The sequence below is a fragment of the Streptomyces sp. NPDC048270 genome (genome assembly GCF_040652335.1).
Classification (GTDB): domain Bacteria; phylum Actinomycetota; class Actinomycetes; order Streptomycetales; family Streptomycetaceae; genus Streptomyces.
In genome coordinates, this window is sequence record NZ_JBEZLV010000001.1 from 1 (window position 1) to 57,331 (window position 57,331).

Here is a 57,331-nt window from a genome sequence, read left to right on the forward strand (position 1 = left end):
GGCGCCCGCCACATCGTCATGCCCGCCGCCCTCCCCGGCTACCTCGCCGGACTCAAGCAGGGCTGGGCCTTCTCCTGGCGCTCCCTGATGGCCGCAGAAATCATCGCCAGCTCCCCCGATCTCGGCCTGGGCCTGGGCCAACTCCTGGAGAACGGCCGCAACAACATCGACCTGCCCGGCGTCTTCCTCGCGATCATCCTGATCCTCGTCGTCGGCATCGCCATCGACCTGCTCATCTTCAGCCCCATCGAGCGGTGGGTCCTGCGCAGCCGCGGCCTCCTGGTCAAGTGAGTCCCATGGCCCCCGCACCCGCCCTCCTCGTCATCGCCCACGGCAGCCGCGACCCGCGGCACGCGGCGACCGTGCACGCCCTGACCGGGCGCGTGCGGGCCCTGCGGCCCGGGCTGCGGGTGGAGACGGCCTTCCTGGACTTCAACACCCCGACGGTCGGCCAGGCGCTGTCGTCGCTCTACCTGTCGGGTGTCCGCGAGGTCGTCGCGCTCCCCCTGCTCCTCACCCGGGCCTTCCACGCGAAGTCCGACATCCCGGCGGCGCTGGCCGAGTCGACGGCCCGGCTGCCGGGGCTGTCGGTGCGGGTTGCCGATGTCCTGGGACCCTCGGCGCTCCTGCACTCGGCCCTCGACCGCCGGCTGGCCGAGGCCGGACTCACCCCGGCGGACCGCGCCACCACCGCGGTGGTGCTCGCGTCCGCCGGATCCACAGACCCGGAGGCGATCGCAGCGATCGCTGAAACCGCGCGGGAGTGGCGGCGCACCGGTTGGTGTGCCGTGCGGCCTGCGTTCGCCTCCGCTGCCCTTCCCCGTACGGAGGACGCCGTACGGGCGCTGCGTGCGGAGGGCTTCGCACGGGTGGCGGTGGCGCCGTACGTCATCGCCCCCGGGCGGCTGCCGGACCGGATCGCGGCGGGGGCCGAAGCCGCCGGTGCGGACGTCCTGGCCGATGTCCTGGGCCCTGCCCCGGAACTGGCCCGCCTCCTGCTGCGCCGCTTCGACGCCGCCGCGTGCGCGCCCGCGCGGCGCCCGTCCCTGACGGCCTGACCCCCGTCTCCTGGGGCTCCGCCCCAGACCCCGCGCCTCAAACGCCGGCGGGGCTGGATTTTGGCTGATGCCGCCTTCCGAGCGCGGCCGGAATCCCGGAGGGCAATCTCCGGCCGGGCTGGATCTTGGCTGGTGCCGCCTTCCGGGCGCGGCCGGAATCCCGGAGGACCATCGCCGGCGGACTGGATCTAGGCTGGTGCCGCCTTCCGGACACGGCCGGATGGCCGCTGGGGCGGCTCAGCTGGAGCCGGGTCGCAGCCGGAGCTAGGAGCGGGCGGCGGCCTCGTCGGCCAGGGCGGTGAGGTCCTCGATGGACATCGCGCCCGGCGGGAGCCCCTCGCGGGCGAAGATGTTGGCCGCGTGCCGCAGCACGTCGTTGACCGGCGTCGCGACACCGTGCAGGCGGCCCAGCAGCGAGATCTCCCCGTTGAGGTAGTCCGCCTCCACCGAGCCCGTGCCCCGCGCCAGGCTCTGCCACGAGGACCCGCCCCGGACCCCCGGCGGCTGGTCAACCTTGCCGTCGCGCGCGGCGGCCTGCTCGGCGTCCGAGGCGTACGCGATGCCGGCCGCCCCGAAGACCGCCTTCGCCTCGCGGACCGCCCGCAGCAGCAGCGCGCCCTTCGCCGGCCCGGGCTCCGGACCGGTGGTCGCCTGGACCGCGTTGCCCAGGTTCCCCAGCAGCTTCGCGTACTTCCACCGCATCACGTCCTCGGTCAGCGGCGCCTCGAAGCCGGCCTTCCCGAGGTCCGCGGCCACCGCCCGCGCCAGCGCGTCCGTACCGCCCGCCGCCCGGCCCAGGTGCAGGATCCCGGTCAGCGGCGCGCACAGCGCGGAGACCACGCCCGGCTCCAGGAAGGTCGCGGGCAGCCATACGCACACCCCGTACACCCGCGCGAAGCGCCGCAGGGCCAGCCGTTCGCTCTCCACGCCGTTCTGCGCACACAGCACCGGCAGCCGCTGCGCCGCCGTTCCGCCGCCCGCGACCTCCGCGTCGCCCCACTCGTCGAGCGCGGCGATCGCGTCCTGCGTCTTGACGGCCAGCAGCAGGACGTCGTCCGGGCGCAGCTCGCCCAGTTCGGCCGGCCCGGTGACCACGGGCAGCCGGTGCACGCGGGTGCCTGCCGCCGTGGTCAGCCGCAGGCCGTCCGCCCGCAGGGCCTGGGCGTGGGCTCCGCGCGCGACGAGGACGGCCTCGCCGCCCGCCTCCGCGAGCCGTCCGCCGATGGTGGCGCCGACCGCGCCCGCGCCGATGATGATGTACCGCATGCCCACGAGCCTGGCACATCCCGGCTCCCGCGTTGCCGTCGGGGCATGGCGCAGGAGATATGCGAGCTCGGCGGGGACCTGCCCGTACGGCGGCTCGGTTTCGGTACGGGCGGCCTGGTCTGGCCCGAGTACTGGGGCCCGCGCGGCCGCGCCGAGGCCCGGGACCTGCTGCGGACGGCGGTGGAGCGCGGAGTCACCCTCATCGACACCGCCGACGACTACGGCCCCGGCCTTTGGCGGAGGAGCTGATCGCCTGCGACGGCTGCGCGTGGAGCGGATCGGCCTCTACCAGCTGCACCGCTTCGACGCATCGGTCCCGATGGCCGAACAGCTGGGAGCGTTGGCGGAGTTGCGGGCGAAGGGCAAGATCCGGCACATCGGCCTGGACGCGGTCACCGCGGAGCGGTGTCGCGTCCCGGTGGACCCCTCCGGTCACAGCACCAGACGTCAGGGGAGGTTCACCGCCACGTGGTCGACGACTGCCTGGAACTCCTTCGTGGGTGAGAAGTCCAGGTACTCGCAGTCCTCGAGGGCCTCTGGGGCGTGGCCGGGTTCCCAGTAGAAGGCCTCACCCTCCTCGTAGACCCGGTCCCCGTCCTTGAAGTGCAGCTTGACCTTGCCCTTGAACACGTATCCCCAGTGGGGGCAGGTGCACAGGTCGTCCGGCAGGCCCTTGAACGCCGGCGTCATGTCCACGCCCTTGGCGAATTTCACGAAACCGACGGTGAAATCCCCGCCGAGCTCCTTCATGCGCAGTTCCACACCGTCGCCTTCGAAGGCCACGGGCGTCTGCTCGCGCTTCATTGCCGTCATGGCTCACTCCACGCTGATCCGCTCCGGCAGTCCGGAGCTTCCCTCCTGCCCCCGGTATCTTCACTGTCCCACCGGCCCGCGCCCCCCGCGAGCGCTCGCGAGACGGCACGCGGCCGGCTCAGCTACCGGTCAGCTCCACCAGTTTGGCGACGGTGTTCCAGTTGCGGGTGGTGGCGTCGATGCCCTTGGCCCGGGCCGGCCTGGCGAGGGCTTCGGCCAGCTTGGAGCGGCCCAGCCCGTCCGGGGCGTAGAGGTAGAGGACGTGGTCGCCGAGCCGGTACTCCTCGGGGAGGTACGCCTGCCGGTCCAGCCCGGCGAAGCGTTCCGGGCCGGGCTGCTCGGAGAAGAAGGTGGCGTGCAGCTGCCTGCCCTCCAGTTCGGCGGCCGGGAACGGGCAGGCGTCCGCGACGGCCTTCAGGTAGGCCCCGTCCACGACCAGGCACGCCACCCGGAAGCCGAAGTGGGCCTCGATGGCCGTCTCCAGCTCCCGGGCGAGCGCCCGCGGGTCCTTCTTCGCGCTGCTGAAGACGGCGTTGCCGCTCTGCAGGTACGTCCGCACGTCGTCGTGGCCGAGCCCCTCCAGGACGGAGCGCAGCTCCGCCATGGGGACCTTCCTGCTCCCGCCGACATTGATCCCGCGCAGCAGCGCCGCGTATTTCCTGGCCATGGGGGCAGCGTAGGCCGGTCCTATGACAGTTCGGCCTCGATGAGGTCGGCGGCCTGCCGCGTACCGCCCTCGGCGGCCATCCGGGTGCGGACCTCCGCGCAGCGGGCCGCGACCGCGGGGTCGCGGACCAGGGCGAGGACAGCCTCGCGGAGGGTCGCCGCGTCCGCCTGTTCCATCGGGACGTGCCGGGCCACGCCGAGCGAGACCAGCATGTCGGCGTTGCCGAACTGGTCGACGGCCTGCGGGACGGCGACCATCGGGGTGGCGGTGGCGAGGCCCTCCTGGCTGCCGCCGGCGCCCGCGTGGGTGATGAAGGCGTCGGCCTGGCGCAGGATGTCCAGTTGGGGAACCCAGCGGTGGACCTCGACGTTGGCGGGGATCTCGCCGAGTTCGGCCTCGTCGGTGAACTTGCCGATCTGGAGGACGACGTGCCAGTCGGGCAGGCCCCCGAAGGCCTCGGCGCAGGCACGGTAGAAGGCGGGCTGCTTGGTGAAGGCCGAGCCGAGGGAGACCAGCAGCACCTTCCTGCCCGCGGCCCGCTCCGGGCGCTGCCAGCGCCCCTGGACGGCGGTGCGGTCGCCCTGGCAGGCGCCGACGAAGGTGTACACGGAGGTGTCGACGCGGTCGGCGTTCGGCTGGAGCACCCGGGGGATCAGGACGAGGCTGCGGCGCGGGCGGCCCTGGAAGCGGTCCACGTCGTCGCCGAGGCCGTTCTCGCGCAGCCAGGCGGCGAAGCGGGCGTAGTAGGCGCGGCCGCGCTCCGATGCCTTCAGGTCGGCGAACATCGGCGCGGCCACTTCCTCCTCGTAGCCCGCCCAGGCGACCAGGTTCGGGGAGAGGGAGACGGCGGGGACTCCCCAGCGGTGCGCGAGCACGGGCGCGGGGTAGGCGGTGATGTCGTGGAGGACGAGGTCGGGTTCGTCGCCGTCGAAGGCGGCCGCGAGCTGCGGGAGCGCCTGGACGGCGTCGTTGAGGAAGGGTTCGAGGTTCTCGATGAGTTCGGTGCCCCAGGCCTCCGGTTCGTCGTCGGTGGGGAGGGTGGACTTCCAGAGGACCGGGGTGGCGCCGGTCTCGGCGACCTTCTCGGCGAAGGAGGCGGGGATCGCGTAGCTGACGCGGTGGCCCCGGGCGACGAGTTCCCGGATCACTTCGATGCTCGGGTTCACGTGCCCGTGGGCGGCGATGGAGAACATGGCGATGTGGGCGGGCTTGGCTGAGGTCATGAGCCGACCATAACGAGACGAGACGTCTCGTGCAATCGAGATTCCCGCCCCGCCCTACCTCTGGTACCGCGCCAGCACCCGGTTCCCGTCACCCACCAGCCGTTTCTCCAGCTCGGCGAGGTCGATCGCCCCGCTGTAGAACTCCTGCAGCGCCGGGGTCGCGACCTTGTCCTTCCACTCCGGGTAGCCGCGCACGGACGGGGCCGGCGCGGGCCGCAGCCCGGCCGCGAGCGCCGCGCCGGTGGCCCAGCCGAGTTCGGGCGTGCGCAGCGCGGGGTCGGCCAGCGCCCGGGTGCCGGTCGGCAGCATCCAGTCGCCGCGGGCGAGGCGGACCATGTTGGCCGGGCTCAGCAGGAAGTCGATGAAGGCCGCCGCCTCCTTCTTGTACGGGCTGTCCTGCGCGACGGACAGGGTCTGCGGGCTGACCCCCTGGGACAGGCCCTCGGCGCCGGCCGGGGGCGGCAGCACCTGCCACGCGAAGCCGGGCGGCGCCTGGCGCACGATCTGCTGGCGGTAGGAGAACCCGAGCGGCACCATCGCGTAGCGGCCGCCGAAGAATCCGGGCAGGGTGTCGGAAGCGCCCATCCCGAGGGTGGCCCGGGAGGCGCTGCGGTCGGTCTCGGTCTGGGCCCGGATGGTGGCGGGGACGACGCCGTCCCCCTCGGACCAGCGGATGACGGCCTTGCCCCCGGCGTCACGGTGGAAGAGCCGGCCGCCCGCGGACAGGCCGAGGTTGAGGGTGGCGGAGACGGGGTCCTTGAGCGGCCAGGCCACCCCGTACCGGCCCTCGGCGGTCAGCTGCCGGGCGGCCGTACGGAACTCCTCCCAGCTCCACGGGGCTTCGGGGGTCGGGATGCGCACCCCCGACGCGCGCAGCAGCTCGGTGTTGGCCATCAGGACCCGGGGCTCCTGGAGGAAGGGGACCCCGTACACCCCGCCGTCCGGCCCGAAGGTGACGCTCTCCCAGGAGGCGGCCGGGATGTCGGCCTTGAGGCGCTCGGAGAGCAGGGGCCGCAGGTCCGCGAGGTAGCCGCCGTAGGCGAAGTCCGCGAGGTCGTCGGAGGCGTCGTGGATGACGTCCGGGGCCTCGCCGCCCTCGAAGGAGGTCAGCAGCTGGTCGTGGACGCTGTTCCAGCTGCCCTGCACGTACTGGACCTGGACCTTCGGGTGGGCGGCGTTCCACTCGGCGACCAGGGCCCTGTTGGCGTCGACGGACTCCTTCTGCCACGCCAGGGACTGGAAGCGCAGCCGCACCACGCCGTCCCAGGCGGCGTGCGGCGCGGAACAGCCGCCGGCCGCGGCGGCCAGCAGCACGAGCACGACGGCCCAGACCCGGACCCGGGCCGGGAGCCGGGCCGGGAGCCGGGCCGGGGCCCCGGCGCGTGCCCGCCGTCCCCCACGGCGGCGCATCAGCTCTTCACCGCCCCGGCCAGCATGCCGCCGGTGATCCGCTTCTGGATGACGGCGAAGACCACCAGCGAGGGCAGGGTCGCGAGGAAGGCCGCGGCGGCGAGCGGGCCGAGGTCGGCGGCCCCCTCGGCGCCCAGGAAGTGCGTCAGGACGACCGGCAAGGTCTGCTTCTCCGGGGTCTTGAGGAGGACGAGGGCGAAGAAGAACTCGTTCCAGGCGGTGATGAAGGCGAACAGGGCGGTGGCCACGATCCCCGGCGCCAGCAGGGGCGCGACCACCGAGACGAGGGTGCGCAGCCGCCCGGCTCCGTCCACCGCGGCCGCCTCCTCCAGCTCGGGCGGGACGGCGCGGACGTAGCCGACGAGCATCCACAGCGCGAACGGCAGCGACCAGACGACGTACACGAGGATCAGGCCCGGAACCGAGTTGACGAGGTGCAGGTTCTTCAGCACCAGGAAGAGCGGGATGATCACCAGCACGAACGGGACGGCCTGGCTGATCACGACCCAGCCGGTGGCCGCGGTGGCCAGCCTCCCCCGCCGGCGGGCGAGGACGAAGGCCGTGGGGGTGGCCAGGGCGACCGCGAGGACGGCGGCGCAGACCGCGGCGATCAGGCTGTTCAGCGCCGCCTGCGCCAGCGGCTGTTCGGCGAAGGCCTGGCGGAAGTTGCCGAGGGTAGGGTCCTCGGGGATCCAGGCGGGGTGCAGGCTGCCGAGCTCGCGGGCGGGCTTGAACGCGGTGGAGAGCAGCCACAGGAACGGGAACGCGAGGAAGACGAGGTAGCCGGCGAGCGCTGTGTACTGGGCGGCCCGGGCGGCCCGGCCGCCCCGGCGCGTGCTCCTGCGGCTGCGCGCGGGTCCCATCAGGCGTCGCCTCCCCGGAGCCGGCCGGCCAGGTACCCGGCGAGCAGCACCGAGATGACCGCGATCATCACGCAGCCCATGGCGGCCGCGTACCCGAACTGGCCGTAGCGGAAGGCCTCCTCGTAGGCGAAGAGCATGGGCAGCCGGGTGCGGCCGCCGGGGCCGCCGCTGGTCAGCACGTAGACCAGGGCGAAGGAGTTGAAGTTCCAGATCAGGTTGAGCGCGGAGATCGACAGCGCCACCGGCCGGATCGCCGGCCAGGTGACCGCCCGGAAGCGGCGCCAGGCGCCGGCGCCGTCGAGGGCGGCGGCCTCGTGGAGTTCGTGCGGGGTGTTCTGCAGGCCGGCGAGCAGTGCGACCGTGGTCTGGGGCATGCCCGCCCAGATGCCGACCACGACGACGGCGGGCAGGGCGGTGGCGAGCCCGCTGAGCCAGTCGGTGTCCCCGGCGAGCCCGAGGCCGGCCAGGGTCTCGTTGAGGACCCCCGCGTCGGGGTGGTAGACCAGCCGCCAGATGATGCCGACCACCACCTCGGGCATGGCCCAGGGGATGATCGCGAGCGAGCGGGCCAGCCACCGCAAGCGCAGGTTCTGGTTGAGCAGCAGGGCCAGCCCGAGGGCCAGCAGGAACTGCGGGACGGTGACCGCGACCGCCCACAGCAGGCCGATCCGGAAGGACTCCCAGAACAATCGGTCGTGGAGCAGGTCCTGGAAGTTGAGTGCCCCGACCCACTGGGTGGGCGCGGTACGGCCGGACTGGGAGTCGGTGAAGGCCAGACCGACGCCGTAGAGCAGCGGGCCGACGCTGAGCAGCAGGATCGGAATGAGCGCGGGCAGGACCAGGAACCAGGCCCCGTGGTCGGCCCGGCGGTCCTTGTGCGCCGGGGCGGCTGCGGTCACCTTCACCCCTTCCCGTCGCGGTCATCGTGCGCAGGGCCTGATGGCGCGTCAAGGCAGCGCACATCCGGATGGGAGACTTGGCGCATTCACGACGATCCGGATCCGGAGTACGAGATGGACGAGGCGCGGGCCAGGTACGTACTGGCGGCCGCGGGCCTGGGCGGCGAAGGTGCCGCCCTGCTGGCCCTGGGCGAGAACGCGGTGTTCGCGGCCGGGGAGCTGGTGGTGAAGGTGGGCCGCGCGGACGGGGCCCTGGCGGCGCGGGCCGGGCGCGAACTGGCCGTCGCTTACTGGCTGGAACGGGCCGGCGTCCCGGCGGTCCGCGCCGCCGAGCCGGAGCCGCGGCTGGTGGCGGGGCACCCGGTGACGCTGTGGCACCGGCTCCCGGAGGCGGTGCGTCCCGCGGGTCCGGAGGACCTCGCGGTGCTGCTGCGCCGGATCCACGCCCTGCCCGAGCCGCCGTTCCCGCTGGGCGCGCGGGACCTGCTGGGCGGGGTCGAACGCTGGCTGCGGCTGGCCGGCGACGCGATCGACCCGGCGGACGCCGCGTACCTGCGGGCCCGCCGCGACGCCTACGCGGGCGAGGTGGCGGGTCTGGTGCCGCACCTGCCGCGGGGTCCGATCCACGGCGACGCCCTGCCCCGCAACGTGCACGTCGGCCCGGACGGCCCGGTCCTGGTCGATTTGGAGACCGTCTCGGCCGACCTGCGCGAGCACGACCTGGTGGTCATGGCCCTCTCCCTCGACCGGTACGGGCTGCCGGCCGCGTCCTACGGGGCGTTCGTGTCCGCGTACGGCTGGGACGTCCGCGACTGGGAGGGCTGCGCGGCGCTGCGCGGGGCCCGCGAGACGGCCAGCTGCGCCTGGGTCTCGCAGCACGCGCCGACCAACCCGAAGGCGCTGGCCGAGTTCCGCCGCCGGGTGGACTCCCTGCGCGAGGGCGCGTCCGAGGTCCGCTGGCACCCGTTCTGAGGTGTCCGCCGCCGGGCGGCGGACCGCCCCTCGCGGTCACGCCGGCCGCGGTCGGCCGTCAGACCGGCGTGCACCCGTCAGACCGGCGGCCGCCCGTCAGACCGGCGTGCGCCCGTCAGTGCGCCGGTCCGGACGTCTCGCCGACTGCCAGGGCGAAGGCCTCCGCCTGGGCGGAGGGTCGCGTGCGGTGGCGGATGAGGCCCAGTTCGGAGTCGGGCAGGCCCTGCACCGGGACGAAGGTGAGGGAGTCGCGCCGTCCGTGGTAGTCGGCCGTGGACCGGCACAGCAGCATCGCGCCGCGGTTGGCCGCCGTCAGACTCAGGCCCTCCTGGAGCGTGTTGACGCTGGGTCCGGCCGGTACGGGGAGCCCGCCGGGGGTCAGGCCGGGGGCCTGGGCCTGCCGCCAGTACTCGGGGGCCCCGCCGTCGATGCCGATGAGCCGGCAGTCGGCGAGCTCCTCCGCGCAGAGCGACTCCCGCGCGGCGAAGGGGTGCCGGACGGACACGGCCAGGGTCTGCGGCTGCCGGGAGAAGACCGGGCCGAGGACGAGGTCGTCCTCGGCCACCGGCAGCAGGACCACCGCGCAGTCCACCTCCTGGCGGCGCAGCGGCCCGAAGGGGTCGGAGAGCGGGATCTCGACGATGTCGATCGCGCAGTCGGGATACCGGTCGCCGAACAGGGCGATCGCCCGGCTGAGGTAGTCGTCGACGGTTCCCTGGAAGCCGATGCGCAGTTCCCCGCCCATGCCCCGTGCGGCGGCCCTGGCCTCGTCCACCGTGGCGCGCAGCGCGTCGTAGGCGGGGCGCAGGCCCGCCAGGAAGCTCTCGCCCAGCGGGGTCAGCCGCACCCGCCGGCTGGTGCGTTCGACGAGCGGTGCGCCGATGCGGCCCTCCAGGGAGCGCAGCAGCTGGCTGACGCGGCTCTGCGAGACGTACAGCCGCTCGCCGGTCCGTCCGAAGTGCAACTCCTGCGCGAGCACGAGGAACGTCTCCAGCTCGCGTATCTCGACACCGCTCATGGTTTCCTTTCTACACCGCCGCCCCCGCGCGGCCGATCGAGTAGCCCTGCTTATCGAAGGATGAGGGATCGGCCGTTGTTCCCGCTGGTCGGGGCGGGTTGGCTGGTCGCATGGCACAGACTGAGGAAATTGCAGACACCACCGGGGTGCCGGAGCGGTCCGCGGCCCGCGGCTGGCTCGGCGTCGCGGCGGTCGCGAGCGCGACGTTCACGGTGGTGACGTCCGAGATGCTGCCCGTGGGCCTGCTGACGCCCATCGGGGACTCGCTGGAGGTGACCGAAGGCACCGCCGGGCTGACCCTGACCATCACCGGCCTCGTCGGTGCGGTGTCGGCGCCGCTGCTGACACCGCTGTTGGGGCGGTTCGACCGGCGGGCGGTGCTGTGTGCGCTGATGGCGGTCCTGACGGCGGGCAACCTGCTCGCGGCGTGGACCCCGGACTTCGCGGTGATGGTGGCCGCGCGCGTACTGGTCGGCGTCGGCATGGGCGGTGTCTGGGCGATCGCGGCGGGCCTGGCGGTCCGTCTGGTGCCGCCGAGGTCGGTGGGCTCCGCGACCTCGCTGGTCTTCAGCGGCATCGCGGTGGCTTCGGTGCTCGGCGTCCCGGCGGGTACGTACATCGGCGAACTGGCCGACTGGCGGACCGCGTTCGTCACCGTGGGCGTCCTGGCGCTGCTGGTGCTGGTCGCCCTGGCGGCCCTGCTGCCGCGGCTGCCCGCGGAGCAGGAGGTGCGCCTCGGCGGTGTGGTGCGGCTGTTCGGCGAGGCGCGGGTGCGGACCGGGCTGATCGTGGTGGCCCTGCTGGTCACCGGCCACTTCGCCGCCTACACCTATGTGCGCCCCGTGCTGGAGGAGGTCTCCGGGGCGAGCGCCGGGATGATCGGCACGCTGCTGCTGGTGTACGGAGTCGCGGGCGTGGCCGGCAACTTCGCGGCCGGCGCGGGCGCCGGGCGCTCCCCGCGCTCCACCCTGCTGGTGATCAGCGCGGTGCTGGCGGCCACGGTCGCGCTGGTACCGCTGCTCGGCGGCTCCGTCCTGACCGCCGGTGTGCTGCTCGCCGTCTGGGGACTGTCGTACGGCGGCGTGTCGGTCAGCACCCAGACCTGGTTGCTGGCTTCGGCCCCCGAGGCGCGCGAGGCCGCGTCCTCCCTGTTCGTCGGCGTGTTCAACGGGGCGATCGCGCTGGGCGCGCTGGCCGGGGGGCTGGCCGCGGACGGCGCCGGGGTCACCGCGGTGATGTGGCTGGGCGGCGGGCTCGCCGCCCTGGCCCTGGCGGTGACGGCACTGGGCAAGGCGCCCGCGTCCGGGCGCCTGTGAGACCGGCCCGGCGCCCACCCCCGGGCCGCGCCGCCCCGGCTTCGGGGCCGGCGGGCCGGGCGCCGGGCCCGCGACCGGCCGCCCCTGCCGTCCGGCCGACCGGGGACGGCGGCCCGGACGGCGGGGGCGGTACGGCTCGGGCGGTACGGGCGGGCCTGCCCGTACCGCCCGTGGCGGTCAGCCCCCGACGCCGTCGAGGAACTCGGTGATGACCGCGGCCCACTCGGCCGGCCGCTCCGCGGCGATGGCGTGACCGCAGTCCAGCGTCGCCAGCCGGGCACCCGGGATGCCGTCCGCGAGTTCGCGGGAGTGAACGGGAGTGGTGAGGAGGTCGCCGAGGGGCGAGACCACCAGGACCGGTACCGCGATCCGCGCCAGGTCGGCCCGCACGTCGATGCCGTCGAAGAGGGCGAGCTGCGCGTCGGTGCCCGGCGGCATCCCGGCGGCGAACAGCCCGAGCTGTTCCTCGACCTCCTCGTGGGAGCGCGCGTCGAGCCAGCGGGTGCCCCCGACCGCCAGGGAGAGGTAGGAGGCCAGGACCCTGCTGTCGCCGTCCGGCGCGCCGAGCGCCCGCCAGGTGTCGATGACCAGCTTGAGGCGTGCGTTCGGACGGGCGAATCCGGCGGAGAGAACGAGGGCGGCAACCCGCTCGGGATGGCGCACCGCGGCCCGAACGGCCACCGTCGCACCCAGCGAGAATCCAGATATGGCAAAAGAATGTACGCCGGATTGCACGGCGCTTTCCACAATGTGGTCGGCAAGCCGGTCGAGTGTCAGGGGAAGGTCGCCGAGGGGGTTATTCCCGGAGCCCGGATAATTGGGGCCGATGACGGTTCGACGGGCGGCGAGACTTTCCAGGACCGGCCCGTAACTGTCCTCGATGTCACTGCCCGCACCATGCGCGAGCAGCAGTCCTGGTCCGCTGCCGCGCACGATGACGGATTTTTGGGAAGGAGGCAGAGAGGTCATGTCCGAGATGTTAGCGAGGGCTCGGGAAAAACCTCGGCGAATATTGCGCGGATCACATATTCCCACCCGTGACTACCTGATCGAGTAGTCATCCTCCACTCATACGAGTAGTGGTGAACCAGATTGGGGGAAACGTAGGCTCCTGAGCATCGGACGGCAAACATTCCGGCCGTCGGAATTAGCGAAGGAAGGCCGATGCTCGCAACACGCCAGCTCCCTCTGTCCGCCTACCAGCTGGACATTTGGGCTGCCGAGTCCACCGCGCCGGGTGACCCCCAGTTCAACGTGGTCATTCATGAGCGGGTGGCCGGCGATGTCGACGTGGACAGCTTGGGGGAATCCCTCGAGGAGGTCCTGCGGAACAACGACGCGTTCTCCCTGCGCTTCGACGAACAGGACGGGATCCCCTGCCAGTGGGTGGCCGGGGCCGAGGCGCGGGAGGAGGCGGGCCCCTGGGTCCAGTACGTCGACCTCTCCGGCGCGGCCGACCCGGCGGCGGCCTGCGCGGCGTGGCGGGAGCACTCCCTCACGCGCCCCTTCACCCTGCGGCGTTCGCGTTTGTTCACGGCCGCAGTGCTGCGCGAGAGTGCCTCGGTCATCCATGTGCACCTCAACGCCCACCACCTGATCGCCGACGCCTGGGCCCTGAACCAGGTCAGCCTGCAGCTGTGGCAGCGCTACGGCGACCGGGTGGCCGTGACCATGGCCGCCGGGACCGGGGCCGTGGCCGTGGACCGTCCCGCTCCGCCGTCCGTCACCGCGCTCGTCGAGGCGGACCGCGCCTACCGCGCCTCCGGCGCCTTCGAAGAGGACCGCGCGTACTTCCGCGACGCGCTGGCGGGCGTGCGTCCCGCCCTGTTCACCCGCGCCACCGCGGCTCCCGCGGACGGCGCGCGGCGCCGGGCCCGGCACACCTTCACCGTCGACGCCGACCTGGTCCGCCGGATCCGCGGCGGCGGCAGCTCCCCCTTCGCCTTCCTCACGGCCGCCTTCGCCGCCTACTTCTCCCGCGTGCACCGCACCGAGGAGCTGGTGCTCGGAGTCCCGTTCCGCAACCGGCGCGCGGACGCCGACCTCGGGACGGTCGGCCAGCTGGCCAACAACCTGCCGCTGCGCGTGCCCGTCGGCCCCACGGCCACCCTGCACGAGCTGGCCGCCGCCGTCCGCCGCGGCACGGACGCGCTGCGCGCCCACGAGCGGCTCCCCCTCGGCGACGTGCTGCGCGACCTCCCGGCCGCCGGCGCCGGCTCCCGCCGCCTCTTCGACATCACCCTCTCCTACCTGCGCCACCCGCGGCCCGCCGCGGTTCCGGGCGCCTCGCTGGAGTCCGTCGTGCTGGCGCCCGTCCACCACCAGGACGCGCTGTCCGTGATGGTGCACGCCTTCGAGGACGACGCCGACCTGCGGGTCGACCTCGACTACGCCGTCGACGTGTTCGACGAGGACTACCCCATCGCCTCGGTCGCGGGCCACCTGCTGCGCCTCGTCGCCGCCGGGGCCGCCGAGCCCGGCCGGGCCGCGGCGGCGCTGCCCGTCCTGGACGAGGCCGAGCACCTTGACCTCACACGGCTGCGGCAGGGGCCGGACGTCCCGTACGCCGACGACCGGACCGTGCACGGCCTGATCGCCGAGCAGGCCGCCCGCACCCCGGACCGGACCGCCGTGACCGGAGCGGACGGGACCCCTCCGCTGACCTACGCGGACCTCGACACCCGCTCCAACCAGGTGGCGCACGCCCTGCGCGCCCGGGGCGTGGGCACCGGCGACCGGGTGGCCGTCCTGATGGACCGCTCGCCGCGGCTGATCGTCGCCCTGCTCGGCGTCCTCAAGGCCGGCGGCGCCTACGTGCCCGTGGACCCGGGCTATCCTGCGGAGCGGATCGGCTTCCTGCTCGAGGACAGCCGGGCCAAGGTGGTGCTGACCGACGGCGGAGCCCCGGCCGGCGCCCCGGGCGTCCCGGTCCTGCGCACCGACGAGCTGCTCACCGGCCCGGGCGGGCCGCTGGACGATCCGGCCACCTCCCGCGACCTCGCGTACGTGATCTACACCTCGGGCTCCACCGGCCGCCCCAAGGGCGTCATGGTCGAGCACCACTCGGTGGTCAACCGGCTCGCCTGGATGCAGAGGGCCTACCCGGTCGGCGAGGGCGACGTCCTGCTCCAGAAGACGCCGATCTCCTTCGACGTCTCCGTGTGGGAGCTCTTCTGGTGGGCGATCGAGGGCGCGGAGCTCGCCCTGCTGCCCGTCGGCGGCCAGCGCGACCCGCGCGGGATCCTGCGCACGATCGCCGAACAGCGGGTCACCACCCTGCACTTCGTCCCCTCCATGCTGGGTCCCTTCCTCGACCTGCTGGAGGACCGCCCTGAGCTGCGTGCCGAAGCCGCCTCCCTGCGGCAGGTGTTCTGCAGCGGCGAGGCCCTGCCCGCGGCGCGCGTCGAGCAGTTCAACCGGATCTTCGGCTCCCGCGGCGACGGTGCCCCGAAGCTGGTCAACCTGTACGGGCCCACCGAGGCCACGGTCGACGTGTCGTCCTACGACTGCCCGGCGGCCGGCGAGGGGCCGGTGCGCCGGATCCCCATCGGCCGGCCCATCGACAACACCCGGCTGTACGTGCTGGACGCGCACGGCGGGCTCCAGCCGGCCGGTGTCCCCGGCGAGCTGTGCATCGGCGGCGTCGGCGTCGCCCGCGGCTACCTGGAGCGGCCCGAGCTGACCGCGGAGAAGTTCACCGAGGACCCCTTCGCCCCGGGCGGACGGCTCTACCGCACCGGCGACCTCGCCCGCTGGCTGGCCGACGGCACCCTGGAGTACCTCGGCCGGATCGACGGACAGGTCAAGATCCGCGGCAACCGGGTGGAACTCGGCGAGGTGCAGAACCGGCTGGCCTCCGTGGCCGGCGTACGGGACGCCGTCGTGGTGGACCACCAGTCCGGCAGCCGGGGCACCCTGCTGATCGGCTACTACGTCGCGGACACCGAGCTCAGCCCGGCCCTGCTGCGCACCGAACTGGCTTCCGCACTGCCGGAGTTCATGGTGCCCGCGCACTTCATCCGGATCGAGGCCGTCCCCCTGACCCCGAACGGCAAGGCCGACCGCCGCGCCCTGCCCGCCCCCTCGGCCGCCGCCGGTCCGAGGTACGCGGCTGCGCGCAACGCCACCGAGGAGACGCTCGCCGCGATCTGGGCGGACGTACTGGAGGCGGAGCGGGTCGGGATCCACGACGACTACTTCGCACTCGGCGGGGACTCCATCACGATGCTGCGCATCCGCGCCCGGGCCGAGAAGGCCGGCATCGTGTTCGACCTGACGGACCTGGTGCAGCAGCCGACCGTCGCCCAGCTGGCCGCCAGGTCGGCCACCGGCGGCGCGCCCGCCGCACCCGCCGCCGAGCTCGCACCGTTCGCCCTGGTCTCGGGCGTCGACCGGGCCCGGCTCGAAGGCCGCGCCGACGCCTACCCGCTGACCCGCCTCCAGCTCGGACTGCTCTACCACAGCCGGGCCGAGCAGGACTCGGCCGTCTACCGCGACGTCTTCCAGTACAGCATCACGGCCGCGTGGGACGAGGAGGCCTTCCGGGACGCCTTCGAACGGCTCGTCGCACGCCATCCGGTCCTGCGCTCCTCCTTCGACCTGGGCTCCTTCTCCGAGCCGCTCCAGATCGTGGACCACGAGATCACCGGCGGCCTCGACACCGTGGACCTGCGGGGCCGCCCGGAGGCGGAGGCGCTCGCCGAGATCCGGTCGCACGTCGACGAACGCCGCTTCCACCGCTACGACTTCGAGCGGGCCCCGCTCCACCACCTGCGCGCCCACGTCCGCGAGGAGACGCTGGAGCTGGTGCTGAGCTTCCACCACGCGATCCTCGACGGCGGAAGCGTGGCCACCCTGGTCGCCGAGCTGCTGCAGGACTACCTGCACCGCCTGGGCCACCCCATCGCGGCCGTGGCCGAGACCGCCCTGCCCTCGGCGGCGCACCACGTGCGCGCCGAACGCGAGGCCCTGGAGTCGGAGCCGGCCCGCGGCTTCTGGCGCGAGCGGCTGCGGGACGCCCCGCTGCTGCGCCTGCAGCCCTTCCGCGGCCACCAGGCCCCGGGCCCGGACGCGCAGATCACCAGGATCGCGGACCTGCCCGCCGAACTCACCGAGCAGACAGCCCTGTTCGCCCGGGAGCGGGCGCTGCCCGTGAAGTCGGTGCTGTTCGCGGCGCACTGCCTGACACTGGGGCTGTTCTCCGGTTCCGACGACATCACCACCGGCCTGGTCACCCACGGCCGCCCCGAGCTGGAGGACGCCGACCGCATCGCCGGGCTCTTCCTCAACACGATGCCCGTGCGGCTCGGCACCGCCGCCGACAGCTGGGCCGACGTGGTCCGGGCCGCCTTCCGGCAGGAGCAGCAGAGCCACGCCCACCGCCGCTATCCGCTCAGCGCGATCCAGGAGGACCGGGGCTCCACCGTCCTGGAGACCGCCTTCAACTACATCCACTTCCGCCAGCTGGCCGCCGTCTTCGAACTGCCCGGGGTCCGTCTGCTCGACTTCCGGACCTGGGAGGAGACCAACTTCCAACTGCTGGTCAACGCCATGACCGACCCGGTGGACGGCTCCGTCCGGCTGCGCCTGGACCACCACGGGCTGACCTTCACCCCGGCCCAGGCCGACCTGTACGCCGAGCGGTTCACCGCGATCCTGGACCGGCTGGTCCACCACCCGGACGAGGCACCCGACTTCGGCTTCCTCGCACCGGAGCCGGTGCCGCGGCCGGCCGCGCCCGAGGGCCTGGCGGACACCGCCCCGCCCCTGGACGTCGTACGGGCCGTCGCGCGGCAGACCGCCCGCACCCCGGACGCCACGGCCGTGGTCTTCGGCGCCCGCCGCTGGACCTACGCCGAACTGGACGGGCACGCGGACCGGGTCGCGCGCGAGCTGATCGCGCTCGGTTCGCGGCCCGGCGACCGGATCGGCATCGCGATGGACCGCTCGCCGGAGACCGTCGCCGTCATCCTCGGCGTCATGAAGGCCGGCGCCGCCACCGTTCCGCTGGACGTCAGCTACCCGGTGGACCGGCTGACCGCGATGGTGGAGCAGGCCCGTCCGTTCCGGGTCATCGCGAACGCCGCGCACAGCGCCACCGTCGGCGGGCCGGCCCTGGTCCTCCCGGCCGAGGAGATCTTCTCCGAGGACGCCGGGCGGCCGTACCTGCCCCGGATCCCGGCGGAGGTGACCGAGGAGATCACCCCCGACTCCCTCGCCTACGTCCTGTTCACCTCCGGCTCCACGGGCGCGCCCAAGGGCGTGGCGATGCCGCACCGTTCGCTGGCCCACCTGGTGGCCTGGCAGAACGGGGTCCCGAGCGGGGTCGTCGGCGGCGTGACCGCCCAGTACGCGCCCCTGAGCTTCGACGTCTCCTTCCAGGAGATCTTCTCCACCCTCGCCGGCGGCGGCACCCTGCTGCTGCTCTCCGAGGACGAGCGGCGCGACATGCCCGCCCTGCTCCGGCTGCTCGACCGCGAGGGCGTGGAGCGCATCTGCCTCCCGTACGTCGCCCTCCAGCAGCTGGCCGAGACGGCGGACGCGCTCGCCCTGGCCCCGCGCTCGCTGCGGGCCCTGCTCTCCTCCGGGGAGCAGCTGCGCGTCACCGACGAGATACGCGCGCTGTGCGCGGCGCTGCCCGGGGTGATCCTGGAGAACCAGTACGGGCCGACCGAGTCGCACGTGGTGACCGCGTACACGATGCAGGGCGATCCGGCCGGGTTCCCGGACCTGCCGCCCATCGGCCAGGCCGTCGCCGGGTCCGCGGTGCACGTCCTGGACGGCCGGCTGCGGCCGGTCCCGGCCGGGGTGCGGGGTGAGCTCTACCTGTCGGGCGCCTGCCTGGCGGAGGGGTACGTGGGCCGCCCCGACCTGACCGAGGAGCGGTTCGTCCCGCACCCGTCCCCCGCGGCCGCCGCGGCGGGGGCGCGCCTGTACCGCACGGGCGACCTGGGCTTCGTCCTGCCCGGCGGTGACGTGGTGTGCCTGGGCCGGGCCGACGCGCAGGTCAAGGTGCGGGGCTACCGCGTGGAGCCGGCCGAGGTGGAGCTGGCCATCACCCGCTTCGCGGCGGGCCACCCGGGCATTGCGGAGGCGGCGGTCGTCGCCCGCCGGCGGGAGGGCAACGACTCCTTCCTCGCCGCGTTCCTGACGGGCGACCCCGACGGCGCGGATCTCACGCTGCTGCGCAAGCAGCTGCGGACGGCGCTGCCGGAGTACATGATGCCCTCGCACTTCGAGTGGCTGGCGGCCCTGCCGCTGACGCCCAGCGGCAAGCGCGACGACAAGGCGCTGCGCGCCGCCCCGCTGAGCACGGGGGTGTCCGCGGACCCCGCCGCGGACCCGCGCGACGCGTACGAGGAGACCCTGGTGGAGATCGTCGGCGATCTGCTCCAGCTGCCCGCGCTGGGCGTGCACGACAACATCTTCGACCTCGGGGCGACCTCGCTGACGGCGATGCGCCTGGTGGTGCAGATCGAGCAGCGCTACGGGATCAGCGTGCCGCTCTCGGAGTTCGTGTCGGCGCCGACGGTGGCGGAGCTGGCCGGACGGCTGCGCTCGGGCGAGGCGATGACGGCCTTCGACCCGCTGGTGCCCATCCGTCCGGCGGGGTCGAAGCGCCCGGTGTTCTTCGTCCACCCGATGGGCGGGAACGTGCTCTGCTACGTCAGGTTCGCCAAGTACCTGGAGGAGGACCAGCCGTTCTACGCCCTCCAGGCGGCCGGCGGCGATCCCGGCACCGAACCGCTGCGCAGCGTCGAGGAGATCGCGGCCAGTTACGTCGAGGCGATGCGCCGGGTGCAGCCGAGCGGCCCGTACGTGGTCGGCGGCTGGTCGTTCGGCGGGTTCGTGGCCTTCGAGATGGCCCGCCAGCTGCGGGCGGCCGGGGAGGAGGTCGCCCGGCTGGTGCTGCTGGACACCACGGCCCTGAACCCGGGCCGGCGCCTGACCACGGACGACGAGGCCCTGCTGGGCTGGTTCTTCTGGGAGCTGCTGTGGCTGCGGCGCGGGGGCGACTCCCCGCTGGAGCTGATCCCGGACCGGCTGACGACGCTGGAGGAGAAGTTCGACTTCATCGCCCAGCTGGCCATCGACGAGGGCGTGCTGCCCGCGGGGAGCACCGGGGCCGTCGTACGGCGCCTGTTCCACGTGTACGAGGCCAACTGGAAGGCGGCGTTCGCCTACCGGCCCGAGGTGGTGGACCAGGACATGGTCCTCATCCACGCGGCGGAGCCCCTGCCCGGGGTCCTCAACTCGATGCACACGGCCATCGAGAGCATGCACGCGGACCCGAGCAACGGCTGGGGCGAGCGCACCAGCGGCACGCTCGAGGTCGTGGACGTCCCCGGCGACCACCTCACGATCATGGAGGAGCCGTACGTGGCCCACATGGTCCGGGTCGTCACCGAACTGATCGGACAGTGAGATGACACGGATGACAGACCGCAAGAAGGCCCTGGTGATCGGCGCGGGGATCGGCGGCCTGACCGCCGCCGTCGCGCTGCGCGAGGCGGGCCTGGACGTCGAGGTCCACGAGCGGGCGGGTGAGCTGCGCGCGGCGGGCTCCGGCCTCTCGGTGATGAGCAACGCCATCGGCGCGCTGAACTCGCTGGGCGTCGGCATCGACCTGGAGAAGCGCGGGGAGGCCCTGCGCTCCTACCAGGTCAAGACGGCCTCGGGCCGGCTGATCCGGGAGTTCCCCTTCCCGGACATCATCGGCAGGCTGGGGGTGCCCAGTGTGCTCATCACCCGGGCGGACCTCCAGCAGGCCCTGCTGGAGGCCGCGGCGGGCATCCCGCTGCACCTGGGCGCGGCGGCCACCGGATTCGAGTCGGAGGGGGTGCCGGGCGGCGGCGTGCGGGTCGCGTTCGACGACGGGACCACCGCCGAGGGGGACGTGCTGATCGGCGCCGACGGGTTCAACTCGGTGGTCCGCGGACAGCTGGTGGGGCCGGAGGAGTCCCAGGACAGCGGCTACATCTGCTGGCTCGCGGTGGTCCGGTTCGCGCACCCCCGCTTCACCCCCGGCTCGGTCACGCACTTCTGGGGCAGCGGCAAGCGCTTCGGGCTCGTGGACATGGGCGCGGGACGGCTGTACTGGTGGGGTACGAAGAACATGCCGGCCGAGCTCTCCCGGGACTGGAAGGGCGGCAAGGCGGAGGTCCTGCACGCCTACGACGGCTGGGCCGACGAGGTGCGGCAGGCGATCCTGGCCACCCCCGAGGAGTCGATCATCGCCGTGCCCTCCCGGGACCGGGCGTTCCTGGAGCGCTGGGGCCGGGGTCCGGTGACCCTGCTGGGGGACGCCGCGCACCCGATGCTCACCAGTCTCGGCCAGGGCTCGGGCATGGCGATCGAGGACGCCGTGGTGCTCGGGCGGGCCCTGAAGGACGCGTCCGACCTGCCGCGGGCCCTGCGCCGCTACGAGGACGAGCGCCGCGAGCGGACCCGGGGGATGGTGGCCGCCTCGCGCGGCATCAGCTCCTTCGAGCAGTCGGAGGACCCCTTCCGCCGGCCGGTGCGCGACGCGTACTTCCGGTTCATGCCGCAGCGCCGGCTCACCCGCACGCTGGAGGACGCCCTCACCTTCCCGGCGGTGGCCGGATGACCGCCCCCGCTTCCCGCAGGAGACCTCTCGTGCCGACCGCTCCGTACCGTGCCGCCCTGTCGCCGCAGGGCCGCTGCGTCCTCGTGACCGGGGCCTCCTCCGGCCTCGGCCGGGTCTGCGCCCTCCGGCTGGAGGAGGCGGGCTTCCGGGTGTTCGCCGGTGTCCGCAGGGAGGCCGACGCCCTGGCGCTCGCCGAGGCGGGCGCGCACGGCCGGCTCGTCCCGGTGCTGGTCGACGTGACCGACGAGAAGTCGGTGGCCGCGGCCGCCGAACGGATCGCGGCCGAGGTGGGCGAGGACGGCCTGTGGGGCCTCGTGAACAACGCGGGCATCTGCGTCTCGGCCCCGCTGGAGTGCGTCTCGCCGGAGCGGCTGCGCGAGCAGCTGGACACCAACGTGGTCGGGCAGCTCGCCGTCACCCAGGCGTTCCTGCCGCTGCTGCGGCGCACCCGCGGCCGGGTGGTCAACGTGACCTCGGGCCTGGGCAGTGTGGCGATCCCGTTCCTCGGGGCGTACGCGGCGGCGCAGTTCGCCAAGGAGGCCATGACCGACGTCCTGCGGCGCGAGCTCGCACCGCAGGGGGTGGACGTCACCCTGGTGCAGCCCGGGGCGATCATGACGCCGATTTGGGGCAAGGTGTCCGACGTGGCGCGGGCGGCGATGGACGGGGTCCCGGAGCAGCTGGCCGAGTTGTACCGGATCCCCTTCAACCGGTTCCTGCACCAGAACGAGAGGCAGGCGCGGGAGAGCCCGACCCGTCCGGAGGACTTCGCGCAGACGGTCCGGCAGGCCCTGACGGCCCGCCGGCCGCGGACCCGCTACCGGGTGGGTCCGGACGCCCGGAAGGTGAGCGTGCTCGCGCGGGTGCTGCCCGACACGGCGCTCGACCGGTACCTGCGGCCGATCACCGAGTAGCCGCGGGAGCCGGCGGGCTCCGGCCCGGGTAAGGGGTGCGCCCGCTGAAGCGGCCGTACAGAACAAGCCAGTTGGCACGCCCGCCGGGGGGCGGCGAGCGGCGGTATCCCGCCAGATGATGGCCGATAGCGGCAAGTTGGGTGTGATATGGCCATCGTCACAGTTTGACCCGTCTGCTCGGCGGGCGTGCCCAACGTCCCAGATCCGGCCCGCGTTTCGCCCCTTCCCCGGCGGGCCGGACGGCCGCCGTGCCCCCGATTTCCCGCACCGCGGTGTGAACGGGCCGTCAATTCCCTTCATGACCTGACTCCGCCGTGGGTGCGAACCAGCCGAATTAGCGTGATCACCGAGGCTTTCCGGACTCGGCGATCCCGGTCCGGACCGACCCCTACCGTTCGACAAAGGATGAGGACCATGGCGCACACCGTGCGGCCGCCCGTTCCCGAAACCCGCGCCGACGGCGGCGCGTTGACCCGATTCACCACCCGGCACGGCAGCACCCTGGAACGGGCCCGGGAGGTGATCCGCACCCGCGGGCACTGGTCGCCGTACGCGGAGGACCCGGAGGATCCACAGGCCTACGGCCGGGGCGCGAGAGCCGCCGGCGAGGCCTCCTTCCGCCGCCTCCTCGGCCGGCCGTTCGATCTCGGACAGCCCGGCCGGGACGGCACCGTGGGCCCCGCCCCGGAGGCGGGCGGCGAGCGCTCCCCCTACGGCGGCCCGCTGGAGGTCTCCTACCCGCACTGCGACCCGGACGTCCTGCTGCCCGCCATGCGGGCGGCCCTGCCCGCATGGCGCGACGCGGGCCCCGAGGCCCGTGCCGCGGTCTGCGCCGAGATCCTCCACCGGATCAACGCCCGCAGCTCCGAGTTCGCCTTCGCGGCCGTGCACACCAGCGGCCACAACTTCTTGATGGCCTTCCACGCCGGCGCCGTCCACGCCCAGGACCGCGGTCTGGAGGCGGTGGCCTGCGCGCTCGCCGAGCAGACCCGGCTGCCGGCCGCCTCGGTCTGGCGCAAGCCCCGGGGCGACGGCCGGGACGTCACCCTGGCCAAGACCTTCACCGCGGTGCCCCGGGGCATCTCCCTGGTCATCGCCAACAGCGTGTTCCCCGCCTGGAACAGCTACCCGGCCCTCTTCGCCTCGCTGGCCACCGGCAACCCGGTCCTGGTCAAACCGCACCCGGCGGCCGTCCTGCCGCTGGCCCTGACCGTCCGGATCGCCCGCGAGGTGCTGACCGAGGCCGGCTTCCCGGCCGACCTGGTCTGCCTGGCGGCCGAACACCCCGGCGAGGGACTGGCCCGCGTTCTGGCCACCCGCCCCGAGGTCCGCCTCGTCGACTACGCGGGCACCACCGCCTTCGGCGAGTGGCTGGCGGACAACGCCCGCCAGGCGCGCGTGTTCACCTCGGGATCCGCCGTCAACACCCTGCTCGTGGAGTCGACCGGCGACTACCGCGACATGCTCGCCAACCTCGCCTTCTCGGTCTCCCTCTACAGCGGGCAGCTGTGCACCAGCCCGCAGAACCTGCTGATCCCGCGGGACGGGATCAGCACCGACGAGGGGCACCGGACGTACGAGGAGGTCGTCGCCGACCTCGGCGCGGCGCTGGACGCGCTGCTCTCCGACGACGCCGGGGCCGCCGCCGTCCTGGGCGCCCTCCTGGGCCCGCCCGTCCTGGAACGGCTCGAACGGGTGATGGCCGGGGAGGCCGGGAAGGTGGCCGTCCCCTCCCGCGCCGTGCGCGACCCCGCGCATCCGCAGGCGGTCGTCCGCACCCCGGCCGTCGTGGCCCTCGACGCGAACCGGGCCGAGGACCGGGCCGTGCTGCTCGCCGAATGGCTGGGCCCCGTGGTCTTCGCCGTCGCGGTGGACTCCGTCGCCGACGCGGTCGCGCTGGTCTCCCGTACCACCCGCGAGTGCGGGGCGCTGTCCGTCGGGCTCTACTCCACCTCGCCGGAGGTGGAGGCGGCGATGGAGGCGGCCTGCGCCGAGGCCGGGGTGATGCTGTCCGCGAACCTGATGGGCGACTGGTACATCTCCCAGTCGGCCGTCTACTCCGATCTGCACGGCACGGGGATGAACCCGTCGGGCAACGCGGTCTACTGCGACGCCGCGTTCGTGTCCGCGCGCTTCCACACCGTCGGCGTACGCCGCTACGGCGGCGCGATATGAACGGCACCCTCACCCACATGCCGCTGCGCGGGCGCGAGCGGGAGATGCGGCTCATCCGCGAGGTCCTGGAGTACGGCCGCCGCTCCGGCCCCGCCGTCCTGTCGATCGAGGGGATGCCCGGCATCGGCAAGACCCGGCTGCTGCGGGAAGCCGCCCTCCTCGCCGACGGCCTGGGCTACGCCGGACACCACCCCGATCCGTGGGCGGACCCCCGGCACCCCCGGCGCCGGGCCGCGCCCGCCCGGCACACCCGGGGCCGGCCCGGCCGCTGCCACGCCCCCTCGGGGCCCGTGCTGGTCCTGGTCGACGACACCCGCCGGACCGTGGACGGGCCGCCGCGGATGCCCTTCACGCCCCGCGAGCGGCCCGGCGGCGACCCCGTGGTCTGGCTGGTGGCGCACCGGCCCGGCGAGGGACCGGCCCTGCCGGCCGGCCTCACGGGCCGCAGCGAGCGGCTGGCGCTCGGTCCGCTGGGCCCGTCCCCCTCGCTCGGCCTGGCCCGCGACCTGCTGGGCGCACCGCCCGCACCGGCCCTGGTCCAGCTGCTCGACCAGGCCGGCGGGCACCCGCGGCTGATGATCGAACTGCTCACCGGGCTCCAGGAGGAAGGCTCCGTGGAGACCGTGGCCGACGAGGTCCGGCTGCTGACCTCGCGGCTCCCCGTACGCCTGGCCACCCGGGTTCGGGCCACCCTGGAGCGGTTCTCCCCCGGCTGCCGCCAACTGCTCTGCGTGGCCTCGGTCCTGGGGTGCGAGGTGGTGTACGAGGACCTGGCGCTGATGCTGCGGACCTCGGTGTCCGCCCTGCTCCCGGCCCTGGAGGAGGTGGAGGCCACCGGCGTGGTGCGGGGCGACGGCGGGCGGGCGGTCTTCTCCAGCCCGCTGCTGCGCCGGCTCATCTCGGACTCCATGCCCGACTCCCTGCGCCTGTCCCTCCAGCGGGAGGCGGCGGCGCTGCGGGCCACGGCCGGACTCGTCGAGCCCCCGGCACCCGGACCGGAGCTGAGCGAGCAGCAGCGGGTGCTGGTCGGGCTGGTGCGCGAGGGCCTCACCAACCAGCAGATCGCCCGGCGCCTCGCACTGTCCCCGCACACCGTCAACTACCACCTCCGGAAGCTGTTCAAGACCTACGGGGTGAGCTCGCGGATCGACCTGCTGACGGCGGCGGAGCACCTGGACGCCGCCGGCCGGGCCGCCCGCGCCCGCCAGAACTGACCCTCACCCGCCCGCCGGTCCGCCCGGCGCCCCCTCGGCCGGCGCCCGCACCCCGCGCACCGGGCCGAGCCGTACGCCGCACCGCACCGCACCGCACCGCACCGACCGTGGAGACCCGTACCCGTGACCGATCCCGATCTCGTCCTGGCCGGCACCTGGCCCCGCCCCGACACCCCGCCCCCGGCCCGGCGCACCGCCTGGCTGCGCGACGCGCTGCACGCCGAGCCCGACGACGGGCGCTCACCGCAGCTGCTGGACGAGGTGCGCTGCGACGTCCTCGTCGTGGGCGGCGGCTTCACCGGCCTGTGGACCGCCCTGGAGATCCTGCGGCGGGCACCGGGCACGGACATCGTGCTGATCGAGGCCGACGTGTGCGGCGGCGGGGCCAGCGGCGCCAACGCGGGCTACCTGATGCCGATGTGGGCCCGGTTCAGCAGCCTCGTCGCGATCGGCGGGCACGAGGAGGCGCGCCGGCTGGGCGAGGCCTCGGCCCGGGCCGTCGACGACATCCTCGCCTTCACCGAGGCCCACGGCATCGACGTGGAGTACACGCGCGGCCCGTGGCTGTGGGCCGCCTCCTCGCCGGCCCAGCGCGGGGCGTGGCGGCAGACCCTGGAGGACCTGCGCCGGGCCGGCACGGAGCCGCTGCACGAGGTGTCCGCCGCCGAGTCGCGGCGGGCGGTCGGCACCCGCAACCACTTCGGCGGGGTCCTCGACCCGGGCTGCGCCACGCTCCAGCCCGCCAAGCTGACCCGCGGCATGCGCCGGGTGGCGGTCGAGGCGGGCGTCCGGGTCCACGAGCGCACCCCGCTGACCGCCCTGCGGAGCGCGCCCGGCGGCGCCACCACCGCCCACACCCCCTACGGGCGGGTGCACGCCGAACGGGTCGTGCTCGCCATCAACGCCTGGGCCGGGCAGCTGGAGGACCTCGGCCGCCGGATGGTGACCGTGGCCAGCGACACCCTGGTGACCGAGCCCGTGCCCGAGCGGCTCGCGGATCTCGGCTGGGACGGGCGGACCTCGGTCTGCGACTCCCGCCGCAGGCTGAACTACTACCGCACGACCCCGGACGGCAGGCTGGTCTTCGGCAAGGGCGGCTCCGGCGTGGCTTTCGGCCGGAGCGGGGCCGACACCCTGTGGGGCGACCCGCTGCGGCCCGCCGAGCTGCGGCGCCAGCTCGCCCGGCTCTTCCCCGAACTCGCCGGCGCACCGGTGGACACGGCCTGGACCGCCCCCGTCGAGTACTCGACCACCTCGCTCCCCTTCGCCGGCTGGCTGAAGTCCGTGCCCGGGGTCTGCTACGCCACGGGCTACTCGGGCGACGGGGTCGGCCCCTCACGGCTGATGGCCAAGGTGCTGGCCTCGCTCGTGCTGGGCACGAAGGACGAATGGTCGGGCTCGGCCTTCACCCGGCCGCCGGGCGGCTGGATCCCGCCGGAACCGGTCCGCTACCCGGGCGCGCGCCTGGTCATCCCGGCCCTGCGCGCGGTGGAGCGGCGCGAGGACCGCGGCCTCGGCGTACCGCCCCTGGTGAAGCGGCTGGCCTCCATCGACCCGTCCGCCTTCCGCCTCTGACCCCGCCCGGACGCGGAACGGCCGCGCACTAGCCCGCCGCGGGCAGCAGGCCGCGCAGCGGCCAGGCGGTGTCGATCACCGCGTCCGGGGTGCCCTGGCGGCGGAGGTAGGACTGGAAGTCCCGGGCCCACCGGGCGTGCCAGGTGCCCTGTCGGGCGTGCAGGTCGGCCGGGGTGAGTGCGGCCACCTCGGGGTGCCGGGCGGCTATCGCGCGGGCCACCTCCACCGCGGCCAGGGCGTCCGCCCCGGCGTCGTGCGCCGCGTCGAGCGTGACCCCGTACACCCCGCAGACCGCCTCCAGCGTGCGCTTGCCGCGCCGGTAGCGGTCGACGGCCCGGTCGATGGTCAGCGGGTCCACGACCGGCCCGGTCGCCTCCCCGCCCAGCCGCTCGGCCAGCGACGGCAGCCCGTGCCGGGCCAGTTCCGCCGAGAGCAGGGTCAGGTCGAAGGCCGCGTTGTAGGCGACGACCACCGCCCCGCGGCGCCAGTGCCCCACCAGGGCCTCGGCGACCTCCTCGGCGACCTCCCGCACCGGGCGGCCCTCGGCGACGGCCCGCTCCGTGCTGATCCCGTGGATCGCCGAGGCCCCCGCCGGAATCGGTATCCCCGGGTCGGCGAGCCAGCCGCGCCGCCCGCGCACCTCGCCGTCCCGCACCTCGACCAGCGCCGCCGTCACGATCCGCGACTCCCCCGGCTCCGTGCCGGTCGTCTCCAGGTCGAATCCGATCAGCACACCGCCGTGCCAGTCCCCCATCACGCGCCCTTCCCCCCGTACACCTTCGGTCAACGACTTTCAGCCTGCCACGGGCCACTGACAGGACGGCCGCCGGGGGCACGGCGCGGGGGGACGGCGCGGGGACCGGCGTCACGACACCGGCCGGGAGTCCTCCCACACCGATTCGAACTCCTCGCGGTAGGTCGTGAACAGCCCGTGGTCGGCGTCCTTGGGCACGCCGCGGCCGCCCCCGCGCAGCACCAGGACGGGCGATTCCATGCCGCGCGCCCGGCGCAGGTACGACTGGACCACCGCGATCCCCGAGGACTGGCCCTCCACCAGGTACGCGGTGAAGCGCGGGGTCTCGTCGAAGACGTGGATCTCGAAGCGCGAGGGGTCCCGCAGGCCCGCCCGGACCCGGCGGACGTGCAGGATGTTCATCTCCACCGAGCGGCTCAGCTCGCCCTTGCGCAGCCCGAGCTCGCGCTCGCGCCGTTTGACCGCGCTGCTCGCCGGGTTCAGGAACAGCAGCCGCACCCGGCAGCCGGCCTCCGTGAGCCGGACGAGTCTTCGGCCCGAGAAGTTCTGCACCAGCAGGTTGAGGCCTATGCCGATGGCGTCGAGCCGCCGCGCCCCGCCGAAGAGGTCCTCCGCGGGGAGCTGGCGCTGCAGCCGCACCCGGTCCGGGTGGACCGAGATGACGTCCGCGTACCGGTCGCCCACCAGCTCCTCGACGGCGTCGATCGGCAGCCGGTCGGCCGACGGGCTGCCCGAGCCGCCGCCCAGCACCTCCAGCAGCCGCGCCGAGGCCCGTTCCGCCTGTTCCAGCACCGGCCGCGACAGCGCCCGGTTGCGGGAGACGACGTTGCGGGTGACCTCCAGCTCGTCCAGGGCGAGCTCGATCTCGCGCCGGTCGTCGAAGTACGGTTCGAAGCAGGGCCAGTGCTGGACCATCAGCTCCCGCAGCTGCGGCAGCGTCAGGAAGCTGAGCACGTTGTCGTCGGCCGAGTCGAGCAGGTAGCCCTTGCGCCGGCTGACCTCGCGCACGGCCACCGCCCGCTGCACCCACTCCTGCCCGGCGGGCCCGGCGGCCGCGACCACCCAGTCGTCCCCGCCGTGCACGGGCTCGTAGATCGGCCGCAGCACCGCTCCGACCACCGACCGCAGCCGCTGTTCGATCAGGTTCAGCCAGATGTACGCACGGCCCGCGCGTTGCGCCCGGGTGCGGACCTCGCTCCAGGCCTCCGCGCCCCAGTCCAGCTCGGCGCCGGCCCGGGCGCTCCCGGCCGCCTGCGGGGCCAGCGACACCGACCCGGTCACGACCCCCGCCGACGGTGCGTCCGCGGGGCCGCCCTCGTGACCGCTGTCACCAGGGGGCAGCTCCAGACCTCCCGAGCTCACCCGTGCACCGCCTTCTGCGTCTGGACGCCCGTCTCCAGTGATCACGGAAGGGTACTCCGCGCGCGCGGCCCGGTGCAGCCCGATGGCCCGTACACCGGCTGTCCGTTGACCCATTATCCGATGCCCCGACAGTCGTCCGACCCGCCTATCAGCTCTGCGGGTCACCCGGAGGGACCAACCCAAGTCCACGCGTGAGGACCCTCTTTCGGGGAAGATCTGGCAGTGACGCGGTCCAGCCGGATCAGCCGGAGCAGGATGGGAAGAGTCGTTATCTATGCAGGTCTGGCCGGGACAGGCGTATCCGCTCGGTGCCACGTACGACGGCGCCGGGACCAACTTCGCGGTCTACTCCGAGGCCGCCCGACGCATTGAGCTGTGCCTGCTCCACGACGACGGCTCGGAGACGGCCGTGGAGCTGCGCGAGACGGACGCCTTCGTCCGGCACGCCTACCTGCCGGGCATCATGCCGGGCCAGCGCTACGGGTTCCGCGTCCACGGGCCTTACGAGCCCGACCGCGGACGGCGCTGCAACGCGGCGAAGCTGCTGCTCGACCCGTACGCGCGGGCCATCAGCGGACAGGTGAACTGGAACGAGGCGGTGTACGGCTACCACTTCGGCCGGCCCGACTCCCGCAACGACCTGGACTCCGCCCCGCACACCATGAGCTCCGTCGTGGTGAACCCGTACTTCGACTGGGCCAACGACCGGCCGCCGCGCCACGAGTACCACCACACCGTGCTGTACGAGGCCCACGTCAAGGGCCTGACGATGAGCCATCCCGACCTCCCCGAGGAGCTGCGCGGCACGTACGGGGCACTCGCGCACCCCGCGGTCATCGGGCACCTGACCAAGCTCGGGGTGACGGCGCTGGAGCTGATGCCGGTCCACCAGTTCGTCAACGACCACCGGCTGGTCAACGACGGGCTGAGCAACTACTGGGGCTACAACACCATCGGCTTCTTCGCCCCGCACAACGGCTACGCCTCGGGCGACCGCGGCCAGCAGGTGCTGGAGTTCAAGTCGGCGGTGCGGGCCCTGCACGAGGCGGGCATCGAGGTGATCCTCGACGTGGTCTACAACCACACCGCCGAGGGCAACCACCTGGGTCCGACGCTGTCCTTCCGCGGGCTGGACAACGCCTCGTACTACCGGCTGACGGAGGACCCGCGCCACTACATGGACACCACCGGCACCGGCAACTCGCTGCTGATGCGCTCCCCGCACGTGCTCCAGCTGATCATGGACTCGCTGCGGTACTGGGTCACCGAGATGCACGTGGACGGCTTCCGCTTCGACCTGGCGGCCACGCTGGCCCGCCAGTTCCACGAGGTGGACCGGCTGTCCTCGTTCTTCGACCTGGTCCAGCAGGACCCGGTGGTCAGCCAGGTGAAGCTGATCGCCGAGCCGTGGGACCTGGGCGAGGGCGGCTACCAGGTGGGCAACTTCCCGCCGCTGTGGACCGAGTGGAACGGCAAGTACCGGGACACCGTACGGGACTTGTGGCGCGGGCAGCCGCGCACGCTGGCGGAGTTCGCCGGACGGCTGACCGGATCGTCGGACCTGTACCAGGACGACGGCCGGCGCCCGCTGGCCTCGATCAACTTCACCACCTGCCACGACGGTTTCACCCTGAACGACCTCGTCTCCTACAACGAGAAGCACAACGAGGCGAACCGGGAGGGCAACCGGGACGGCGAGACCCACAACCGGTCCTGGAACTGCGGGGTGGAGGGGCCGACCGAGGACCCCGAGGTGCTGGAGCTGCGCGAGCGGCAGATGCGCAACTTCACGGCCACGCTGATGTTGTCGCAGGGTGTGCCGATGCTCAGCCACGGCGACGAGTTCGGCCGCACGCAGGGCGGCAACAACAACGCCTACTGCCAGGACAACGACCTGTCGTGGGTGAGCTGGCCGGAGCCCGGCAAGCCGGCGCCCGCGCTGCTGGAGTTCACCCGGCGGATGGTGTGGCTGCGCCGCGACCACCCGGTGTTCCGGCGGCGCCGGTTCTTCCACGGGCGGCCGGTGGAGGGGACGCACGACGAGCTCTCCGACATCGCCTGGTTCACTCCGCACGGCGAGGAGATGCGGGCCCGCGACTGGCAGGCTCAGCACGCGCGGGCGCTGACGGTGTTCCTGAACGGGGAGGCGATCTCCGAGCCGGGGACCCGCGGGGAGCGGATCACCGACGACTCGTTCCTGCTGATGTTCAACGCGGGCGCCGAGCCACAGGAGTTCACCGTCCCCGCCGGGCACGGGACGCAGTGGCGGCTGGTGGTGGACACGGCGCGGCCGGACGTACTGCCACCCGGCACCGGGCCGCAGTTCGCGGCCGGGGACCGGGTGGCGCTGACAGGTCGGTGTCTGGTGGTGCTTCAGCGCCCGGCGTAGGCGGAGCTCTCGCCCGCGGCCGGGGACCCGGTCTGCTGCGCCGGGATGAAGGCCCTGTCGTGGGTGCGGGCGCCGGGCACCCGGGTCAGGAGGGCGAGGGCCAGGCACAGCGCGGCGGCCCCCACGGCCACGGCGAAGGCCGCGGCGGGCCCGGAGGACTCGGCGAGCCGCCCGGCGAGCGGCAGCGCGAGCGCCTGGCCGGCGACCAGGGCGCTGGCGGCGAAGGCCGTCGACTCGGCGAGCCGGGCGGGCTCCACGACCCGCTCGGTGAGCGCGAACGCGGTGATCAGGTGGGGGGCGTAGGCCGCGCCGAGGACGGTGACGACCAGGTACAGGGGCCACAGGGTGGCGGTGAAGAGGAGCGGTACGGAGAACAGCAGCGCGGCGCCGGTGGCCACCCGCCAGCGCAGCCGCAGCCCGAAGCGGGCGGGCAGCGCGCCGAGGGAGATGCCGACGACGGCGCTGACGACGCCCATGGCCGCGTAGACGACGGCGGCCTGCTCCGGGACGCCCAGCCGCATGGTGAGCGCGGCGATCCCGGCCTGGCAGGCGCCGAACATGGCGCCCTGGAGGGCGAGGGAGCCGCGGACGGCGTGCACCACGCGCGGCTGCGGGGGCCGGCGCTCCTTGGTGCGGGCCCGCGCGGGGCGCCCGTTCGTGACGGCGGCGGTCGGGTGCAGCGCGAAGGCCGTGCCGAAGACGGCGACGAGGACGGCGGCCCCGCCGAGGGCGACCGCGGGGTGCGCGACGATCGAGGCGAGCCCGACGAAGGCCGGGCCCAGGACGAAGGAGACCTCGTCCAGGGTGCCTTCGAGCGAGTGGACGGCGCCGACCACGCTCTCGTCGGACTCGGCGCGGTGGGCGAGCGCCACGGAGCGGGTCCGGGCGAGCGGTCCGACCAGCGGGATCGAGGCGCCCGCGACGGCTCCGACGGCGGCGAGCGGGAGGGTGGCGAGGTGGCCGAGGGCCCCGGCCACCAGGGCGGCGGTCGCGACGGCGTTGACCCCGGCGGCGGCCAGCACGACGGGCCGCTGGCCGTACCGGTCGGCGAGCCGGCCGAGGACGGGGCCGAAGACCACCTGGCCGGCCGACAGGGTGCCGCCGACGACGGCGCCGGTGGCGATCGAGCCGCTGGTATGGGCGACCAGCACGACACTGCCGAACTGGGACATCGCGACGGGCAGTCGGGCGAAGAACGAGACAAAGGGGAGGAGGGGCCCGGTCAGGGCGATGACTCTTCGATAGGTGTTGACGGTTCCAAGCACTCGGGCAACGCTAACCCGGTGCAGTCACTCGTATGCATTGGGTAATGGCACGGAATCCGGCAGGCTGGGTACGTACGTTCTCATGAGCCTGCCACGGTCACGCATTCAATCGGAATCTGATGTTCCGACACCGGTCACCCCGGCGTCGACCTACCGTCTCCAGCTGCGTCCGGAGTTCACCTTCGCCGCGGCCGAGGCAGCCGTACCGTACCTGTCCTCGCTCGGCGTGTCACACCTGCACCTGTCCCCGGTGCTGGAGGCGGCGCCCGGCTCGGAGCACGGGTACGACGTCACCGACCACTCCCGGGTGCGCGAGGAGCTCGGCGGCGAGCCGGGCCTGCGGTCGCTGGCCGCGGCCGCCCGGACGCACGGACTGGGCCTGGTGCTCGACATCGTGCCGAACCACATGGCGGTGCCGGCGCCGCTGCGGCTGAACCGGCCGCTGTGGGAGGTCCTGCGCGAGGGGCCGGACTCGCCCTTCGCCCGCTGGTTCGACATCGACTGGGAGGCGGGCGGCGGGCAGGTCCTGCTGCCGGTGCTGGCCGGGCCGGTGGAATCGTGTGAGCTGAAGGCCGACGGGGAGGTGCTGCGCTACGGGGAGCAGGAGTTCCCGCTGCGGGAGGGGACCGCGGGGCTGGAGCTGCCCGAGCTGCTGGCCGCGCAGTGGTACCGGCCGGCCTGGTGGCGGGAGGCCAGGACCGAGCTCAACTACCGGCGCTTCTTCACCATTTCGGACTTGATCGGGGTCCGGGTGGAGGATCCGGAGGTGTTCACGGCCACCCATGCCAAGGTGCTGGAGCTGGTCCGGGACGGGGTGGTGGAGGGACTGCGCATCGACCACGTCGACGGGCTGGCGGATCCCGAGGGGTACCTGCGGCGGCTGCGGGCGGCGGCGGGGCCGCACTGCTGGGTGGTGGTGGAGAAGATCCTGGCCCGCGACGAACCGCTGCCGCCCGCCTGGCCGGTGGCCGGCACCACGGGCTACGACGCGCTGCACCGGGTCGACGGGGTGTTCACCGACCCGGAGGGTGCGGCGGAACTGGCCCGCCGGTTCGGCGAGTTCACCGGGATCCCGGAGTGGGAGCGGATCGCGGAGGCGTGCGCGCGGGAGGTGCTGACCGGCGACCTGGCCGCCGAGCTGGGCACGCTGGAGCGCCGGGCCGGGCGGGAACTGGCGTTGGCGGTGCGCGAGTTGCTGGTCTCCTATCCGGTCTACCGGCCCTACCCCGGCGATCCCGAGCCCGATCCGCGGGCCGTGCGGCGGGCGGCCGAGGTGGCCGGACCGGCCGCGGTGGCCGGCGTACGGGAGCTGCTGCTGCGGGATCCCGCCTTCGCGGCCCGCTTCGCCCAGACCTCGGCCGCGCTGCGGGCCAAGTCCCTGGAGGACCGCGCCTTCTACCGGTACGCGCCGCTGCTGTCGGCTACCGAGGTCGGCGGGGATCCCGGCCGGCCGGGGGTGTCGGCCGCGGAGTTCCACGCGTACTGCGAGCGGCTGGAGCGGGAGTGGCCCCGGTCCGGGACGGTCCTGTCCACCCACGACACCAAGCGCAGCGCGGACGTCCGGGCCAGGATCTCGGTGCTGTCGCAGGCGCCGGGGACGATGGAGGGGGCGGCCGGAGCGGACCCGGCGCTGGCGTGGACGGCCCGGCAGACCGCGCTGGGTCTCGGGCACGCGCCGCAGGCCGTGCCCCGGCTGGCCGAGGCGCTGCTGAAGGGTGCCCGGGAGGCGGGCCTGCGGACCAGCTGGACGGAGCCGGACGAGGCCTACGAGGCGGCGGTGGCGGGGTATGCGCCCGGGCCGCTCGACCTGCCGGCGGAGCTGGCGGAGGCGGCCCGGGCCAATGTGCTGGGCATGGCGCTGGTGCATCTGGCGATGCCGGGGGTGCCGGAGGTGTACCAGGGCGCGGAGACGGAGTACCGGGCGCTGGTGGATCCGGACAACCGCCGCCCGGCCCGCTTCCCGCGGGAGGCGCTGGCCCGGCTGGACGCGGGGGCCGCGGCGGAGGGGCCGGACGAGGAGAAGCTGGCGCTGACCGCGGAGGTGCTGCGGCTGCGGCGGGACCGGCCGGAGCTCTTCACCGGGTACGCCCCGCTGGCGGCGCGGGGGCCGGCGGCGGACCACTGCCTGGCCTTCGGCCGCTCCCCCGGCCTGGTGGTGGTGGCCACCCGGCTCGCGCACCGGCTGGCGCTGGGGGGCGGGTGGCGCGGGACGGTGCTGCCGCTGCCGCCTGGCCGCTGGGCCCCGCTGCGGGGTGGCGGGCCGTACGAGGGGGAGGCGGACCTCGCCCACCTCCTGACCCCCTCCCCGGCCCTCCCCCTACTCCGCACCGACTGACCCCCCTCCGCCCAGCGGGGCGGAGCCCCGGCGCCCGTGGCTCAAGCCCGGCCCGCCACCCGGGGCTCCGCCCCGCACCCCGCGCCCCAAACGCCGGCGAGGCTGGATGTGCCCCCGGAGCCCCGGTCTGGGGGCGGGGGCGCCGACGCCCGCAGCCCAAGCGCGGCTCACCACCCGGGGCTCCGCCCCGCACCCCGCGCCTCAAACGCCGGCGAGGCTGGATGTGCCTCCGCCGCCCGCCATCTGCGAATGGTCGCCCCCTAACGGCTCCCCAGCCCCGCCGGCGATCGAGGCGCGGGGCACGGGAGCGCAGCCCCGGCACCTTCAGCCCCGCCGGCGTTTGAGGCGCGGGGTCCGGGGCGGAGCCCCGATCATTGAGCCCCGCCGGCGATCGCAGCGCGTGGGCACGGGAGCGCAGCCCCGGCCCGTCAGCCCCGCCGGCGTTTGAGGCGCGGGGTCCGGGGCGGAGCCCCGATCTTTGAGCCGCGCCGGCGATGGAGGCGCGGGGCCGGGGCGGAGTCCAGGGGCGTGGTGGGGAACTGTGCGGGCTGCGCAGCAGTAGGGGTGGGGCCCGGCGGGCATGGCATCCCTTGTGACCCTCCTCCGCGACATGCGCTACCCCACACCGCACGAGCTCGCCCTGGCCGCCCGAGCCCTCGCGGACGAACACCCCGCCTCGGTCCGGCTCCGACAGGCCGGGACGTCCCGGGCCGGGCAGCCCCTGTGGCTGCTCTCCCTCGCGGGCACCGGCGAGGCCCGCCGGGACGTCCTCGTCGTCGCCGGGGCCCACGCCAACGAACCCGTCGGCGGCGCCACCGTCCTCTCCCTCGCCCGCCGGCTGCTCCACGAACCCGGCCCGCGCACCGGCTGCGGCTGGCACTTCCTGCTCTGCGCCGATCCCGACGGCGCGGACCTGCACCGCACGCCCCGGCCCTACTCGCTCCTCGACTACCACCGGCACTTCTTCCGGCCCCCCGGCCCCGAACAGCCCGAGTGGGCACCGTCTTTACTGCCCCCGGACCGGCTGCCGCCCGAGACCCTGGCCCTGACCGCCCTCATCGACGAGCTGCGGCCGGTCCTCCAGGTCTCGCTGCACGCCACCGACCTCGGCGGCTCCTGGGTCCAGCTCACCCGGGACATATCCGGCCTCGCCGAGCCCTTCGGCAAATCGGCCGCCGAGCTGCGCATCCCGGTGGAGAACGGGGCCTCCGACGCCGCCGGCTGGCCCTCCCCCGGGCCCGGGATCTTCGTGATCCCGCAGCCGGGGAGCGAGGCCGCCGGGGCCTTCCACCCCGAGGACACCCGGCTCAGCACCTGGTACCACGCCCACCGGTACGCCGGCACCACCGCGATCGTCGAAGTCCCCATGTGGGCCTCGGACCTGGTCGACGACCCGACCCCGCACCCCGACCCGCGCGGCGCCCTGCGGATGCTGGCCGCCCGGCTCGGCGAGGACACCGCCCGCGTGGCCGCCGCACGGGGCGCCCTCCGGCGCGGCCCGCTGCCGTACGAGGATCCGGCGGCGGCGCCCCTGCTGCGCGCGGTGGACTGGACGCTGGCCCTGATCCCCCGGATCACCGCCGAGTGGACCGGCGACGGGGCTCCCGCCGAGGCCACCGCGGCGTACGTCGCCAGCATCGACGCCTTCGGGCGGCGCATGTCGCTGCGTGCCGCCGCGATGCTGCTGCGGGTCCTGCGCACCCAGGGCCACCCGTCGGCTCCCGCGCTGGACCGGCTGGTGACGGGGTGGTGCGAGGACTTCGCGGCCCGCTTCCAGGCCCGCTGGGTCCCGGTCGCCACCCAGGTGGAGCACCAGTCCCGAACCGTCCTGGCGGCCTACGAGCGCCTGACCGCGCCCTAGCCGGCGTCGGTGGCCACGGGCAGGCCGTACCGGCGCTTGGGCAGGCCGGTGGCGCCGAGCCGGTCGTAGAACCGGATCGCGCCCTCGTTCCAGTCGGGGGTCTGCCACTGGACCTGCCCGAGACCGAGCTCGCGGGCCAGCTCCCGCACCCCGTCCATCAGGGCGGCGCCCAGTCCGTGGCCGCGGGCCTCCTCGGCCAGGTAGAGGCAGTCCATGTGGAGGTAGTGGCCGGCGTCCCAGAAGGAGAACTCGGCCGAGCAGGCGGCGTATCCGGCGCTCTCCCCGTCCGGGGTCCGCGCCAGCAGCACCCACATCCGGGCGTCCTCGGCGAACAGCTGCGGCCCCAGCCGCTCGGCGAGGCCGGGCGGCCGGGGCGCCGACTTCTCGTACCCGATGTGCTCCCGCATGAGTTCGGCCAGGCGGGGCAGGTCCCCGACGCGTGCGCGGCGTACGACAGGCATGTGTTCCATGCCCGCCACCCTGCACCACGGCCGGGCCGGCGCGCGGGCCGGGGTTCAGCTCGAGGACAAGCGGAAGGTCATCTTCCCGAAGCCGACCTGGTCGCCGTCCCGGACCACCGCGGAGCCCGTCACCCGGTGCCCGTTGACCGTGGTCCCGTTGGTGGAGCCGAGGTCCTTGAGCACCCACACCCCGTCGCGCAGGCTCAGTTCCGCGTGCGCCCGGGAGACGGTCTCGTGGCTGAGCCGCAGCCCGTTGCCGGGGTCGCGGCCGATCCGCAGGCTCCCCGCGCCGGGGTGCGGCAGCAGCAGCTTGGGCAGCTTCTCCGCGGCCCACGCGCGCCGGACCCCGACCGAGACGGCGGACGCCCGCCCGACCCAGCCGAACAGCCGACGCGTCCAGGCGCCTTCGGAGCCCTCCCGCGTCTGGAGGTCGGCGGTGAGGACGGCGAGGTCCTCGGAACGCCGGGCCACCAGGGCGAGTTCCATCCGGCGCAGGAACGTGTCATGGGACAGCTTCCCGAGGGCCGCGCCCTCCCTGAGCTGGCCCAGCGCCCGGTCGCGCTCGGCATCCGAGAGCCGCGGCACGGGGTAGGCGGGGAACTCAAAACTCGACGTCACAGGGTGATTGTCGGCCCGTCGGGGCCGGAGTGTCCAGAACTCCCCCGCCGAGCCCGGAATGATGGGCAGGATACGCATGCTGAACAGCGCCGCAGACGAGGGGAACGTCCGTGCAGTTCGAGGTGTGGGCACCGCTGACAGGTCATGTCGCCATGCGACTCGACGACGCGACGTACGAGATGGCGCGCGAGGGAGAGCGCGACGGCTGGTGGACCGTGCAGGCCCCGGCCGCCGACGGGAGCCGGTACGGCTTCCTCCTCGACGGCGACCCCGTCCCGCGGCCCGACCCGCGCTCCCGGCGGCTGCCGGACGGCCCCGACGGCCTGTCGGCGGTGGTCGACTTCGCGGCCCTCCCCGAACCGGCGGCCGCGGCCCCGCGCACCCCGCTGCAGGACGCGGTCCTGTACGAGCTGCACGTCGGCACCTTCACCCCCGAGGGCACCTTCGACGCCGCCGCCGCGCGCCTGGGCCACCTCACCGCCCTCGGCGTCACGCACGTGGAGCTGATGCCGGTCTGCTCCTTCCCCGGCCGGCACGGCTGGGGGTACGACGGGGTCGCCCCCTGGGCCGTGCACGAGCCGTACGGCGGCCCGGCCGGGCTGGCCCGGTTCGTGGAGGCCGCGCACACCGCGGGGCTGGGCGTGGTCCTGGACGTGGTCCACAACCACCTCGGCCCCTCCGGCAACCACCTGCCCGCCTACGGCCCGTACTTCACCGACACCCACCACACCCCCTGGGGCGCGGCGGTGAACCTGGACGCGCCCGGTTCCGACGAGGTGCGCGCGTACTTCCTGGGCAGCGCGCTGGCCTGGCTGCGCGACTACGGGATCGACGGGCTGCGGCTGGACGCCGTGCACGCGCTCGCCGACGGGCGGGCCCTGACCTTCCTGGAGGAGCTGTCCGCCGCGGTGGACGAGCTGGCGGCCGAGACCGGCCGGCCGCTGTTCCTGATCGCCGAGTCCGACCGGTGCGACCCGCACACCACCACCCCGCGCACCGAGGGCGGCCTGGGGCTGCACGCCCAGTGGAACGACGACTTCCACCATGCCCTGCACTGCGCGCTGACCGGTGAATCCCACGGGTACTACGCCGACTTCGCCCGGGCGCCGCTGGCCGCCCTCGGCAAGACCCTGACCCGCGCGTTCTTCCACGACGGGACCTGGTCCTCCTTCCGCGGCCGCGGCCACGGCCGTCCGGTGGACCGCCGCCGGACCCCGGCGCACCGCTTCATCGGCTACGCGCAGACCCACGACCAGATCGGCAACCGGGCGCTCGGCGACCGGCTCTCCGCCTCGCTCTCCCCCGGGCTGCTGGCGTGCGCCGCGGCCGTGGCGCTGACCGGGCCGTTCGTTCCAATGCTGTTCATGGGCGAGGAGTGGGGCGCGGGCACGCCGTGGCAGTACTTCACCGACCACCCCGACCCGGAGCTGGCGGAGGCCGTACGGACCGGCCGGCGGCGGGAGTTCGCGGCGCACGGGTGGAAGGCGGAGGAGATCCCCGACCCGCAGGACCCGGCGACGCGGGACCGCTCCTGCCTGGACTGGGCCGAGCCGGAGCGGGCGGGCCACGCCCGCCTGCTCGCCTGGTACCGCACCCTCGTCGCGCTGCGCCGCACGCACCCGGACCTGCGCGACCCGGACCTGGCGGCCGTCCGGGTCGCCCACGACGAGGAGCGGCGCTGGCTCACCTTCCGGCGGGGCGACGTACGGGTGGCGGTGAACCTCTCCCCGGAGCCGGTGACGATCGCGCTGGGCCGCAACGGCGTTCGGGTGCTGGCGGCCTGGGAGCCGCTCGAGCACCCGGGCCCGGACGGCCGGATCCACCTGCCGGGCGAATCCGCCGTCGTGCTGGGACCGTGAGGGCCGCTACTCGACGACCGCGAGCTCGCGCGGGGCGTTGTTCAGGCGGCGCACGCCGTCCTCGGTGACGGTCACGATGTCCTCGATGCGGACGCCGAACCGGCCGGGCAGGTAGATGCCCGGCTCCACGGAGAAGCACATGCCGGGGACCAGCGGCCGCTCCTCGCCCTCGACCATGTAGGGCGGCTCGTGGGTGGTGACCCCGATGCCGTGTCCGGTGCGGTGGATGAAGCGGTCTCCGTAGCCGAACCCGGTGATCACCGCCCGGGCCGCGCGGTCCACCTCCTGGCAGGAGACGCCGGGCCGGACGGCGGCCACCCCGGCCTGCTGGGCCTCGCGGACCACGTCGTGCACGCGCTGCTCCTCGGCGCTCGGCTCGCCCACGTGCACGGTGCGGGAGATGTCGGAGCCGTAGCCGTACCGCAGGCCGCCGAAGTCCAGGACGATCATGTCGCCGTGCCGGATGACCCGCTCCCCGGCCTCGTGGTGCGGGTTGGCCCCGTTGGGTCCGGAGCCGACGACGGTGAAGTCGACCTGGGAGTGGCCGTGTGCGCGCAGCAGCGCGGCCAGGTCCTCGGCGAGCTCGGTCTCGCGGCGGCCCGCGAAGGGGACGTGGAGGATCTGCGCGTAGGCGGCGTCGGCCGCGGCGCCCGCCGCGGCGAGTCGCTCCAGCTCCCGGTCGTCCTTCACCGCGCGCAGCATGGGCAGCGCGTCGGTGAGGGGGGCGTAGGAGGTGGCGGGCAACTCCCGCTGCAGTCCGAGGAGGTGCAGGGCCCAGGTGTTGTCGCTCACCCCGAAGCGGCCGGCCGCGTCCAGCAGCGGGGCGGTCAGTGCGTACGGGTTCTTCCCGTCGGCCCAGTCCCGCAGGGCCAGGGCGGCGGCGCCGGGGGCCTTGGCGGCGTCGGGGGCCTCCAGCGCGGGCACCACCAGCACCGGTTCCTGTCCGATGGCCAGCACCAGCAGGGTGAGCCGCTCGGTCTCGGCGGTGGGGCGGTAGCCGGTGAGGTGCGTCAGGTCGGGCCCGGGTGCGATCAGCAGCCCGGCCAGTCCGGCGTCGGCGGCCGTCTGCGCGGCGGCGGCCATCCGGGCGGCGTAGTCCTCGGTCGTGAAGGGTGCGGGTTCACGGGTCATACGGGTGATCCTGCCGTGGGCCGCTCGGCGGCGGGAGGGGCCGCGCCGGGGCGGGCCCCCCTCTCCCCGGCCGACCCGGCTCCCGCCCCGGCTCCTGCCGCTGTGAGCGGGGCCACAGGGTGGCGGCCCGTCGCCCGCCCGGCGATAAACGCGTCGCGGGAGCACCCCGCTGATCGGCTATGCTGTGCATGCACGTCGAACGGGTGGTCCGCCGCCCTTCGTGGTGGGTGTAGCTCAGTTGGTAGAGCACCTGGTTGTGGTCCAGGTGGCCGCGGGTTCAAGTCCCGTCACTCACCCTGTGGGTCCCGTGAGGGGTACGAGGTTTCTCGTACCCCTCGCGGGCTTTTCCCTGTCCGGGACCGCACTGGCTAGGCCCGTAGGAAGGCCTCCACCTCGGTGGCGAACGCGACCGGGGTCTCGTGGGGCGGGTAGTGTCCGGCGCCCGGGAGGGTGCGGATCCGGCAGTTCGGGTACCAGGCCTGCCAGGTGGCGCGCATCACGTCGGCGGTCAGCGCGAGGTCGTACTCCCCCACGAGGACCAGCACCGGGACGGTGTTGCCCTTGACCGCGGAGGAGAGGTCGAGGGGCTGCCAGCTCTCCAGGTAGGCGGCGAACGCCTCGGGCCGGGAGACCTCCCGGGAGTGGGCGACCATGCGGTCCACCCAGTGGCGGCTCGCCCGGTTGCCGGTGACGAGGTCGAGGATGACGCGCCGGTTCTCCGGGTCCTCGGCGGCGCCGTGGAAGAGGGTGTGCGTGGCGTCGTCCATCGTGTAGGGCGCGGCCGGCACCGGGGCGAGCCCGACCAGCTTCTCGATCCGCTCGGGGGCGCGCACGAGCACCTGCTGCATCGCCTTGCCGCCCATGGAGTGGCCGAGGAGGGAGAACGTCTCCCAGCCGAGCTCGTCGGCGAGCTCCAGGACGTCGTCGGCGATCTCGGGCAGGTCGTACCGGCCGGGGACGTCCCGGCGCGCGCCGTAGCCGCGGTAGTCGAGGAAGGCGTACGAGAACCCCTGCGGGTCCAGGCAGTCGAGCGCGGAGCCCCAGTTGGCGGAGGTGCCGAACCAGTCGTGCAGCACGATGACGCGGACGGGCCCGGTGCCGATCCTGCGGTGGGCGATGGCCATGCGTTCTCCCTCGGTGACGGGACGGGGAAATCCGACGCCGTACCTCCTTCCCAGCGCACCTGCCGTCACACCGCCGGCCTCCGTTGCGGGACGTGGTCCCGCAACGGAGGCCGGTAGGCGCCGCGGCGGAGTCAGACGGTCTTGATCGCCGGATCGGAGAGGCCCGGGGCGCCCGTCTCCACGTGGCCGGCGAAGCGGCGCAGGAAGGTGGCGTCCTTGTCGGAGACGACCTTGACGTCGTACCAGCGGGCCGTCGCGGCGAGGTTCACGGTGTGGGAGACCGTGGCGCCGGGGTTGACCAGCAGCGTCTGGGCCGCGCCGCCGTAGGCGTTGGTCACCGTGAGGTTCACCGCGACCGGGCCGGGGTTGGTCAGGGTGAGGGCCAGGTTGCCGGTGGAGTCCGCGTGGCGGGCCGTGGCCTCGGGGCCGGCCGTCTTGGTCGGGCCCTTCCAGCTGCGCAGGAAGCCGTTCGGACCCCAGACCGTGAGGTTGATCTGGTTGCCGGTGGAGCTGCTGGTGCTCCAGGTGTCCGAGAGGGTCTTGCCCGCCTCGACCGTGTAGGGCCAGGGGCCGTCCGTGCGGTTGCCCGAGGTGCTGTGGAAGTGGGCGCCGAGGGTGGGGCCGGAGGAGAAGGTCAGGGTGAACTTGCCGGTGGAGGTGGTGCGGGCGCCGTCCACATACGGGCGGTAGCCCAGCGCCCGGGTCGGCTTGGACCCGGCCTCCTGCCTGGGCAGGACGCCCGTGGCCGGCGGGGTCGGGTGGTAGGAGGGGTGGCGGTTCTTGTCCGGCGGGACGTACCCGGCCGTGGAGGGCAGGGCGGCCGGCGCCGCGTCCGCCCGGGTGAAGTCGAAGGCCGAGGTCAGGTCACCGCAGACGGCCCGGCGCCACGGCGAGATGTTGGGCTCCTGCACTCCGAAGCGCTTCTCCATGAAGCGGATCACCGAGGTGTGGTCGAAGGTCTCGGAGCAGACGTAGCCGCCCTTGCTCCACGGGGAGACCACGATCATCGGGACGCGGGGGCCGAGCCCGTAGGGTCCGGCCGCGTAGCCGCCGCCCCCGTTGTAGAGGTCGCCGGTCACGCTCGCCGTGGACAGGCCCCAGGCCGAGGAGGCCGGCGGGTAGGGCGGCACCACGTGGTCGAAGAAGCCGTCGTTCTCGTCGTAGGTGATGAACAGGGCGGTCTTCGCCCACACGGCCGGGTTCGCCGTCAGCGCGTCCAGGACCTGCGAGATGTACCAGGCGCCGAAGTTCGTCGGCCAGTTGGAGTGCTCGCTGAACGCCTCGGGGGCCGCGATGTAGGAGACCTGCGGCAGGGTGCCGTTCACCACGTCGGCGCGCAGCCGGTCGAAGTACCCCTCGCCCGCCTTGGCGTTGGTGCCCGTGCGGGCCTTCTCGTAGAGGGGGCTGCCGGGCTGGGCGTTGCGGTAGGTGTTGAAGTACAGCAGCGAGTTGTCGCCGTAGTTGCCGCGGAAGGCGTCGTTGATCCAGCCCCAGGAGCCGGCGGCGTTCAGGCCGTCGCCGATGTCCTGGTAGACCTTCCAGGACACCCCGGCCGCCTCCAGCCGCTCGGGGTAGGTCTTCCAGCCGTAGCCCAGCTCCTGGTTGCCGAGGACGGGGCCGCCGCCGGTGCCGTCGTTGCCCGTGTAGCCCGTCCACAGGTAGTAGCGGTTCGGGTCGGTGGCGCCGATGAAGGAGCAGTGGTAGGCGTCGCACACGGTGAAGGCGTCGGCCAGGGCGTAGTGGAACGGGATGTCGTTCCGGGTCATGTACGACATGGTCGTGGCCGTCTTGGCCGGGATCCACTTGTCGTACTTGCCGTTGTTGTAGGCCTGGTGGCCGCCCGCCCAGTCGTGGTTCAGGCCCTCGAGGAACTGCATCCCGAGGTCCGCGATCTGCGGGTTGAAGGGAAGGACGTCCTTGGTCCCGTTGGACTGGTGGAAGACGGACTTGCCGTTGTCCTGCAGGACCGGGCGCGGGTCCCCGAAGCCCCGGACGCCCTTCATCGCGCCGAAGTAGTGGTCGAAGGACCGGTTCTCCTGCATCAGCACGACGACGTGCTCGATGTCCCGGATCGTTCCGGTGGTGCCCTGGGCCTGGATCGCGGCGGCGCGCGCGATGCTGTCGTTCAGCATCGTCAGCGCGGCGGTGCCGCCCGCGATCTGCAGGAACCTGCGGCGGTTGAGTTCTGCCATGGCGTGACGACCTCTGCGGGTGAGGGGGAGGCGAGGGGCGCCCCAAGGACAGCGCCCCCCGGGTACCGGACGGAGATCCTTGCCTGACACCTGGCCGTACAGCCGGAGAACGGCAGTGGTCACCACCGACGGCCCGCGCGTCTGGCGAAGACGGTAGGCGAACCACCCGCTGCGCAACAGCCCCCGGGGCCACTCCACTTCCAGGTCCGCGCCCCTGCGCGGGGATACTCATCCGGCCCGTGCGCCGATCTGAGCATCCGTACTCAGGCCCGGGAGATGCCGGCTTGCCATCGTGTGGGCATGCCCTTTCAGCCACGTGACCAACGGCCGCGCGCCGGGATAACCGCCGTCGGCAGCCTGCTGCCCGCCGAGGTCCTCTCCTCGGACTCCCTCCAGCGGGAGGTGGCCCTCCGCAGCGGCCTCACGCTGCCGCCGACGCTGCTGAGGCAGGCCACCGGGATCGTCTCCCGCCGCGTCGCGGGGCCGGAGGTGTACGCCTCCACGCTCGCCGTGGGCGCCGGCCGCCGGGCCCTGGACGCCGCGGGCCTCAGCCCCCTCGACATCGACCTGCTGCTCTTCGCCTCCGCCTCCCGCGACGTGGTCGAGCCCGCCACCGCGCACATCGTGCAGGCCGAGCTGGGCTCGCGGGCCCACGCCCTGGACGTCACCAACGCCTGCAACAGCTTCGTGAACGGCATCGACCTCGCCCGGTCGATGATCCTGGCCGGTCGGGCGCGGCGGGCGCTGCTGGTCACCGGGGAGACGCCGAGCCGGGCGGTGCGCAAGGATCCCGCCGACGCGGCCGAGTTCCGCAGCGGATTCGCCGGCTACACCTTCGGGGACGCGGGTGCCGCCGTGGTCGTGGAGGCCGTGGAGCGCGGCGGGATCCTCGACGTGGACACCGAGACCCACTCGGAGCACTGGGAGGTCGGGGGCATCCCGGGCGGCGGTTCGCGCCACCCGCGCGGGGACGAGTACACCTACTTCCGCGGCGACGGGCACGAACTGCGCGGCGTCTTCGAGAAGGTGGGCACGGCCGTCATCGACCGGACGCTGCACCGGACGGGGATGGACTGGGACGGCTTCGCCAAGGTGCTGGTGCACCAGGTGACCGTGCCGTACCTGGAGCGGTTCGCGGAGCTGACCGGGGTGCCGGCCGGGAAACTGGTGGTGACCGTGCCCGAGCTGGGCAACGTGGCGAGTGCGAGCATCGGCGTCCAGCTGGACCGCGTGTTCACGGAACTGGAGCCCGGGCAGCGGGTGTTGTTCGTCGGCCTCGGCGGCGGCATCAGCATCATGACGATGGTGTGGGAGAAGTCGTGAGCCCGTCCCTGTGGGTGGTCGTGCCCGCGCACGAGGAGGAGGCCCGCCTCGCGCAGACCCTCGGGGCCCTCGCCGCGCAGCGGGACCGGGACTTCACCCTGCTGGTCGTCGACAACGCCTCGGCGGACCGGACGGCCGAGATCGCCCGGGAGTTCGCGGCGGGTGCGCCGTTCCCGGTCGAGGTCATCGAGGAGCCGGAGAAGGGGGTCGGCTCGGCCGTCGACACCGGGTTCCGGTACGCGATCGGCCGGGGCGCGGCCCTGCTCGCCCGCACGGACGCCGACTGCCTGCCCCGGCCCGGCTGGACGCGCGCCGCGCGGGCCGCCCTCACGCGGCGCCCCGGGCTGGTGTGCGGGCGCATCGTCGCCCGGCACGACGAGCACGGCCCGCTCGGCCGGGCCGGCTTCGGCCTGCTCGTCGCGCTCGCCGCGCTGTTCGGGCGGCTGCGGCCCCGGCACGCGCGCCGCAGGGGCTACCGGGCCCCGTACCGGATGCACGCCGGGAACAACATGGCCATCACCGCCGAGCTGTACCTGGCCGTCGGCGGCATGCCCCGGCGCCCCTCGCCCACCGACCGGCTCTTCCTCAACGCCGTACGCCGCCACACCGACCGCATCGTCCACTGCCGGGAGATGGTCGTGGAGAACTCCACGCGGCGCCTGCGGGCCTACGGGATCGCGGGCACCGCCCGCTGGTACCTGGACCAGGGCAGCGGCACGCACGGAACGGATCCACGCTGATGCTCGACCGCCTCGACCACGCGCTGCGCAGCCGACCCGAGCGGCCGGCCGTGCTCACCGCCACCCGCACCGGCGCCGCCCGGGTCCGGGCCACCCGGGGGGAACTCGCCGAGCTGTCCGACGCGTTCGCCGCCGCCCTGCACGCGCGCGGGCTGCGCGCCGGGGACACCGTCGGGGTCGCCGTACGGCCCGGGCCGCGGGCCCTCGCCGTCCTGCTGGCCCTGTGGCGGCTCGGGCTGCGCGGGGCCGTGCTCGACCCGGGTGCGGGGCCGGACGTGCTGCGCGCCCGGCTCGCCCTGGCCCGGCCCGCGCTGGTGCTGGCCGACGCGGCCGCGCAGGCGGTGGCGGGCTGGGCCCGGCCGCTGGCCCGCCGGGCCGGGCTGGCGCTGCCCGACCTGGCCGGGCTGGGCCCGGTCGCCACCGTCGGGCCCCGGCTGCCGGGCTGCGCGCCCGCGCTGGACCTGGCGGCCTCCCGGGCGGGGGTTGCGGTGCACTGGGACCACGACGGGGACGCGGTGATCGTGTTCACCTCGGGGACCACCTCCCGGCCGCGCGCCGTGGTGCACACCCGCTCGAGCCTGGCCGCCGGGATGGCCACGGTCGCCTCCCTCTTCGACGCGGCCCCGGACCAGCCCGTGCTCGGGGGCACCTTCTTCGTCCTGGTCCCCTCGCTGACGTGCGGCGCCCCCGTCGCGCTCCCGGCCCGCGACCCGCGGGTGCTGGCCCGCCAGCTCCGCCGGCTGCGCCCCCAGGACACCTATCTGACCCCGCCCGCGCTGCGGGACGCGCTGGACGCGGGAGCCCGCTTCCACGGCCGGGTCTGGACGGGCTCCGCCCCGGCCGACGCCGCCCTGCTGGAGCGGGTACGGGAAGCGGGCGCGGCCCGGGCCTGGGGGGTTTACGCGCTGACCGAGCTCTTCCCGGCCGCCGCGGTCGAGGCACGGGAGAAGTCCGCCTACGAGGGCCCGGGCGACCTGGTCGGCACCCCTCTGCCGGGCGTCCTGGCCCGGACCGACGCGGACGGCCAGCTGCTGCTGACCGGCGCCGCGGCCCGGCAGCGCTACCTCGGCGAGGAGCCCGACGCGTGGGTGCGTACGGGCGACCGGGCGCGGCTGGACGGCGCGGGCCGGATCGTGCTGGAGGGCAGGTGCAAGGACATGGTGCTGCGCCGGGCGGAGAACATCTATCCGGGGCTGTACGAGCCCGCCCTGCACGTGCCGGGGGTGGAGCTGGCCGTGCTCGTCGGAGTCCCGGCGGGCGACGGCGACGAACGGCTGGTCGCCGTCGTGCAGCCGGGGCGCGGCGCGAACGAGCACGGCCTGCGCAGCGCCCTGTCGGGCCCGCTCCACCGGATGGGCACGGCACGCCCCGACGCCCTCCTCTTCGCCCGCATCCCCCTGTCGGGGCGCTCCCGCAAACCGGACCGCGCGGCGACCTCCGCGATGGCGGCGCGGCGCCTGGGCCCGACGGCGTGAACCCCGGCCCGGGCCGCTCCCCGCCGGCCCGCGGCCCCGCGCCCGCACTCCCCCACTCCCGCACTCCCGCCCTCCCGCACTCCCGCACTCCCGCATCACGGGATCCCGATCCTCACGACGAAGGTACGTACGCGATGAGCAACCCGTCCCACGCCCGGGCCCGGCGACGCGACCGCCGGGTCTACCTGGGCAGCCACCCCGTGCTGTTCGGGCTGCTCGCCGCGACGCGCGGACGGCCCGTGCGCCGGATCGGCGGCACCCTGCTGGTGCACGGCACGGAGGCCTACCGGCAGGCGCTGGCCCGGCTGCCGCTGGACCGGACCGCCGAGGGCACCACGGGGGGCGCGGCGCGCTCCGCGCTGGCGGGCGACGGGGGCGTGCTCTTCGACCAGGAGGGCAGCGGGCACCGGTCGGACCGGCGGGACCTGGCCGGGCAGCTGTCCGCGGCCGGGGTGGAGCGGCTGCGGGCGCAGTGGCAGCCGCTGCTCGCCCACCGCCTCGAACCCCTCGCGCGGGGCGGGGCGGTGGACCTGGTCGAACTCTCCCGGGAGCTGGCGGGTTCGGTGGTCTGCGCGCTGCTGGGCACGGACGCCGATCCCCGGGACGTGGCCGGCGCGGCCGCCGAGGCGGCGGCCGCATCCGTACGCAGCCACCTGCCCGGCCCCCGCCGGCCGCGCGCCGAAGCCGCGGCGCTCCGCTCCGCCGCCCGGCTGCGTGCCCTGCTGACCCCGTCGGCGGGGGCACCGGGCGAGGCGACCGCGGGCGGAAGGCGGCTCGGCGACGGGTCCGCGGACGGCGGGGCGCTGGCCGCGATGGTGGCGGTGGCCGCGGTCAACACCACCGTGGCCGCGCTGCCGCGGGCGGTGGCCTGGTGCGCCGACGCCGGACTGTGGGACCAGGCCGCCGACGAGGCCCTGCGCCCGGCGCTGGCGGCCGAGCTGCTGCGGGTCACGGCGGCCTCGCCGCTGCTGCCGCGGGTGGCCGCCGCGGACGGCGAGGTCGGCGGCTGCCCGGTGCGGGGCGGCGACCGGCTGATGCTGGTCGCCCGGCACGCCGCCGGGGCGCACCGGCTCGACCCGGACGCCCTGCGGCCGGCCGCGCCGGGCACCGCCCGGCTGGTGTTCGGCGCCGGGCCGCACGCCTGCCCCGGAGCCCGGCTGGCCGAGGCCCAGCTGGCCGACGTACTGGCGGCGCTGGCCCCCGCGCGGCCGGTGGTGACGCGGGCCCGGGTGGACCGGCGGGCGGCCCTGCCGGGCTGGCGGAGGCTGCTGGTGGAGGCCCGCGCATGAGCGCCCGTATCGCGGTCACCGGGGCGAGCGGCTTCTGCGGCGGGCACGTGGCCCGGGCGGCGGCCGCGGCCGGGGCGCGGGTGGTGTGCGTGGGCCGCAGGCCCGGCCCGCTGGGCGAGCACCGCTTCTGGGACGCCGCCCAGGGTGATCCGGACCTGGCCGGCGTCGACCTGGTGGTGCACTGCGCGGCGGCGGTCGGCGATCCGGCGCCCGGCTCCCGGGCGGAGGCGCTGATGCGCGCGGTCAACGTGGACGGCACCCGGCGGCTGCTGCGCGCGGCGGCCGGCCGGCCGGTGGTCTGGGTGAGCAGCGCCAGCGTCTACGATCCGCGGACCGACCGGAGCCTGGTCACCGAGGACCACCCGCGCTCGGGCCAGCTGAACGCCTACGGCCGGACCAAGGCGGCGGGCGAGGCCCTCGCGCTGGCCGGCGGCGCGGTCGTGCTGCGGCCGAGGGCCGTCTACGGCCCCGGCGACACCCAGCTGCTGCCCCGGCTGCTGTCCCGGGTCCGGGCCGGCACCCTGCTGCTGCCGGGCCCGGACGTACGGCTCAGCCTGACGGCGGTGGAGAACCTCGCCGAGGCCTGTCTGGCGGCGGCCGGCTGGCCCCCGGGCGCCTACAACGTGGCCGACGCGCAGCCGTACGCCCGCGACCTGGCCGTACGGGAGGTCCTGCGGGCCCACGGGCGCCGGGCCCGGATCCGGCACCTCCCGCTGCCGGTCGCGCGGGCGGCGGCCCGGCTCGCGGAGTCGCTGCCGACCGCCGAACCGGCCCTCAGCCGCTACGCGGTGGACCAGCTGGCGCACCAAGTGGTCCTGGACACCGCCCGGGCCCGGTCCCAGGGCTGGACCCCGGCCCGGACCCTGGCGGACTACCTGGCCTCGGTGGCCTGAGCCGCCGCCGGCGCCGCGAGCGCGGCCCCCGCGTCGGCGATCAGCCGGTCGAGGAGGGCGAGCAGGCAGGCGCGGACGTCGGGGCGGGAGCGGGCGTCCAGCATGAGGACCGGGGTGCGGGGGTCGCGCAGGTGCAGGGCCGCCCCGATCTCCTCGGCGGTGTAGGGCTGTTCGCCGTGGAAGCAGTTCGCGCCGACCACGAAGGGCAGCCCGCGGCTCTCGAAGAAGTCGACCGCGGGGAAGCTGCGGTCCAGACGGCGCGTGTCGACCAGCACGATCGCCCCGAGGGCCCCGTTCAGCAGGTCGTCCCACATGAACCAGAAGCGCTCCTGGCCCGGCGTGCCGAACAGGTAGAGGACGACCCCGGCGTCGGTGAGGGTGAGGCGGCCGAAGTCCATCGCCACGGTGGTCACCGACTTGGACTCGATGCCCTCGAGGTCGTCGACGCCCACCCCGGCGGCCGTCAGCCGCTCCTCCGTGCGCAGCGGCTCGATCTCGGAGATCGTCTCGACCAGGGTCGTCTTGCCGACTCCGAACCCCCCGGCGACGAGGATCTTGACGGGGGCCGCTTCCCGCGGGGCGGGAGTGTCATATCCGGGCAAGGTTGTCCCTGATTCTCATGAGCAGGTGGACGTCGGTGGTCTCGGCCCCGTCCAGGGGCGGCCGGTGGTGGATCAGCCCGCGCTCCGCGAGTTCGCCGAGGAGCAGCGTCATCGGGGTGAGGCGGATGTGCATCCGGGCCGCGATCTCGGCGACGGCCAGGCCGCCCGGCGGCGCGCACATGGCGAGGATGGCCCGCCACTCCGTGGGCAGGCCGCCCTGGGCGTCCCCGCCGGCCGCCGCCGTGATCGTGGTGTCCATGGTGAGGACGGTGTGCGGAGCGGCCGTACGCCCGTCGGTCAGGGCGTACAGCCGCGTACGGCGGCGGCGCGGCGCGGGCTGCGGTTCGTCCTGCGGCATTACGCGTTCGGCACCTGGCCGCGCTCCGGGGTGCCCAGCCACTCGCCGAGCGCCTGGGCGGTGCGCACGGCCTCGCCGCCCAGCTCCCCGAGGCGCGCCTTGCGGGAGGTCACCACGATGAGCGTGCTGCCCTCGCCGCATCCGACGATGCACAGGTACCGGTCGTCCATCTCGACCAGCTGGCGGATGACGCGGCCGCCGTCGATCTCGCGGGATATCGCCTTCATCGTGGCCGCGATGCCGGAGGCCGCGGCCGCCATGCGCTCGGCCTGGGGCTCGTCGAGCAGGTAGGCGCTGAGCTTGATGCCGTCGTTGGACAGGAGCACCGCTCCCTGGATGCCGGCGATCCTGTTCAGGTTGTTGTCCAGGACGCTGTAGATGGCGTTGTCGGTGGCTGCGTTCGATGAGGTAGTCATGGCCGATCCCGTCGGAGCTCTTCTTCCACTGTCTGGGTCCCGCGTTCGTAGTCCGCCCAGGCGTCGGCCACCTCTTCGGGTGTCTCCGCGTCCGGCCGGGGGGCCGCTTCCGGGGCGCGGGGCGCCCGGAGCTGTTCGGCGATGTGGGTCTGCGGGACGCGCTCGGGCAGCGCCGGGCGCGCGGGGGCGGCGGCCGGTGCCGGCCGGGCCTCGGGCGCGGAGGCGGGCACGGGCACGCGCGCGGACGGTTTGACGGGGCGGCTCGGCAGCCCGGCGGCCGTGTGCTCGACCGGCTCGGGCCCCCGTTCCACGGTGGGGTGCGGCGCCGGGAGGGCGGAGGCCGGCGCCGGGAGGGCGGCGGCCGGCTCCGGGGCGACAGCGGCCGGCTCCGGGGCGGCCGGGGCGGGCGCGATCGCGCGCGGTGTCCCCGCTTCGGTCGCCACCAGCAGTTCCCCGGGCAGGACCACCACGGCGGAGGTCCCTCCGTACACCGAGCGGCGCAGGGTGACGGTGGCCCCGAGCTGGTCGGCGAGGTGGCCGACCACGAACAGCCCGAGCCGGTGCGCGTTCTGCGCCAGGACGGAGTACGGCGGCGCCTGGTGCAGGCGCCCGTTCATCTCCTCGTACCGCTCGGGGGTCACCCGCGGTCCGCGGTCCTCGATCTCGACGGACAGCCCGTCGGTGACCGTTTCGGCCCGGATGACCACCTTCGAGCGCGGCGGGGAGAACCGGGTGGCGTTGTCCAGCAGCTCCGCGAGGAGGTGGCTGATCTGGCTGATCGCGTGCGGGGCCACGCTGGTCTCGTCCAGGGCCTGCCGCTCGATGCGCCGGAAGTCCTCGACCTCCGCCGCGGCTTCGCGCAGCAGGTCGGCGATGCGCATGGGCTCGGTGTGCGGGTCGGGGACCTCACCGCCCGCCAGGATGAGGAGGTTCTCGATCTGCCGCCGCATGCCCACCGTGAGCTGGTCGGCCCGCATCAACTGGGCGAGCAGGGCCTCGTCGTGGCCGAAGGCGTCCTGGAGGTCCTCGGTGAGGCTGAGCTGGCGGCTGACCAGGTTCCCGGTGCGCGAGGCGATGCCCGTGGCGAACAGGCCGAAGCCGTGGCGCTCGGCCGCGAGCTGCCGGTGCCCGTCGACGGACACGGCCACGGCGCGGGCGAACGCGTCGCTGATGCGCCCGACCTCGTCGCCCTCCCCGCGCACCGCCGGCAGCGCCCCGTCGTCGACGGGCCGGCCGTGCTGGAGCCGGGCGACGACGTCGGGGAGGGTCTCCTCGGCGACGGTCACCGTGCGTTCGTGCAGGTCGTGCAGCCGGCGCAGCAGCGACCGCGTGGTGAGCACGACGACGCCCACGACGACCAGCAGCCCGCCGCCGCTTCCCCCGATGAGCCAGGCGACCTCGGTCTCCAGCTCCGCGGCCTTGGCCTCGCCGAGGGTGAGCACCTTGCGGGCCCGGTCGATGTTGAGGCTGGCCATCTGCACCGAGAAGTTCGCGTGCGCGGACCGCCAGCCGGCGACCTCGGCGGGCAGCCTGACGCCGGATTCGACGTCCGTGTGCCCGGAGATGATCGCGCTCTCGATGCGGAGCTTGGCCTGCCAGTCCGGGGAGGCGACGATCCGCTCGTAGAACCGCCGGTCGCGCTCGGGCAGGTACGGCACGATCCACGTCTCGTACAGGTGCCGGTGGGCTCCCACGGCGCTGACGAACTGGTCGAAGCCGGCGGAGCTCAGCTGCCGGGACGGGCCGGCCAGCGACAGGATCGTGTCCTCGCGCGCCACCATCTCGGTGGCGGCGAGCATGGACACCACGGGCCGGTTCTCCTGGACGATGTCGGCGTCGTCGGCGTGGCTGAACTCCCGCTGGTACGCCTGGATGACCGCGTCGATCACCCCGGTGTAGTAGGCGAGGGTGCCGTCGGCGCCGCCGGTGCGGGCGTCCGCGCGCTGGCGGTAGGCGGCCAGGCCGTCCAGCCGCCGGTTCACGTCCTCGAACGAGGTGCCCGCGCCGGCCGCGAGCCGGCGGAACTCGGCCACGCCGTGGTCGCTGGCCCCGCGCCGGGTCCGCAGCTCGTCCTCGGCGCCGTCGGTGCCCGCCCACAGCGCGGCGGTCATCGTCCGCTCGGCCTGCATGTCGACCATGAGCGTGTACAGCGGTACGCCGATCCGCTCGGCGGCCGCGACGTCGGCCCGCAGGTGCTCGGACTGCGAGAGCAACCGCCCGGCGGTCACCGCCACTTGGGTGCCCATCGCCGCGGTGGGGATCACGGCCAGCCAGATGAGCAGGGTGCGCAGCCGCACCCTGCGCCGGCGGCGGGCCGTCGACTGCCCTGGTACGCCTTCGGGTTCTATCGGAGACATCGGACCTCGGGAACGGGGGCGGCGGGGGCAGCCGGGCAGCCGGACCGGTCACAACCAGTCGGATTGCGGCGGGATATGAGGGTGCCGATCATAACCAGCCATCCCGAGGAAACAGATAGGTGTCTTCCGCGGCCAAAGCGTGCTATTGGCGGCGGATCATCGCGGGCGGGAGACCTGATCGGAACCCGGCCGCGACGTCCCCGACACCTCGGCGGGCCCCTCCGGACCGCACGGGGTCGCAGGGGCCCGCCGGGGGCGGCGCGGGGTCAGGCCCCGTCGGCGGCCGGGCTCAGGCGCAGCGAGATGGAGTTGATGCAGTAGCGCTGGTCGGTGGGGGTCGGGTAGCCCTCGCCCTCGAAGACGTGGCCCAGGTGGGAGCCGCACGTCGCGCAGCGGACCTCGGTGCGGACCATGCCGTGCGAGGTGTCGGAGATCAGCTCGACCGCCTCGGTGTCCTTCGGGTCGTAGAAGGACGGCCAGCCGCAGTGGGAGTCGAACTTCTCCGCGGAGCGGAAGAGCTCGGCGCCGCAGCCGCGGCAGGAGTAGACGCCTTCCGTCTTGGTGTCCGTGTACTCACCGCGGAAGGCCGGCTCGGTGCCCGCGAGGCGCAGCACCTGGTATTCGGACGGGGTCAGCTCCGCCTGCCACTGCTCGTCCGTCTTCTCGACCTCGTACGACATGTCTCCCGCTCCCTTAGTTCGACAGGCGGGCGAGGATGGCCGGACCGAGGTCCGTGACGTCGCCCGCGCCCATCGTGAGAACGAGATCACCGGGCTTGGCCATTCCCGCGACGACGTCGGCGACGGCCGCCTTGTCGTGCTCGGCCGTGACGTCGGCGCCCGCGGCGCGGGCGGCGGCGATGATGATCTCGCTGGTGATGCCGGGCAGCGGGTCCTCGCGGGCCGGGTAGATGTCCAGGACCACGGAGGCGTCGGCGAGGGCCAGGGCCTGCCCCATCTCCTTGCCGAGCTCCTGGGTGCGGGAGAAGAGGTGCGGCTGGAAGACGACCAGGATCCGGGAGTCCCCGGCGGCGCCGCGGATGGCCTCCAGGTCGGCGGTCATCTCGGTGGGGTGGTGCGCGTAGGAGTCGATGACCTGGACGCCGGCCGCCTCCCCCTTGAGCTGGAGGCGGCGCTTGACCCCGGTGTACTTGCCGAGGGCGGAGGCCAGGTTGTGCGCGGGGATGCCCAGCGCGACGCCGGCGGCCAGGGCGGCGACGGCGTTGTGTGCGTAGTGGCGGCCGGGCACGGAGACGGTGAAGGTGAGCATCCGCCCGCCGATCAGGACGGTGACCTCGCTGGTCAGCCCGCGCGGGGTGATCTTGGTGATCCGGACGTCGGCTTCGGGCTCCTCGCCGTAGGTGACGACGTTCAGGCCCTCGCGTCCGGCGACCCGGCGGGCGATCTCGGCCGCGCCCTCCTGGCCGTGGGCGACGACCAGGGTGCCGCCGGGGACGACCTTGGAGACGAAGGTCTCGAAGGACTCGTAGATCTCCTCGATCGACGCGTAGTTCGCGTGGTGGTCGAGCTCCGCGTTCAGGATGATCGCGACCTGCGGGGTGTACTTGTGGAAGGTGCGGTCGCTCTCGTCCGCCTCGGCTACGAAGATGTCGCCCTCGCCGTGGTGGGCGTTGGAGCCGGGGGCGTCCAGGTCGCCGCCGATGGCGTAGGACGGGTCCAGGCCCAGGGCCGACAGGGACACCGCCAGCATCGAGGTGGTGGTGGTCTTGCCGTGGGTGCCGGCGACGGCGATCGGGCGCAGGCCGTCCATCAGGGCGGCGAGGGCGTCGGAGCGGTGCACGACGGGGATGCCCAGCTCGGCGGCGCGGGCCAGCTCCGGGTTGTCGGCGCGGATGGCGCTGGAGACGACCACGCAGGTGGAGTCGTCGGCGAGGTTGCCGGGGGCGTGGCCGCCGTGGACCGTGGCACCGTGCGCGCGCAGCGCCTGGGCGGTCTCGGAGTCCCCCCGGCTGTCGCTGCCGGCGACCCGCGCGCCGCGCTGGGCGAGGATCTTCGCGATGCCGGACATGCCGGCGCCGCCGATGCCGATGAAGTGGGGCCGTTCCATGGCGGTCGGCAGGCCGGGCTTCATTCAGGTCGCTCCAGGGTCGAGGGTGTGCTTCGAGCTCTGACCTCCCCAGCCTATTCGTTGTGGGCGAAGAGCTTGAGCACCGGAACGCCGACCTTGTGGCGGGCCCGGGAGGCCCAGTCCCGGTGGAAGAACTCCTCCACGAAGTGCGGGGCGGTCAGGACGATCACCTCGTCGGCGCCGGTCTCCTCGACGACGGCCTTCAGTTTGTCGAGCGGGTGGTCCTCGACGATCTGCCCGATGACGTTGGCGCCCTTCTTGCGCAGGGCGGCCATGGAGTGCTCGAGGGCCAGCTCGGCGGGGCCGCGGGCGGCCTCGCCCTCGGGCACGTCGCCCTCCCGGATGGCCTCGGGGAGCTCACCGAGCGCTACGTCGTCGATGGCGCGCAGCAGCCGGTCCTGGTCGCCGCGGGGTTGCATGAGGACGACGAAGGAGACCGAGTCGTCTCCGTGCAGGGTGGTGACGAAGTCCACGTCCACCGTGGTCAGCGGCTGCTCGATCATCAATACGCTCGTGAACACGGACGCCCTCTCCTTCATGGGCCGAGGCCGGCTGGCCGGCCCCTGCGGAAACCATCCTGCCCCGCTCGCGCGCGGGGCCTTGCGCAGATATATGTGCCCAGGTTCGTGCCCAGCGGAAGCAAAGCGGAACGAGAAATTCCGCCCCTTGTCAGATCCGACGGTAGCTCGTGAAGAGGAACCCGGCCTCTTCCAGTACGGAGGCCGGTGCGAGCCGGTGCGGAACCGTGACGCAAGGCCCTCCCGCGATCCTCTGGGCGTCCCCCGCCGTGAGCGTCGGCGAGATCGTCAGGCACAGCTCGTCGAGCGCGTCGGCGGCCACCAGCTGGCCCAGCAGCCGCGGCCCGCCCTCGGTGAGCTGGCGGCGCAGCCCCCGCGCGGCGAGCTCCCGCACGGCGCGGGCCGGGTCCACGGCGGCCCCGTCGCCCGCCACCACGACCTCGGCCCCGGCCGCGAGGGCCTCGGCGACCCGGTCGGCGGGTGCGGCGGCCCCGGTGACCACCAGGGTCGGCACGAGGGGGGAGGTGAACAGGGGCAGGGCGAAGTCCAGGTCCAGGCTGGCGGTGACCACGGCGATGGCCGCGGCCGGGCCCTGGCCGGCGGCCGCGCGGCGGGCCGCGAAGTCCTCCCGGGCGCGGGCCGGGCGGTAGCCCTCCTGGCGAACCGTTTCCGCTCCGACGACCACCACATCGGCCAGCGCCCGCAGGGTGCCGAAGATCCGCATGTCGGCCTCGCCGGAGATCGGCTGGGAGCGGCCGTCGTGCTGGGCGGCGCCGTCCAGGGTGGAGACCATGTTCGCCCGCAGCCAGTGGGCCCCGTCGCCGAGGGAGGGGTACGCGTACGCCTCCGCGAGCTCGTCCAGCGACCACTCCCGGTCGGCCGGGGCCAGGGACGGGGCTGATGTCTGATCGGTCACAGGGAACAGGCGTCG

Annotated in this window: 44 protein-coding genes, 1 tRNA gene and 1 pseudogene (1 of these 46 cut by a window edge); 21 read left to right on the forward strand and 25 right to left on the reverse strand. The window is 74.4% G+C overall.

All coding sequences use genetic code 11. The features are described from left to right. Both AB0D66_RS00005 and AB0D66_RS00010 read left to right on the forward strand, forming a co-directional pair. Positions 1-291, forward strand: a 291-nt coding sequence (locus AB0D66_RS00005) for an ABC transporter permease subunit (protein WP_362294123.1), incomplete at its 5' end; no start/stop codon positions are given. A gap of 5 nt (positions 292-296) precedes the next feature. Beyond that, the gene (locus AB0D66_RS00010; RefSeq protein WP_362294125.1) at positions 297-1,058 is read left to right on the forward strand and encodes a CbiX/SirB N-terminal domain-containing protein; all 762 of its coding nucleotides are present in this window, start codon (positions 297-299) and stop codon (positions 1,056-1,058) included. A gap of 264 nt (positions 1,059-1,322) precedes the next feature. Here AB0D66_RS00010 and AB0D66_RS00015 read toward each other — a convergent pair whose 3' ends face one another. Continuing rightward, complete coding sequence (locus AB0D66_RS00015; RefSeq protein WP_362294128.1) at positions 1,323-2,324, reverse strand: 2-dehydropantoate 2-reductase N-terminal domain-containing protein; 1,002 nt, start codon at positions 2,322-2,324, stop codon at positions 1,323-1,325. A 45-nt stretch (positions 2,325-2,369) separates the two neighbouring features. Between AB0D66_RS00015 and AB0D66_RS00020 the strand changes: the two are divergent. Further along, positions 2,370-2,730: pseudogene (locus tag AB0D66_RS00020) on the forward strand (aldo/keto reductase); the annotation flags it as partial. A 41-nt stretch (positions 2,731-2,771) separates the two neighbouring features. Here AB0D66_RS00020 and AB0D66_RS00025 read toward each other — a convergent pair. From AB0D66_RS00025 to AB0D66_RS00050, 6 genes are all read right to left on the reverse strand, one after another. Further along, positions 2,772-3,137, reverse strand: a complete 366-nt coding sequence (locus AB0D66_RS00025) for a hypothetical protein (protein WP_362294131.1) — start codon at positions 3,135-3,137, stop codon at positions 2,772-2,774. A gap of 118 nt (positions 3,138-3,255) precedes the next feature. Beyond that, positions 3,256-3,804: a DUF1697 domain-containing protein gene (locus AB0D66_RS00030; RefSeq protein ID WP_362294134.1), complete on the reverse strand. Its 549-nt coding sequence runs from the start codon at positions 3,802-3,804 to the stop codon at positions 3,256-3,258. Positions 3,805-3,824: 20 nt separating this feature from the next. Continuing rightward, positions 3,825-5,027, reverse strand: coding sequence for a macrolide-inactivating glycosyltransferase (mgt, locus tag AB0D66_RS00035; RefSeq protein ID WP_362294136.1), 1,203 nt, complete (start codon positions 5,025-5,027; stop codon positions 3,825-3,827). Positions 5,028-5,081: 54 nt separating this feature from the next. Then, the gene (locus AB0D66_RS00040) at positions 5,082-6,437 is read right to left on the reverse strand and encodes a sugar ABC transporter substrate-binding protein (protein ID WP_362294139.1); all 1,356 of its coding nucleotides are present in this window, start codon (positions 6,435-6,437) and stop codon (positions 5,082-5,084) included. Continuing rightward, complete coding sequence (locus AB0D66_RS00045) at positions 6,437-7,300, reverse strand: carbohydrate ABC transporter permease (protein ID WP_362294142.1); 864 nt, start codon at positions 7,298-7,300, stop codon at positions 6,437-6,439. The genes AB0D66_RS00040 and AB0D66_RS00045 overlap by 1 nt, the downstream gene beginning before the upstream one ends. Beyond that, positions 7,300-8,199, reverse strand: coding sequence for a sugar ABC transporter permease (locus tag AB0D66_RS00050; protein WP_362294145.1), 900 nt, complete (start codon positions 8,197-8,199; stop codon positions 7,300-7,302). The genes AB0D66_RS00045 and AB0D66_RS00050 overlap by 1 nt, the downstream gene beginning before the upstream one ends. Positions 8,200-8,313: 114 nt before the next feature. On the opposite strand from AB0D66_RS00050, the gene AB0D66_RS00055 reads away from it, so the two are divergent. Beyond that, positions 8,314-9,171, forward strand: coding sequence for an aminoglycoside phosphotransferase family protein (locus AB0D66_RS00055; RefSeq protein ID WP_362294149.1), 858 nt, complete (start codon positions 8,314-8,316; stop codon positions 9,169-9,171). 115 nt (positions 9,172-9,286) lie between these two features. Here the strand turns inward: AB0D66_RS00055 and AB0D66_RS00060 are convergent, their stop codons facing one another. Next, positions 9,287-10,189: a LysR family transcriptional regulator gene (locus AB0D66_RS00060; protein ID WP_362294151.1), complete on the reverse strand. Its 903-nt coding sequence runs from the start codon at positions 10,187-10,189 to the stop codon at positions 9,287-9,289. A 110-nt stretch (positions 10,190-10,299) separates the two neighbouring features. On the opposite strand from AB0D66_RS00060, the gene AB0D66_RS00065 reads away from it, so the two are divergent. Then, positions 10,300-11,505, forward strand: a complete 1,206-nt coding sequence (locus tag AB0D66_RS00065; RefSeq protein ID WP_362294154.1) for an MFS transporter — start codon at positions 10,300-10,302, stop codon at positions 11,503-11,505. A 177-nt stretch (positions 11,506-11,682) separates the two neighbouring features. Here AB0D66_RS00065 and AB0D66_RS00070 read toward each other — a convergent pair whose 3' ends face one another. Next, positions 11,683-12,474, reverse strand: coding sequence for an alpha/beta hydrolase (locus tag AB0D66_RS00070; protein ID WP_362294157.1), 792 nt, complete (start codon positions 12,472-12,474; stop codon positions 11,683-11,685). 195 nt (positions 12,475-12,669) lie between these two features. Here AB0D66_RS00070 and AB0D66_RS00075 point away from each other — a divergent pair, with 195 nt between their 5' ends. From AB0D66_RS00075 to AB0D66_RS00100, 6 genes are all read left to right on the forward strand, one after another. Next, the gene (locus AB0D66_RS00075; protein WP_362294160.1) at positions 12,670-19,929 is read left to right on the forward strand and encodes an amino acid adenylation domain-containing protein; all 7,260 of its coding nucleotides are present in this window, start codon (positions 12,670-12,672) and stop codon (positions 19,927-19,929) included. Between the two features lies 1 nt (position 19,930). Beyond that, a complete protein-coding gene (locus tag AB0D66_RS00080; RefSeq protein ID WP_362294163.1) occupies positions 19,931-21,112 on the forward strand; it encodes an NAD(P)/FAD-dependent oxidoreductase in 1,182 nt (393 codons plus the stop codon). Between the two features lie 29 nt (positions 21,113-21,141). Further along, positions 21,142-22,026, forward strand: coding sequence for an SDR family NAD(P)-dependent oxidoreductase (locus AB0D66_RS00085; RefSeq protein WP_362294166.1), 885 nt, complete (start codon positions 21,142-21,144; stop codon positions 22,024-22,026). Positions 22,027-22,440: 414 nt separating this feature from the next. Beyond that, positions 22,441-24,201: a phenylacetic acid degradation protein PaaN gene (paaN, locus tag AB0D66_RS00090; RefSeq protein WP_362294169.1), complete on the forward strand. Its 1,761-nt coding sequence runs from the start codon at positions 22,441-22,443 to the stop codon at positions 24,199-24,201. After that, positions 24,198-25,415: a LuxR C-terminal-related transcriptional regulator gene (locus tag AB0D66_RS00095; RefSeq protein WP_362294172.1), complete on the forward strand. Its 1,218-nt coding sequence runs from the start codon at positions 24,198-24,200 to the stop codon at positions 25,413-25,415. Before paaN ends, AB0D66_RS00095 begins: the two co-directional genes overlap by 4 nt. 123 nt (positions 25,416-25,538) lie before the next feature. Beyond that, positions 25,539-26,990: an FAD-dependent oxidoreductase gene (locus AB0D66_RS00100; RefSeq protein WP_362294175.1), complete on the forward strand. Its 1,452-nt coding sequence runs from the start codon at positions 25,539-25,541 to the stop codon at positions 26,988-26,990. A gap of 28 nt (positions 26,991-27,018) precedes the next feature. Here AB0D66_RS00100 and AB0D66_RS00105 read toward each other — a convergent pair whose 3' ends face one another. Next, positions 27,019-27,744 carry a 3'-5' exonuclease gene (locus AB0D66_RS00105; RefSeq protein ID WP_362294178.1) on the reverse strand — a complete coding sequence of 242 codons (726 nt, stop codon included), beginning with the start codon at positions 27,742-27,744 and terminating at the stop codon, positions 27,019-27,021. 111 nt (positions 27,745-27,855) lie between these two features. Further along, a complete protein-coding gene (locus AB0D66_RS00110; protein WP_362294181.1) occupies positions 27,856-29,106 on the reverse strand; it encodes an SAV2148 family HEPN domain-containing protein in 1,251 nt (416 codons plus the stop codon). 274 nt (positions 29,107-29,380) lie between these two features. Between AB0D66_RS00110 and glgX the strand changes: the two genes are divergently transcribed. Further along, positions 29,381-31,495: a glycogen debranching protein GlgX gene (gene glgX / locus AB0D66_RS00115; protein WP_362294184.1), complete on the forward strand. Its 2,115-nt coding sequence runs from the start codon at positions 29,381-29,383 to the stop codon at positions 31,493-31,495. Here the strand turns inward: glgX and AB0D66_RS00120 are convergent. Further along, positions 31,480-32,760 carry an MFS transporter gene (locus AB0D66_RS00120; protein WP_362294186.1) on the reverse strand — a complete coding sequence of 427 codons (1,281 nt, stop codon included), beginning with the start codon at positions 32,758-32,760 and terminating at the stop codon, positions 31,480-31,482. The two genes, glgX and AB0D66_RS00120, sit on opposite strands and share 16 nt — an antisense overlap. 82 nt (positions 32,761-32,842) lie before the next feature. On the opposite strand from AB0D66_RS00120, the gene treY reads away from it, so the two are divergent. Both treY and AB0D66_RS00130 read left to right on the forward strand, forming a co-directional pair. Then, a complete protein-coding gene (treY, locus tag AB0D66_RS00125; RefSeq protein WP_362294189.1) occupies positions 32,843-35,095 on the forward strand; it encodes a malto-oligosyltrehalose synthase in 2,253 nt (750 codons plus the stop codon). A gap of 592 nt (positions 35,096-35,687) precedes the next feature. Next, positions 35,688-36,956 (forward strand): M14 family zinc carboxypeptidase, encoded by a 1,269-nt coding sequence (locus tag AB0D66_RS00130; protein ID WP_362294911.1) that lies wholly within the window; start codon positions 35,688-35,690, stop codon positions 36,954-36,956. Here the strand turns inward: AB0D66_RS00130 and AB0D66_RS00135 are convergent. Then, positions 36,953-37,426 (reverse strand): GNAT family N-acetyltransferase, encoded by a 474-nt coding sequence (locus tag AB0D66_RS00135; RefSeq protein WP_362294192.1) that lies wholly within the window; start codon positions 37,424-37,426, stop codon positions 36,953-36,955. The two genes, AB0D66_RS00130 and AB0D66_RS00135, sit on opposite strands and share 4 nt — an antisense overlap. Before the next feature lie 45 nt (positions 37,427-37,471). Further along, the gene (locus tag AB0D66_RS00140) at positions 37,472-38,035 is read right to left on the reverse strand and encodes a DUF1707 and FHA domain-containing protein (protein ID WP_362294195.1); all 564 of its coding nucleotides are present in this window, start codon (positions 38,033-38,035) and stop codon (positions 37,472-37,474) included. A 152-nt stretch (positions 38,036-38,187) separates the two neighbouring features. Here AB0D66_RS00140 and treZ point away from each other — a divergent pair, with 152 nt between their 5' ends. After that, a complete protein-coding gene (treZ, locus tag AB0D66_RS00145; RefSeq protein WP_362294199.1) occupies positions 38,188-39,894 on the forward strand; it encodes a malto-oligosyltrehalose trehalohydrolase in 1,707 nt (568 codons plus the stop codon). Positions 39,895-39,900: 6 nt separating this feature from the next. On the opposite strand, the gene AB0D66_RS00150 is transcribed toward treZ, so the two are convergent. After that, positions 39,901-41,025, reverse strand: coding sequence for an aminopeptidase P family protein (locus AB0D66_RS00150; protein WP_362294202.1), 1,125 nt, complete (start codon positions 41,023-41,025; stop codon positions 39,901-39,903). Positions 41,026-41,248: 223 nt separating this feature from the next. Between AB0D66_RS00150 and AB0D66_RS00155 the strand changes: the two genes are divergently transcribed. Beyond that, a tRNA-His gene (locus AB0D66_RS00155) sits at positions 41,249-41,321 on the forward strand. Between the two features lie 72 nt (positions 41,322-41,393). Here AB0D66_RS00155 and AB0D66_RS00160 read toward each other — a convergent pair. Beyond that, positions 41,394-42,149 (reverse strand): alpha/beta hydrolase, encoded by a 756-nt coding sequence (locus AB0D66_RS00160; protein ID WP_362294205.1) that lies wholly within the window; start codon positions 42,147-42,149, stop codon positions 41,394-41,396. 131 nt (positions 42,150-42,280) lie between these two features. Continuing rightward, on the reverse strand, positions 42,281-44,341 hold the full coding sequence (locus AB0D66_RS00165; RefSeq protein WP_362294208.1) for a phosphocholine-specific phospholipase C: 2,061 nt from the start codon (positions 44,339-44,341) through the stop codon (positions 42,281-42,283). Positions 44,342-44,641: 300 nt separating this feature from the next. On the opposite strand from AB0D66_RS00165, the gene AB0D66_RS00170 reads away from it, so the two are divergent. From AB0D66_RS00170 to AB0D66_RS00190, 5 genes are all read left to right on the forward strand, one after another. Continuing rightward, positions 44,642-45,664, forward strand: a complete 1,023-nt coding sequence (locus tag AB0D66_RS00170; protein ID WP_362294211.1) for a ketoacyl-ACP synthase III — start codon at positions 44,642-44,644, stop codon at positions 45,662-45,664. After that, positions 45,661-46,404, forward strand: coding sequence for a glycosyltransferase (locus tag AB0D66_RS00175; RefSeq protein ID WP_362294216.1), 744 nt, complete (start codon positions 45,661-45,663; stop codon positions 46,402-46,404). The genes AB0D66_RS00170 and AB0D66_RS00175 overlap by 4 nt, the downstream gene beginning before the upstream one ends. Next, the gene (locus AB0D66_RS00180) at positions 46,404-47,879 is read left to right on the forward strand and encodes a class I adenylate-forming enzyme family protein (protein ID WP_362294218.1); all 1,476 of its coding nucleotides are present in this window, start codon (positions 46,404-46,406) and stop codon (positions 47,877-47,879) included. Before AB0D66_RS00175 ends, AB0D66_RS00180 begins: the two co-directional genes overlap by 1 nt. A 134-nt stretch (positions 47,880-48,013) precedes the next feature. After that, on the forward strand, positions 48,014-49,168 hold the full coding sequence (locus AB0D66_RS00185; protein WP_362294221.1) for a cytochrome P450: 1,155 nt from the start codon (positions 48,014-48,016) through the stop codon (positions 49,166-49,168). Beyond that, positions 49,165-50,061: an NAD-dependent epimerase/dehydratase family protein gene (locus tag AB0D66_RS00190; protein WP_362294224.1), complete on the forward strand. Its 897-nt coding sequence runs from the start codon at positions 49,165-49,167 to the stop codon at positions 50,059-50,061. Before AB0D66_RS00185 ends, AB0D66_RS00190 begins: the two co-directional genes overlap by 4 nt. Here the strand turns inward: AB0D66_RS00190 and AB0D66_RS00195 are convergent. From AB0D66_RS00195 to AB0D66_RS00230, 8 genes are all read right to left on the reverse strand, one after another. After that, a complete protein-coding gene (locus AB0D66_RS00195; RefSeq protein WP_362294227.1) occupies positions 50,040-50,663 on the reverse strand; it encodes an ATP/GTP-binding protein in 624 nt (207 codons plus the stop codon). The genes AB0D66_RS00190 and AB0D66_RS00195 overlap by 22 nt on opposite strands. Further along, positions 50,650-51,021: a DUF742 domain-containing protein gene (locus AB0D66_RS00200; RefSeq protein ID WP_362294230.1), complete on the reverse strand. Its 372-nt coding sequence runs from the start codon at positions 51,019-51,021 to the stop codon at positions 50,650-50,652. Before AB0D66_RS00200 ends, AB0D66_RS00195 begins: the two co-directional genes overlap by 14 nt. Then, a complete protein-coding gene (locus tag AB0D66_RS00205) occupies positions 51,021-51,437 on the reverse strand; it encodes a roadblock/LC7 domain-containing protein (protein ID WP_362294233.1) in 417 nt (138 codons plus the stop codon). The genes AB0D66_RS00200 and AB0D66_RS00205 overlap by 1 nt, the downstream gene beginning before the upstream one ends. Next, positions 51,434-53,794, reverse strand: a complete 2,361-nt coding sequence (locus AB0D66_RS00210; RefSeq protein WP_362294236.1) for a sensor histidine kinase — start codon at positions 53,792-53,794, stop codon at positions 51,434-51,436. The genes AB0D66_RS00205 and AB0D66_RS00210 overlap by 4 nt, the downstream gene beginning before the upstream one ends. A 266-nt stretch (positions 53,795-54,060) precedes the next feature. Beyond that, positions 54,061-54,474 (reverse strand): peptide-methionine (R)-S-oxide reductase MsrB, encoded by a 414-nt coding sequence (gene msrB / locus AB0D66_RS00215; protein ID WP_362294239.1) that lies wholly within the window; start codon positions 54,472-54,474, stop codon positions 54,061-54,063. Positions 54,475-54,487: 13 nt separating this feature from the next. Next, positions 54,488-55,885 (reverse strand): UDP-N-acetylmuramate--L-alanine ligase, encoded by a 1,398-nt coding sequence (gene murC, locus AB0D66_RS00220; RefSeq protein WP_362294242.1) that lies wholly within the window; start codon positions 55,883-55,885, stop codon positions 54,488-54,490. Between the two features lie 50 nt (positions 55,886-55,935). Beyond that, positions 55,936-56,403, reverse strand: coding sequence for an indole-3-glycerol phosphate synthase (locus AB0D66_RS00225; protein WP_362294245.1), 468 nt, complete (start codon positions 56,401-56,403; stop codon positions 55,936-55,938). A gap of 148 nt (positions 56,404-56,551) precedes the next feature. After that, on the reverse strand, positions 56,552-57,331 hold the 3' portion of the coding sequence (locus AB0D66_RS00230) for a pyrimidine reductase family protein (protein WP_362294248.1). 3 nt of this gene lie beyond the right edge of the window; the window shows 780 of its 783 coding nt (coding positions 4-783); its start codon lies beyond the right edge, outside the window; it ends in the stop codon at positions 56,552-56,554.

Bases quoted from the DNA above. Each gene is read 5' to 3' on its own strand.
- AB0D66_RS00010 (WP_362294125.1), top strand. From the start codon at position 297: ATGGCCCCCGCACCCGCCCTCCTCGTCATCGCCCACGGCAGCCGCGAC.
- AB0D66_RS00015 (WP_362294128.1), bottom strand. From the start codon at position 2,324: ATGCGGTACATCATCATCGGCGCGGGCGCGGTCGGCGCCACCATCGGC.
- AB0D66_RS00025 (WP_362294131.1), bottom strand. From the start codon at position 3,137: ATGACGGCAATGAAGCGCGAGCAGACGCCCGTGGCCTTCGAAGGCGAC.
- AB0D66_RS00030 (WP_362294134.1), bottom strand. From the start codon at position 3,804: ATGGCCAGGAAATACGCGGCGCTGCTGCGCGGGATCAATGTCGGCGGG.
- mgt (WP_362294136.1), bottom strand. From the start codon at position 5,027: ATGACCTCAGCCAAGCCCGCCCACATCGCCATGTTCTCCATCGCCGCC.
- AB0D66_RS00040 (WP_362294139.1), bottom strand. From the start codon at position 6,437: ATGCGCCGCCGTGGGGGACGGCGGGCACGCGCCGGGGCCCCGGCCCGG.
- AB0D66_RS00045 (WP_362294142.1), bottom strand. From the start codon at position 7,300: ATGGGACCCGCGCGCAGCCGCAGGAGCACGCGCCGGGGCGGCCGGGCC.
- AB0D66_RS00055 (WP_362294149.1), top strand. From the start codon at position 8,314: ATGGACGAGGCGCGGGCCAGGTACGTACTGGCGGCCGCGGGCCTGGGC.
- AB0D66_RS00060 (WP_362294151.1), bottom strand. From the start codon at position 10,189: ATGAGCGGTGTCGAGATACGCGAGCTGGAGACGTTCCTCGTGCTCGCG.
- AB0D66_RS00065 (WP_362294154.1), top strand. From the start codon at position 10,300: ATGGCACAGACTGAGGAAATTGCAGACACCACCGGGGTGCCGGAGCGG.
- AB0D66_RS00070 (WP_362294157.1), bottom strand. From the start codon at position 12,474: ATGACCTCTCTGCCTCCTTCCCAAAAATCCGTCATCGTGCGCGGCAGC.
- AB0D66_RS00075 (WP_362294160.1), top strand. From the start codon at position 12,670: ATGCTCGCAACACGCCAGCTCCCTCTGTCCGCCTACCAGCTGGACATT.
- AB0D66_RS00080 (WP_362294163.1), top strand. From the start codon at position 19,931: ATGACACGGATGACAGACCGCAAGAAGGCCCTGGTGATCGGCGCGGGG.
- paaN (WP_362294169.1), top strand. From the start codon at position 22,441: ATGGCGCACACCGTGCGGCCGCCCGTTCCCGAAACCCGCGCCGACGGC.
- AB0D66_RS00095 (WP_362294172.1), top strand. From the start codon at position 24,198: ATGAACGGCACCCTCACCCACATGCCGCTGCGCGGGCGCGAGCGGGAG.
- AB0D66_RS00105 (WP_362294178.1), bottom strand. From the start codon at position 27,744: ATGGGGGACTGGCACGGCGGTGTGCTGATCGGATTCGACCTGGAGACG.
- glgX (WP_362294184.1), top strand. From the start codon at position 29,381: ATGCAGGTCTGGCCGGGACAGGCGTATCCGCTCGGTGCCACGTACGAC.
- treY (WP_362294189.1), top strand. From the start codon at position 32,843: ATGAGCCTGCCACGGTCACGCATTCAATCGGAATCTGATGTTCCGACA.
- AB0D66_RS00135 (WP_362294192.1), bottom strand. From the start codon at position 37,426: ATGGAACACATGCCTGTCGTACGCCGCGCACGCGTCGGGGACCTGCCC.
- treZ (WP_362294199.1), top strand. From the start codon at position 38,188: ATGCGACTCGACGACGCGACGTACGAGATGGCGCGCGAGGGAGAGCGC.
- AB0D66_RS00150 (WP_362294202.1), bottom strand. From the start codon at position 41,025: ATGACCCGTGAACCCGCACCCTTCACGACCGAGGACTACGCCGCCCGG.
- AB0D66_RS00160 (WP_362294205.1), bottom strand. From the start codon at position 42,149: ATGGCCATCGCCCACCGCAGGATCGGCACCGGGCCCGTCCGCGTCATC.
- AB0D66_RS00165 (WP_362294208.1), bottom strand. From the start codon at position 44,341: ATGGCAGAACTCAACCGCCGCAGGTTCCTGCAGATCGCGGGCGGCACC.
- AB0D66_RS00170 (WP_362294211.1), top strand. From the start codon at position 44,642: ATGCCCTTTCAGCCACGTGACCAACGGCCGCGCGCCGGGATAACCGCC.
- AB0D66_RS00180 (WP_362294218.1), top strand. From the start codon at position 46,404: ATGCTCGACCGCCTCGACCACGCGCTGCGCAGCCGACCCGAGCGGCCG.
- AB0D66_RS00185 (WP_362294221.1), top strand. From the start codon at position 48,014: ATGAGCAACCCGTCCCACGCCCGGGCCCGGCGACGCGACCGCCGGGTC.
- AB0D66_RS00190 (WP_362294224.1), top strand. From the start codon at position 49,165: ATGAGCGCCCGTATCGCGGTCACCGGGGCGAGCGGCTTCTGCGGCGGG.
- AB0D66_RS00200 (WP_362294230.1), bottom strand. From the start codon at position 51,021: ATGCCGCAGGACGAACCGCAGCCCGCGCCGCGCCGCCGCCGTACGCGG.
- AB0D66_RS00205 (WP_362294233.1), bottom strand. From the start codon at position 51,437: ATGACTACCTCATCGAACGCAGCCACCGACAACGCCATCTACAGCGTC.
- AB0D66_RS00210 (WP_362294236.1), bottom strand. From the start codon at position 53,794: ATGTCTCCGATAGAACCCGAAGGCGTACCAGGGCAGTCGACGGCCCGC.
- msrB (WP_362294239.1), bottom strand. From the start codon at position 54,474: ATGTCGTACGAGGTCGAGAAGACGGACGAGCAGTGGCAGGCGGAGCTG.
- murC (WP_362294242.1), bottom strand. From the start codon at position 55,885: ATGAAGCCCGGCCTGCCGACCGCCATGGAACGGCCCCACTTCATCGGC.